The following is a 56,125-nucleotide window of genomic DNA, read 5'->3' as shown; positions in this document are numbered from 1 at the left end:
CCTTGGTCATGATATCGCTGGTGCTATCGCTCATTCGTTATGTCTCCCAGCCATTTAGTTTGCGTTTGGTTAGGGTGCCTGCGCGGTGCGGCGCTCGCGCCATGAATAGCCGCATCAAGCGCCATAAACAACGCAGGCGTTTAGAGCGCAAGCGCAGCTTGCAAAGATGACAGTAGATATTGCGCTTGCCGCGTTTGACGGGGCTGCTGCGCGCATCTATGCACACGTATGCATAAACGGACCAGCGCAGGCCACTGACGCACCGCAAGGCATTCCAAAGCGGTCGCCGGGGAAGCAATGTTTCCGGTTTCATAAATTGCACAACCATAATGGTTCAGGAGAAATGCGTTGACCCCGCTTGCCCACCCTTTGTCATCACAGGGTATTGAAACCTCAGCTGAAATTCACCCCAACCTCGGCACACCAGAGCTTGTCGAAGCATCGATTTCCAGCGGCGAAGGCGCTCTGTCGAAGGACGGCGCATTGGTCGTGAAAACCGGCGCGCACACCGGGCGCAGCGCGAAAGACAAGTTCATCGTGCGCGATTCTTTTACTGAGGACACCGTGTGGTGGGGTACGGTCAATGCCTCTATGACGCCGGAGCATTTTGCTGCGCTCAAACAGGATTTCCTCGCTGCCCTTGGCGAGAAAGAAACTCTCTATGTCGCGGATTTGTTTGGCGGATCGCAGGCAGAGCACCGCGTCAACGTGCGCGTGATCAACGAGCTAGCCTGGCACAATCTGTTTATCCGCACTCTGCTGGTCCGTCCTAACACTGACGAGCTGGCCGATTTCGCGCCTGAATACACCATCATCGATCTGCCCAGTTTCCGGGCCGACCCGGCGCGTCACGGCACGCGCAGTGAGACGGTGATTGCGGTCAATCTGTCTGAAAAGCTTATCCTGATCGGGGGCACGAAATATGCCGGCGAGATGAAGAAGAGTGTCTTTGGCATTCTCAACTATCTGTTGCCGACCAAAGGCGTGATGCCGATGCACTGCTCGGCTAATATCGGGCCGGACAACAAGACGGCGGTGTTTTTCGGCCTATCCGGCACCGGCAAGACCACGCTCAGCGCGGACGCTTCGCGCACGCTTATCGGCGATGATGAGCATGGCTGGTCTGACACGGCGGTCTTCAATTTTGAAGGTGGCTGCTATGCGAAGATGATCCGCCTGTCTGAAGAGGCTGAGCCGGAAATCTATGCGACCACTAAGCGCTTCGGCACAGTGCTTGAAAACGTGGTGATGGACGAACACACCCGCACGCTCGACTTTGACGATAACTCGCTGGCTGAGAACACGCGCGGGGCCTATCCGATTGATTTCATCCCGAACACCAGCGCCGATAACCTTGGCCCAGTGCCCAGCAATGTCGTGATGCTGACAGCCGATGCGTTCGGCGTGCTGCCTCCGATTGCGCGGCTGACACCCGAACAGGCGATGTATCACTTCCTGTCGGGCTACACGGCGAAAGTTGCTGGCACAGAGATCGGCGTGACCGAGCCAGAGGCAACCTTCAGCACTTGTTTTGGCGCACCGTTTATGCCGCGTCACCCGAGCGTTTATGGCAATCTGCTGAAAGAACGCATCGCCAAGGGCGGCGTGCAATGCTGGCTACTCAACACCGGTTGGACCGGCGGCAAATATGGCGTCGGCAACCGGATGCCGATCAAGGCCACACGCGCGCTGCTCAACGCGGCGCTCAACGGTGATCTCGACAATGTCGAATATCGCCGCGACGACAATTTCGGCTTTGATGTGCCGGTCCACGTACCAGTGCTGGCCAAGGCGGGGATCGATCAAGCGATCCTTAACCCGCGTGAGACCTGGGCTGACAAACGCGAATATGATGCGACGGCGCACAAGCTGGTGCGGCTGTTCATCGACAATTTCGCGGAATTCGAAGCGCATGTTGATGAAGGCGTGAGGCAGGCCGCACCGGATGCACCGGTCGCCGCGTAACACAATTTTACAGTTGGAGAAGAAGGCCCCGCCCGGCGAGACAGCCGGAGCGGGGCCTTTTCATTTGCGGCCATTGCGCGCAGACTAAGGCAATCAAGAATCATTAGAAGGGATCAATAATATGAGCATTCTCGACAGCATCATGCAGCAAGTTTCAGGCTCACCAGACACGGTTGCGAGCCTCGCTGAAAAGGTTGGAATTGATCCTGCTATGGCTGAGAAAGCTGTTGCCGCTCTGGGTCAGTCGCACCCAGAAGAGGGCGATACGGTGGAACTCGCCGCAGAGAAGACCGGCATCGACAGCGGCATGCTCGGCTCGATCATGGAGCAAATGGGCGGTGAAGGCGCATTGGGCGATTTGTCCTCCAAATTGCAGGGCGGCGAAGGCGGCCTCGCAGGGCTCGCCTCAATGCTTGACCGTGATGGCGACGGTAACCCGATCAATGACGTGATGGGCATGGCCAAAGGCCTGTTCGGCAAGAAGTAATCACGGCACTTGAGCTAGGGGACGGACATGAGTTTAGGCCAAATTTTGCAGCAAACTGGTGCGATTTCATCGATGGCGCGCGAGCTGGGCATTGATGAGAGCACGGCCAAGACAGCCGCTGGCGCTTTGCTCCCGGCGATTGTCGCCGGGATGGGGCGCAGCGCAACCGGCGGGACGTCCACCCCTGACTCAATGGGCGGACTAGGCGGATTGGCTGGCGCTATTTTGGGCGGCGGCTCTGGCGGCGGCGGTGGTTTGGGAGGCGGCCTGCTTGATGCGGTGCTGGGCACTCAGGCGACGCCGGTCAATCAAGGCAATGATATCCTTGGCGACATCTTTGGCAGCAAGGAAGTGAGCCGTTCGGTTGCAGGTGAAGTCGCCTCGATGACCGGAATTGACGAGGGCATTTTGAAGAAGATGCTGCCTATCCTCGCCATGGCCGCTGCTGGCTATATGGCGAAACAAGCAACCGGCGGCGGCGCTGCCCCGGCTGACGGATCATCAGGTGGCGGAGCGTTGGGAGGCATCCTGGGCTCGATCGTGACTGGCATGATGAACCGCTAACTTAAGGCTTATGATGGAGCAGGGGGGCTTACTCGTCTGCTCCACTATCACTATCATCATCACCCGGTACCGCTGGAACGCTGACCTGAGCAACGGGCGCGGTTACCGCTAAATCGCGGCTGGTGATCACTGTGCCTTCCTCGGTTTTGTCGAGCAGTGCGATGATGTTCTTCACGCGCTCTGCCCGATTGCCGCCGTGCGGATCGCTGGCGATCGGCTGCAGCGAGCTTTTTGCGATCGCGATCTTGCCTTCCTGCATTTGCATCATAGCAGCCTGCATCCACAGCCCCTTGTCGAATGGCGCGAGCTCAGCCGCGCGTTCCAGCGCGTGTTTGGCGTTTTCAGGTGGTTCAACGCCGCGCTGAGCATAGCTGCGATAATAGTAGATTAGTGGCAGCGGGTGATCATTTTCAATTCTATTGAGTTGCGAAAATGGCTTCATCGCCAGATCAATGGCGGCCTTCTCGTCTTCTGCATCACGCGCCATGCGGAACAGAGCATAGCCCTTTTGCACATAGGGATTGGTGCGCGCTGGATCGATCGCAATGGCTGCATCCGCAGCAACGATGGCTTCGGCATCATTGCCCGCGTCGTACTCTGCCTCTGCAAGAGCAGAGAGGACGCCAGCATCAGCAGGGTATTTTGCTGCAATCTTTCGTGCGTCAATCAGCACTTCTGCGGCTGTCTCTTCGTCGACGCCGCGCTGTGATCGGATGCGAATTGGCATCATTTCCGCTTCACCCTTAGGCAGCTTGCGCAGCGTGACTTCGCCGATTGGGAGCCTTTCTGGTGCGAGGCCAAGGCCGGGCATGCGCTTTCGCAGATAAGATCTCAGTTCTTTTTCGAGCTGATCCAAATCACCAAAGGCCTTTTTGCCCGCCTCGAGAGAGGATAGCCCAGAGAGAACTTCTGCTTGGTATTTGCTGAGCTGACCTTGCCGGTCTTCGTTGAACGTAAGGTAATGGTAGAGTAGCCAGCTCGCGTCCGTAGAATGCGTCATAGCCTTTGCCGCGATTGCTCTCGTAAAGTTCATGATCAAGTAGTTCATAAATGCTGACATCAGCGGAGTTGAACAGTTCATTGGCGCGGTGCTGTGCCGGAAGCCCAATTTGAATGCCGCCTTTACTTGGAAACGATGCTGATGCGAAAAATTCGGCCGCACCTTCACTGAGCCAGCGCGGCATTCCGAAGCGTGATTGTGAGATTAGGAAATGGTGCGCGTATTCGTGAAGCAGGATGATCGTCGAGAAGTCCGGATAGCCACTTTTATGGCGGATATCCTGCACAAATGCCCGGCTTGCTCCTGCTCTTGGGCGATAGAATCCCGCGACATAGCGGCTCTTTTTACCTGATAGCTTGCGCACGTCTCTTTGACTTCCAACGACGAAGATCACCACTCTGTTGGAAGGGCTGGGTTTTTCCACCTTACGTCCAGTGAGCAATTCCATCGCCGCATGAAAACGCTCAAGATTTTGCGCATAGCGGCGAATGTCTTTCTCGCTGTCATCGGCGTAAATCACGAAATGGTCGCTTGATGCTTCGTACCAGTCAGCCCTTGCTGGCACAGAGCCCAGAAATGCGAATGTCAGTAAAAGAGATGCGAATAGACGCGCGAATACCATCGTGATTGCCCCGTTAGTGCGACCGAGCACTTTAGAAGTGCTCGTGGTCAAAGCATAACGGGATTCATTTGGGTTTCTAGGGGCTTTGTTTAGCTTTCTAACCCGTCAAGACAGTTCCAGATCTGCGAGACGACGCCCACCGCACCGCCGCTTTGCAGATCACTGCCCATCGGTGATTTCCTCGACCGGGTGCCTCAGGATGATGTCTGATAGGAACAACCGCGCGCTTTCCTTGGCGGCGAGTTGCTGCATCGGGCCAAAATACCACGCCGGATCGAGCAGCCGGTCATAGCGAATGGTCAGAGCCACACGCGTGCCGCCATCCGCTTTTGGCGTGAAGCGAACATCGGTGCCGTCGATATCCATGTAATTGCCAAGATAGCTGTCGTTGCGCGTGATTTTTGTGCGGACGTGATCGGTGCTGACTTTGTCGATACGAACATGCATTTCGCCTTGGTGGGTGTTGGTGAACACCCAGCGTTTGTAGGTGAAATGCAGAGTGTGCATATCGCCGGGCGCTAGGCTACCCGCTTGAATGCTGTCGGGCATGGGGAACAGTTCCAGGAACCAGTGCCGGTCGCTTTCGAAACTGATCGGCTGAGCCATATTGGCTTGCAATTCGGCCACGCTGAGCGGGGTGTCCGCAACCAAAGTGGCGGTCGCGGGACGCGGTACCGTGGTTGCCGAAAACAGTCCCTCCGTCACCAGCATTAGGACCAGCACCGGAATGGCCGCGACCTTGAACGTGTTGGTCAGATCGCTACTGCCTTTGTCATCCAGGCTTTTGTCTCTCGCCAGCCAAGAGAAGAAAAAGCCAATCGTTGCAAAGCCATAGTAGATCGGCATGAACATCAGGACGCAGATGAAGCCTTCAAACAGCAACACCGAGGTTGCTAGAAAAACGATCGTCATAATCCGCATATGGTTGAGATAGCGGTAGCGATATCGGGTGCTCTCGCTCGATTTGGTGAGGAATGCGAGCGCAACTGATATGACGAACGGGATCAGAATGTAGACTAGGGTCGTGGTGCCAAACTGGCTATCCAGCAGAAAGCGCAAGGTCAGAGTCGAGACCCCGATTACCACTAGCAGAACCTTCCAGGAAATCCCCATTCGGTGCCTCTCTAGCCGCGCGCTCCCGCAATATAGCGATCGACGTTTTTGGCGACCACGTCGAGCGGCGCATTGCCGCCCAGGATGACTGCTGTGTTGAACGCTTTGAAGTCATAGGACTCGCCCAGCTCAGCCTCCGCCCGCGCGCGTTGGCGCACGATTTCGCTGTGTCCGATCTTGTAGCTGCAGGCTTGACCCGGCCAGCCGCAATAGCGGTCTACTTCGCCCACGACCTCTTCAAACTTGCTGCCATTGCGTTCCACAAAGAACTGGCGCGCCTGATCGCGGCTCCAGCGTTTGGAGTGCAGGCCGGTGTCGACCACCAGGCGGCAGGCGCGGAAGGCGAGGCTTTGCAGATAGCCAAGCCGCCCGACCTTAAAGTCGTCATAGGCGCCAAGTTCATCGGCGAGCTGCTCACCATAGAGCGCCCAGCCTTCGCTGAATGCGCCGAACGCTAGGATCGAGCGGATCAGCGGCAGGCGGTTGGAATATTCGCCTTCCCATACGTGGCCCGGGATTGCTTCGTGATAGGTCAGGTCGGCAAGGTCAAATTTGCGGTGCAAATCGGTGGTGCGCAGATTGATCCAGAACCGGCCCGGGATGCTGCCATCCTTGCTGCCCGCGCCGCCATAGGCGCCGGGTGCGCCGGGCTCTTCATTGATGGGGATCCGGCGGACCTCCATATTGGGATCGACCAGCTCGTTAAAGGCGCGCGGCATTTGCGCTTTGATCCATTCGATGCGTTCATCGATGAAGGCGAAGATTTCTTCGCGGCCCGGATCGCCCTCGGCAAATTTGTAGCGCGGGTCTTGGCTCAGCGCCTGCATGCGCTCGCCCACGGTGCCTTGAGTGAAGCCGATTTCTTTTAGGATCGGGTCCATCTCGCCTTGCAGTTCGGCGAGTTCTTCCAGCCCCTGCTCGTGGATTTCATCGGGCGAGAGCGAGGTCGTGGTGGAGGCGCTGGTGGCCCAGGCGTAATATTCCTCGCCCTGCGGCTGGCTCCACATGCCGGGGTCGCTATCGGCCTCGGCGCGCTGGATTTTGAGCTCTTCCAGCTGGCGTTCGAGCGCGGCGGCGATGTCGCCGGTGACAATGGCTTTGGCACTGTCCACCGCGTCGGCGGGCAGGCTGGCCTTCTCAAGATTGGCGGCCAGATCGCCGGTGTATGCGGTGCCATCGACCGCTGCGGCGAGGCTCGATTCCATCTGCCCAATGGCTTTCTCGAGCAAGAAGTCTGGTGGCACCACGCCCATGGCACGGGCCTCTTGCATGCGCTCAATCTCACCGTCCAGAACCGCCGGGATTTCACCGAGGCGACTGAGGTAATATTCGACGTCTTGCTCATTGCTCAGCGGCTGGCTGGAGCCCATCGCGCGCGGCATATCGATATAGGCGCCGACGTTCTGGATCACGACGTAAGGCGCGTTGCGCCAACTGCCGACAGCGACATCGCCGTAAGGTAGGGCGAAGCCTTCGAGCGCCTTGGCGAAAGCGCTTTCGACCACCTCGAAACTGGTGAGCTGATCAGGCGTCAGACCGTCCTTGGGATAGTCCCGCGCGCCTTCGCGTAGCCGCGCCAACGTGGCGGCATAGTCAGCGCGGCCTTGCAGGCCTGGCGTGCCAAATGTGCCGCGCCATGCTGCGTAATCACCGGTGTCCACGCCAAGCCCGGTTGCCCGGCCAGGCTCATGGGCGAGCATCTCGTAGCCGATTTTCTCCAGCGCTGCGTCAGGCTCCAGCGCGGCAAACTCGCCGCCGCCTGCCGCGCCAATGCCCAGCTGTTTGCACGCTGGCAGCAGCGCCAATGCAGAAACGCCGCCAAGCCCGCTAAGGGCCTGACGGCGCGTGATGTTCATGTTTGAATGGGTCATGCAGGCGGTGTTACCGCGCGGCAGGCCGCTGTCAATCTGAACAATGGGTCAATCAGTCGAGAAATTCAGCCGGCACAGTGCCGCCGTTTTTCGCGAGCTCCTGCATGGTTTTCTTATGCAGCCAGATGTTTTCCTCAGCCGTGCCGGAATAGTCGGTATCGCCGAGCTCGCCGGCCAATTCCTTGCGGTTGCCAAAGCTGGGGTCGACGCCGATCAGCTTCATCAGGTCGACGATCGAAGTGCGCCAATTGAGCTTGTCCGCGCCGTCCATCGCGTCGAGCTTTGCCGCGACATCAACTTCGCTGATGCCTGCAGGCTTCGCATTGGCCGCGGCGGCGACCGCTGCGGCTGCTCCGGCGGCGGCACCAGCTACGGCGGCTGGTGATTTTTTCTCATCTTCGTCCTTGCCGAAGATTGCGCCTTTGATTGAACTGAAAATACCCATTTTGTCCTCCTATTATGTTTATGCGGGGTTGGACATGGAAGATTCCAACTGTGCGACAATTGCACTATGCCGCGAACTACAACCAGAGGCAATCGAACATGAACCTTGTGCTTTCCATTGTAATGCTGGCCGCGTTCGCCCTGATCATCGGGGCGGTGTTCCTATGGCGGCGGACGGGCGCGATTAAGCAGCCAGCGCTGATGGTGCTGCTGGCGGCGATTGCGATTGGCAATGTGCTGATCTGGACGCTACCCGATGCGAGCGGCAATTCGCCGATCGATCAGGTGGAGGCTGCCGGAGCGGAGGCGTCAGATAGCTAAACGTGCCGAGCCACCCCGCGCCCTCCACCCTTCCACCCGGATGATCTCCCGGTAGGCTCCGGGTGGAAGGGTGGAGCGCGCGGGGTGGTCTAAGTCCTCAGCAGAGATACCTCAATTCGGCAATTGCCAGTTGATTGAGCTGGTGTAGATCCCGGCTGTCGGCGCGCCGCTTGCATCCATCGCAGGGTCAAACCGGGCGCGTTTGGCGATCAGCGAGCAGGTCGCCGTGTCGAGCGCGCTGTACCCAGTGGACCGCGTGATCGAGCAATTGGTGACCCGGCCAGATGCGCTCACCTCAAGGCTGAAACTCGCTTTGCCGGAATAGCCGCGGCGGATCCAGGACGAGCGGTAGTCATTATCTGTAACCCAGCGCGAGGCGTCATTGGCAGGCTTCACCGCAATCGGATCGAAGGTCGGCATACTAGGCGTGACCCCGCCTAAGCCATCGCTAATGTCCGTTCCCGGGATCGGGCCGAGGTTGATGTCACCGCCAACTGGGGGCAGCTCATCCGTAGTGCTCGTGAACGTCGGCTCGGTCGGAAAGGTGGTTGGTGTCGGCGGGATATAGATGTCTGGCAACTTCTCACTTGTTTTGGGCGTGCTGTCCGGTTCTGGGGTTTTCTCGGTCGGTGGCGGCGGATCGCTGTAATCTGTCGTCGGCATGGGGCCGGTCCAGATTTCCTGCGCGTGCTCTTTCACCGCCAGCCCGATGACCAGTAGACCAGCGAAAGCGGCGGGAATGCCGATTGCCCCAAGTATTGCGACCGGTTGGCCCGTTTGTTTTTGTGTGACGTAACTCATTATAAGGCTCCTCTCTTCAAGGAGCGGTCACCTTGAGCGTTTGCTCGCACATAGGCGCCGCTCAAGAGTCATGTTACAACATTACATTTACATGACAAGAACTTTCGAGTTGCGTTTCAGGACTTTATTGTTTGCGCACGCCATCCGGCGCGCGATTTCCTCGCTCACACGACCTAAAGGTTGCGTCGCTGCGGGCGCGCGGTCGCGCTTGCGGTCGGCGGAAGCGCCGACCGTGCTCCGCGTCTCAACAGGCTAGTTTTTGCAAAGGCTCTTGATGCTGGCCGGGAATGGTTCGGCGAGCGATCAGCGAGCCGCAAGCCCGCACGGGCATCGCGCCTTATGGCGCGGAAGCCAAGCGACGCGGATGCGTCGCGCCCGGCGTTTGAGGGCGTAACAAAAAACATCGAGGAAATTGCAGTACGGATGTGCTGTGGAAAAAAATGGTCAAGTGTGCAGAATTCAATCAAGTTGATCCATCTGTCAGAGCAGCGCTGAGTTCGCATCTTCCACTGCGACCGCTCTCGCTCCTTCCGCAGCCGAAAGCAGACTTTCTGTTCCCGACCTATTTGCCGCATTTAGACTTGCGCCAATCGAGCAAATTGCCATTGAGAAGATCGTGTCCATTCAACAGATCATAAAATCCAAGCCTGAGCAGTTAGGCCCACTCCCGATTAGGCGAATATTGCCATCGCAAGAGCGCATGATGGTGGGGCCATTCATTCTGATGGATCAGGCTGGACCGTTGAATGTCCCTAATGTGCCGGGTGGCGGCGTGCCCGAACATCCCCATGCTGGGCTTTCCACCTTCACCTATTTGATACAGGGCTCAGCTCTGCATCGTGACAGCGCTGGAAACACTGCGCGAATAAAGGCAGGCGACATTGCGCTGATGACTGCCGGATGCGGCATCACACACGAAGAGTTGGCTGACCCTGAAAACGCGTCGGCCACACGCAATATCTACTTCGCGCAAATGTGGCTCGCCCTTCCTGACGACAAGGAGGATATGGACCCATCGTTTGAGCATTATTCAGCAAGTGAATTACCAACGATCGAACGCAGCGGAGCAAGGGTCAAACTGCTCATGGGCGAAGGTTGGGGGGCAGCGGCACCGACGACCTGTTTCGTTGAGACGATTTTTGCCGAGCTTAACTTGGGAGCTGGTGCTTCACTGGCCATCGAAAACACATGCGAAGAACGCGCTATCATGCTGCTGGAAGGCGACGCTGCACTTGGCGATGATACAATCAATCTACATGATCTATGCATGATGGAGGCTGGCAATGAGCCGATCTTAACCAGCAAAAGCGAATGCCGTGCGCTTCTTCTCGGCGGCGCAAAATTTCCATCGCACCGGCACATCGCAGGAAGTTTTGTCGCGTCATCACCGCAGAAGATTATGAATTGGATGCAAGCTTATAGGACGGGTGATTTCCCATCGATTGCACATTGAGCCGCGTGCCTAGGCGGCAAGCAAAATTTGTTTCCGGTTGGCGAACTGCTACGGCTGACGATTGGGCATGCTGAGGTCAGCTTCCACCCCACACTTGTGGTCATTTTGTGGCTCCGACGAGCCATCTGAAACCAGACACGTGAGTCAACTTGGCTGGATTCAATAAGTGTTCCGCAGGATTACTTAATCGGACAATCCGGCGACAGGCGGAAATCGAGATAATTGTCGACCGAGGCCATCAGATCATCGGTTTCATTCTCAAAGAAGTGGTTGGCACGCGGGATCTCTTCGTGGTGGATCGTGATGTGCTTTTGCGTGCGCAGCTTATCGACCAGCTTCTGCACCGCGCTTGGCTGAACCACCGTATCGGCGGCGCCTTGCACAAAGATGCCGCTGGCCGGGCATGGGGCCAGGAACGAAAAGTCATACATATTCGCTGGCGGCGCGACAGAGATAAACCCGCGAACCTCTGGACGGCGCATCAGCAATTGCATGCCGATCAGCGCGCCAAAGGAATAGCCCGCAACCCAGGTCGTCTGCGCCTCTGGGTGGATTGATTGCACCCAATCGAGCGCGCTCGCCGCATCGGACAATTCGCCAATGCCGCTGTCAAAGCTGCCCTGGCTGCGGCCGACGCCGCGAAAGTTAAAACGCAGGGTCGCAAAGCCGCGGTCCACGAAGGTCTTGTACATCCGCTGCACAATCCGGTCGTTCATGGTGCCGCCGCCCTCGGGGTGCGGATGAAGGATCATCGCAACAGGAGCGCGCGGACGCGGTGGCGGGGAAAAACGACCTTCGAGACGGCCTTCTGGACCGGGAAAGATGACTGATGGCATCGGAAACCTTGTGAAATAATATGTGCGCGTATCACCGGCTGGTGCATGCGAAGACGCGGCCTATATAGGAAAAGATGCAAGAATCGCAATTTTTTGTGAGGGGTTCTCATTAAGACACGCATTTATCTCGATCATGCGGCCACGACGCCGCTGAGGCCAGAGGCGCGCGCAGCGATGGAAGAGGGGTTTGCGATTTGGGCAAATCCATCCTCTCCGCATGGCGAAGGTCGCAAGGCGAAGGCCGCGCTGGAGGATGCGCGGGCACGGATTAAACGTGCGCTTGGTTGGGACGGAGAGCTAATCTTCACCAGCGGCGCGAGCGAGGCGGCGGAATTGGCTTTCACTCATACAAATGTGATGGAAGAATTTGTGAGCGCCGTTGAGCACGATGCGATCCATTGCTTCACCGAATACGAAGCGGCTGAAGTGCTGCCGATCACTGCCGATGGCTCGGTAGATCTCGCCACGCTTGGTCGCCGACCCGGCCTTTCGGATGCAGAGAAAGAGGCCAGAGAGAAGCGGTTTTTGATCGCTGTGCAGCAGGTAAATTCTGAGACGGGCAGCATTCAAGATATTGCCTCAATCACCTCTCTGATCCGCCAGAACTCCGATTTATTGCTTGTAGATTGCGCACAATCTGCGGGCAAGATCGCCGTGCCAGATTGCGATATGGCGATCATCTCGGCGCATAAGTTTGGGGGGCCGATTGGAATAGGTGCGCTGTTGGTCAGAGACTACGGGATGCTTCGGCCGAGAGGCGGCCATGAAAGAGGGTATCGGCGCGGCACCGAAAACGTGCCCGGTGCGCTGGGCATGGCGGCGGCTTTGGAAGCAGGCGATTGGCAGACGACTACGGCGCAGCGGCGGAGCTTTGCAGAGCGGCTGGGCGAGGGCGTGCTGACGATTGGCGACCAAGCGGATTACATTTTCGCCGTGACCCATCCCAGCATGAGCGCGCAGGCCCTTCTCATTCGGCTCGATGCCATGGGCTTTGCGGTGTCTGCGGGCAGCGCGTGTTCCTCTGGCACGCTCAAGAAAAGCCGCGTGCTCGATGCGTTTGGTGTTTCCGATGAAGTCGCTGCGCGTACTATTCGGGTCAGCCTGGGGTGGAGCACGACACCGGAAGAGCTTGATGCGTTCGCGCAGGCTTGGAGCAGCCTTGCCTAATGAAACCCGCCTGTGCTGAGCTTGTCGAAGCACTGCATTTTTTCTGGTTCGATGGACGAAAAACAAGAACAGCCCTTCGACAAGCTCAGGGCAAACGGATAGAGGGGATCAACCAATGATCTACCTCGATTACCAAGCCACGACTCCGCTCGCGCCCGAAGCGCGCGATGCCATGCTGCGCTGGCTCGATGGGCCGGACGGCACCGGATTTGGAAATCCGCATTCGCCGCATCGGATGGGCCGTCAGGCGGCGGCTGCGATTGAGCTGGCGCGTGACCGGGTTGCGGCCTTGTTTCCCGCAGGCGGCAAAGTGATCTTCACCAGCGGCGCGACCGAGGCGCTGAACCTCGCGATCCGGGGCACAGCGGGTAAGGGCGCGGTGGCGTTCTCCGCGATTGAGCATTCCGCCGTTGGCGACACGGCCAAGGCGGCGGGCGCGCATCATTTGGTGAGCGTGGATGATCAGGGTCTGTGCGACCCCACGCAAGACTTGCCCAAGGATACGCGCATGGTCGCGGTGATGCAGGTCAATAATGAGATCGGCACGGTGCAGCCCACATTGGAATGGCAGGCCCGTGCAAAGCACGCGAACGCTCTGTTTCTGGTCGATGCCGTGCAAGCTTACGGCAAGATAGAGGTGACCGGCGCGGATATGATCGCGATTAGCGCGCATAAGTTTCACGGGCCGAAGGGCGTGGGTGCATTGTGGGTGCGTGATGGCCTGGACTTGGGCGAAGTGCAGACCGGCGGCGGGCAGGAGCACGGCGTTCGCTCTGGCACTTTGGCCCCGGCTCTGATCGCGGGCATGGGCGCCGCCGCGCATTTGGCAGCGGAGCGGGTGGCCGAGGACGCGCAGCATATCGAAACGCTGTGGACCAGAGCGCGGGAGCTGTTTTCCGATTGGACCGTGAACGGCAGCGAAGAGGCGCGCTGGCTCGGCAATCTTAATATCAGGCTAAAAGACGAGAATGCGGGGCTGGATGTCGCCCGGCTGATGTCCGATTGCCGCACGATCATGTTCAGCGCCGGGTCCGCCTGCGCCAGCGGATCGGGACGACCCAGCCATGTGCTCAAAGCCATTGGCCTCAGCGACAAACAGGCGAGATCCTCAATCCGGCTCGGCTTTGGCCGTTACACAACGATCGGCCAGATAGAAGCGGCGGCAGAGTCCATCAATGCGGCCGCCAAGGAGCAGCTTTGATGGGGGTGAAAGTCCACTTTACCGATGGCAAAGGTGTAGCTGTTGAGGCCGAGGGCGAGGCGGGTGACAGCCTGCTGAAGGTCGGGCAGGCGCATGGCCTGCCGCTGGAGGGAACGTGCGAAGGGCAGATGGCGTGTTCAACTTGTCATGTGATCGTCGCCGCCGAATGGTTTGATCGGTTGGAGCGGGCGAGCGAAGAAGAAGAGGATATGCTCGATTTTGCCGCCGGCGTGCGCCGCACCAGCCGCTTGTCGTGCCAGATTGAGCTCACCGAAGCGCTGGACGGGCTGGCGGTGACCATCCCGTCCGAAGCGCATGATATGTCGGCTTAGGCGTCGGCTGCGGCTGACACTTCGCGGCGGCCGATTGCCCAGCCGTTGATCCGCATGGCGAGCCACACCAACGCGCCGATAGGCAGCACCACTGCGCCTAGCATCATCAGCCAGGCAATGACTGTGCCCATGATCCCGCCAACACTGCCGAATGCCTCACCAATGGGACGTGAGAAATTGCCGCCCACAGGGGTGGAGGATTCGTAATCCAGCGTCATCCGACTGAAGGCGACGCGCCCGCGCATTTCGGTGAGCCAGCTGCGCGCCTGATCGATCTCTTCGTTCACTTGGGCAACGCCGCGCTCTGCCTCGACCAATTCCGCCACGGTGCCGCGCCGGGTGCGCAGGGTCTCTAGCAAGCGGTCGCGCAGGACGGTGCGGGCTTTGAGGCGCGCCTCGGTGTCGACCATCTGTTTTGACAGGTCTTCGCCATTGATCGCGACTTTGGTCGGCTCAGCCTCGCTTTCGGTTGCGGCGCCGCTCAGCTCAGAGCCAAAGTCGCGCGCAATGTCAGACCGGATCGCGAGCTCCAGGCGGCCACTGCCAATGCCGTCGGCCACATTTGCGCCTTGCATCGACAAAATGCGGCAGGCACCCGCGCCCTTGGCCTCGCACATATCGGCGTGGCGCTGTTGCAGGGGAACGATCTTTTCGCCCGGCAGGCTGAAGCCATAGCTGTACGTGTAGGCAATTTTGGGGAGCAGGCCGGGGGTCTCGAGCGCAGGGACAGGGGCCGCTCCATCGCCAGCGACTGCGTCGCTCGCCGCCTGGTCCGCGCCTGTTTCTTCGGCGGCGATGATGCTGGTCGGCGCAGCCGCTTCTGCCTCGGCATAGTCCACACTTGCGGTCTCGCCATCATAGGTTTCGCTGCACGCGGCCAACGCCATGCTGGCTGCTCCAAGGCTCAAAATCACTCCGAGTCTTTTATCGAATCGCATTGTCACTTTCATGATCACTCTCCTGAAAAAGAGGCGAATTGTGGCAGGTTGCCTCATTTGCGCCTAAATATCGCCATAATTATGCCACATTTCAGTTTCGTTGCAAGCCCCTTCTTTTTCTGAGCATCACGCGCTGCTCCTTCTGGCGAGGTGGGAAAGGCGGTGTTAAGGGGGCGGCCAAGGTCACTATTTCCTCGCCTTAATCACCGTTGGAGTATCTGAAATGACGCTGCGAGAGCGCGCCCAGAACTTGGTCGAATCTAGCTCTTTCGAGCGCGTCATCATTGCCGTTATCGTGATCAATGCGATCGGTTTGGGGATGGAAACATCGCCTTGGGTTATGTCGAAAGTGGGCGGGGCCGTGCACATGCTCGACACGATCGCGCTGACGATTTTCGTGATTGAACTGCTGATCAAGCTGTTCGCCTACCGCTTTGCCTTTTTCAAAAACGGTTGGAACATCTTTGATCTGGTGATCGTCAGCGTCGCGCTCGTGCCCGCGAGCCAGCAATTCTCCGTCCTGCGCGCGCTGCGCATCCTGCGGGCGTTGCGCCTGATTTCGGTCGTGCCCAGCATGCGCCGCGTCATTGTCGGCCTGTTTAAGGCGATTCCCAGCATCGGGACCGTGATCGTGATGCTGCTGCTATTGTTCTACATCAGCGCGGTGATGGCGACGAAACTGTTCGGCGAGAGCTTCCCCGAATGGTTTGGAACGCTCGGCGCCTCGCTTTATTCGCTGTTCCAGATCATGACGCTGGAAAGCTGGTCGATGGGTATCGTGCGCCCGGTGATGGAGGAATATCCCTACGCCTGGGCGTTCTTCGTGCCGTTTATTTTAATGACGAGCTTTATCGTCCTCAACCTGTTCATCGGTGTGATCGTGAATGCGATGTCAGAGGCAACAGAAGAAGACGCACACGGCGAGCGCGAGGAAATCCTAATCCAATTGCGCGCCTTGCGAGAGGATATGGCGGCCTTGCGAGCGGACAAACGTAGCTAACGTTTCGTTTCACCCCAGCTACGGGATCGCTCCGGGTGGATTGATCAGCGATCGCTTGAACATCCCCGGCTAGAAAAAGCTTCATGTCCACCGGTGAGGCACAAATGTCGGAGCGCACTAAGCGCAAGATTGCACCCAGCGAAATCGAGCTGGGCATGCATGTCGTCTCGTTCGGTGGGTCTTGGTTTGATCATCCGTTCTGGCTCAGCAACTTCATGGTCAGAACGACTAAGGAGCGAGACAAGATCGCGCGATCTCGCGTGCAATTTGTCGAGATTGAAGAAGTTTTGGGTGCAACGGCGGGGCAGCCTGCGCAGGACGATGCTGAGGTTGGCATGCAAGAGGCGTTTTCACCTGAAAAGGCCGCGAAGCGCAAGCTGGCGCTCAGTGCTCTCCAGAAGGCTCACATGCTGGGCGCTCCTCGGCGCAAGGCCAAGGCTGTTCTTACGCGGTCGCAAGGGGCTCTGAGGCAGATATTCTCCGATGTCTGGAATGGCTGGAAGGTTGAACCCAAGGCGGTGGAGACCGTGCTGGATGACATTCTTGCAGAGGTTGAGGATGACCCCATCCTTCTCGTCAGCGTTGCGGAACTCAAGAGCTTTGACGACTACACCTACCTGCACTCCGTGGTGGTATGCGCTCTGATGGCATCGATTGCTAAGTATCGTGGCCACGAAGAAGATGAGGTGCGCGAATTGGCCGTTGCAGGCCTGCTGCACGATATTGGCAAGATTAAGATACCCGATGATGTGCTGAATAAGCCGGGGCATCTCACAGGCGACGAATATGAGCAGGTCAAACATCATGCCCAGCACGGCTTTGATTTGTTGAGCGATTCCGTGGCCATCCCAAAACTGGCGGCTGATGTGTGCCTGCATCACCATGAAAAAGTGGATGGGACAGGCTATCCTTTGGGCCTCGCAGGCGAGGACATACCCTCTGCAGCCCGCATGGGAGCGGTGTGTGATGTCTTCGATGCGCTGATTTCGCCGCGACCTTACAAGCCAGCGATGAGGCAACAGGAAGCGCTCACAAAGATGTGGAGCTGGGAAGGGCATTTTGATCGAGCCACCCTGGTCGATCTGATGATGGTGATGCACACCTTTGCTAAAGGCGCTTTATTGCGCTTGTCCGATGACACTCTTGCCGTCACGCTTGAAAGGGATGTGCGCTCAAAATCGGTTCGCGCTTTGCGGATTTATTCCCTTCCTGAGGCGCGCCTAATCGATGCTCATGAGATTCAGATCGAGCACCTGCATCCCGATTTGCAGATTGTCGCGGTGGAACGTCCGGATGATTGGGGACTGTCCGATTGGGAAGGCGACGTCTCAATAATCGCCGGTCCATAACTGACGGGCTACGCAAATAGCTTTTTTTGTCAATTTGACTGTGGAAACGCCTCTCCTACGGCGCTGAAAGACGGCAGCAAACAATGAGGTGAAGCCTGCTTCCGGCAAGATCGCGATTTCGGTTTGGTTCGTGATTTTCGGTGTGAGCGGATGTTGTCAGGATTGCTATTCCACCGGCACCCAGCCCAACGCCTCCGCTTGTTGGAAGGCTGCGGCGTTCTGGCTGGCGAGCATCTGAAAACGCGGCCGTAGGCTGGGCGGTATAGTCTGCGGGTTCGGGAAAAGCTCGATAAATTCGGTGCGCAGCAACTCACCATGTGCAGAGCCGCGTGTCAGCATCGCGTGAACATCGGTGGGATAATTTTCGAGAAGCACGTCAGCGACCGCGATAGCCTCACCATAGCGGCCTTGGCTCATCAGCCATTCGGTAACAGTGCTGGCTATCACAGCAATGCTCTCCTGCTTGGTCAGCAAGCCTAGATAGATTCCGCTATCAACCTGCGCCTGTGTGACGCCCATCTGCTCGAAATACTCAGCTTCGCGGGCAGGATGGCCTCCGCTCGTCGACTCTATAGCGATGCTGCGGCCGTTGGTCGGATTGGTGTAGGGCATGAAGACGTGCAGCGGTGCGGTTGAGAGCGAGACATTCAGCCCCAGCCTCTCGGCCACGATGAGCTGCAATATCGGCATCGAGACGCAGTTGCCTCGGCGCGTGTCGAAGTATGTTGCCAAGAGCTTATTGCGTAGGTCGTGCCCATAGGGGTCGTCATGGTCGTAAACGAACGGCCTGTTAGCGTTCCATGCGCCCGCTTCGTAAATGACCTGCCGTGCTGCTTTGAGCTTGTCCACGTCGCTGCCGCCCACCGCGATGCGAGCGGCGGCACTGGCGAGTTGGTCAATTTCGGTCGTAACAGCCGCCTCGTCCATCTCTGGTGCGATAATCGCATCGAAGGTCAGTTTTGCCCGCTCATAGCTCAGCTCGCTATCAGGGGCGGCTAAGACAGCGCGGACGGTATCAGCGGGCGATTGGGCAAAGGCTGTGCCTTCAAGTGTAAAGAAGGCAAATATTGCAAGAAACCAAGAGCTTATCAGGTGACGCATAAGACAGTTGAATGACTAAGGCGATGGGCAATTAATCGGCTCGAAGCTCATGGGTCTATGAATTTCTATGTTTTTGTTGACTAAATCACCGCTGTCGCCACCAACTCGTCCGCAGAACTCTACGCGATAGCAAACGACTTCAAACTTAGTATCTCTTTCTCTTAGCAAATCAGCTATCCGCTCTCGAAATTCCACATCATTATGAGCGTGTGCGATTGTGTAGAATTCTCCATTGTCCCCTCTGAAATACCCCCGTTTCCAATAGCGAACATAACCGGAATAATAGCCGTTAGAGCTGCAGCATTCCTTCACACCTGTATCGGCCTCGGCCTGAAGCGTGTCTTGAGAGGAGGCGACAGTAAGCAACAGAATCGTAACGAATAATGACTTCACCATATCATCACCTTAGTTACAAGAAGGGTGGCCGGGGTTCGGTGCACATCCCTCCTTTAGCGAACCCACAGCTTGCTCGTTCACATCCACGGTTGGTCGCCCAACGGCTTCGTTGAACTGATTCTGGCCAGTGTATGCGTTCACTTCGTCATTTAGTCTTTGGGCGCCAGTTTGGAGCATCCCTCGCTCATTATATCTGTTACTATGGCCGCCTTCATGAACGACGACTTCTGCCCTAGCATCTGGGGCACCCATTGGGTCGGGGTTGATATGAATCTCACCCGTCTCCTCGTTGTGAAACGCGCTATAGTCGCCCGGGTCAAGCGTATCGGTGTCAATCACAAACGCGACACCCGCTCCTTCGGGACCTAGCGCATTCGCCGAGTTTTGAAGCTGCTTTGTTGAGTCTGGGTCTTGGGTTTGCGCGACATCTCGTGCCCGTTGAACGGCCTGCCTAACTAGGGCGCATGCAGCCTGCGCCCCTCTGCAAGTTTCCTCGCCTGTTGGGTCAGTATTATTTATCGGGTCATTGAAAACATAAGCGTAGAGATTCTGCTGATCCTCATAGCCAATCGGGTCAGTCTGCAAAAACCTCGCTTGAGCTGGCGATGCGGTGGTGACCGCAATCGCGATTAACGCAACAGCGGTGGCGAAAATCGGCTTCTGCAAGACTCGTCTCCCCCAATATTGGGGGAGAAACTTAGCACGTCGACAAGTAAAAGCTAGCCTCAGTTCGATTTTTTCCGATTCTATTCTATCGAGCTCGGCAAGCACCTATGGTTGGTGAGCGAGACATAGCAAGTCCGTCACCTCCGAAATTGTACCGCATGCCGAAAGTCCGCTTTTCGCATCCATTCCTGTGGAAACCCCTCTCCCCCGGCGCGCGCTTGCTTGCTAAGTCGTTGAGCGATGGCTGACACCAAAGACACGACCACCGGCGATCTGCCCGAAGATCCGTTTGATGCAATCGTCGATGCGCCGTTTGATAGCGCGCTCGAAGAACGCTATCTCGTATATGCTTTGTCGACGATCACGGCGCGGTCTTTGCCGGATCTGCGCGATGGCTTGAAGCCGGTTCATCGCCGCCTGCTGTGGACCATGCGCCAGCTAAAGCTCGACCCAAGCAATACGTTCAAGAAATCCGCCCGCGTTGTGGGCGAGGTAATCGGTAAATATCACCCGCATGGCGATACCGCCGCTTACGATGCGATGGTGCGGCTCGCGCAGGATTTCTCGCTGCGCTATCCGCTGGTCGAGGGACAGGGCAATTTCGGCAATGTCGATGGCGATAATGCCGCCGCCTATCGTTACACCGAGGCGCGCCTGACCAAGACCGCGATGCAATTGATGCAGGGTCTGGATGAGGGCACGGTTGATTTCATCCCGACCTACAATGGTGAGGAAGAAGAGCCGGAATTGATGCCCGGCCTGTTCCCCAATCTGCTGGCCAATGGGGCGAGCGGGATTGCGGTGGGCATGGCGACCAATATTCCATCGCACAATGTCGCCGAAGTGATTGATGCCACGCTGGAGTTGATCGACAATCCGCATGTCGAGCACGAGCGGTTGATGGAGCTGTTTCAGGGTCCCGACTTTGCCACCGGCGGTCAGGTGGTCGACAGCCGCGAGGCGATCAGCGAGGCCTATGCCACCGGGCGCGGCAGCTTCCGTTTGCGCGGCCGGTTCTATGCAGAAGAGGCCGAGAACGCCGAAGACCGCGATGCCGGGATTGAGCGGCTGGGCGGCGGGCAATGGCAGCTGGTCATTTCAGAAATTCCTTATCAGGTCGCCAAGGGCAAGCTGATCGAGCAGATTGCTCAGGCGATTGCTGATAAGAAGCTGCCGATCCTTGAGGATGTGCGCGATGAAAGTGACGAGCAAATCCGCATCGTCCTCGTCCCGCGCAGCCGCAATGTGGACCCGGAACTGCTCAAGGAATCCCTGTTTAAGCTGACCGATCTTGAGACCCGCTTTGGCCTCAATCTGAACGTGCTCGATGCCACCCGCACCCCGATGGTGATGGGCCTAAAAGAGCTGCTGGAAAATTGGACGCGGGCGCAGATCGATATCTTGCAGCGCCGCGCTCAGCACCGGCTGGACAAGATCGCCGCCCGGCTGGAGCTGGTCGAGGGCTATATCACCGCCTTCCTCAATCTCGACCGCGTGATCGAGATTATCCGCACCGAAGACGAGCCCAAGCCGGTGATGATCGCCGAGTTCAAGCTCAACGATCGCCAGGCCGAGGCGATCCTCAACATGCGCCTGCGGTCTTTGCGTAAGCTGGAAGAAATGCGGCTGCGCGATGAAAAGACTGCGCTGCTTGAGGAGCAAGACGGACTTGAGAAGCTGCTTGCCTCACCAGCGCGCCAGCGGACCCTGCTGAAGAAAGATCTGCGCGCGCTGCGCAAGGAATATGGCGAAGACACGCCGCTCGGCAAGCGCCGCACCCGGATCGAAGAAGCCGCCCCGGCGGTCGAGTTTTCGATGGATGCGATGATCGAGAAAGAGCCGGTGACGATCATCCTGTCGCAGAAGGGCTGGATCCGCGCGGCGAAGGGCCATGTCGATCTGGCGCAAGAGTTCAAATACAAAGAGGGTGATGCGCTCGCCTATATCCTGCACGCGCAGACGACCGATAAACTGCTGATCGCGGCGGAAAACGGGCGGTTCTACACGCTGGGCTGTGACAAATTGCCAGGCGCGCGCGGCTTTGGCGAGCCGGTGCGCACGATGATCGATCTGGAATCGGACACCAATATTGCGAAGATGTTGGTGCATAAGGAAGGCGGCCGTCTTCTGCTCGCCTCCAGCATCGGCAAGGGCTTTGTTGCGGAAACCTCTGAGCTGCTGGCCGAGACAAAGAAAGGCAAGCAGGTCGTGAACCTGAAGGGCAATGCGCAGCCGCAAGTGATGCGGGAAATCGCGCCGGAGCATGATCACGTTGCCTGCGTCGGCGACAATCGCAAGCTGGTGGTCTTCAACCTTGAGGAAATGCCGGTGATGGCGCGCGGGCAGGGTGTAATGCTTCAGCGGTACCGCGATGGCGGGCTGTCTGACGCGATCACCTTCGTGCTGGGCGAAGGCCTAAGCTGGCAGATGGGCGGATCGGGTGAGCGGACCCGGACGGAGACGGATATCCATCTGTGGAAGGTCGCGCGCGGCGGGGCCGGGCGGATGCCACCGCAGGGCTTCCCGAAGAGCAACAATTTCGGGGGTTAGGGGGAATTATTCTCTAAACTCCGTTCGTGCTGAGCTTGTCGAAGCACTGCTCTTTTGATTGCTACGTTTAAGGCCGAAGTGCAGCCCTTAGACAAGCTCAGGGCAGGCGGGTTTGGGTTCAATCGCCCAGTATTTCGCTGAGCAGTTCCAGCACACGTTCGCGGCTTGGGAAACCTTCCTCAACCCAGCGCGCCTCAACGGTCTGCAACAACCGCGCAACCTCTGGTCCAGCCTGCACACCGCGCGCGACAATCTCGCCGCCTTTGAGCGGGAATTGCGGGCGTTCCCAATCTTTCACCGCGCTTGCATCCTGACCCAGCAACAGCAGTCTGTCGGCTGCGCCTTGCGCTCCTTCATAATAGGCAAGCGCCAGCGGGTTCGCGCCATCATCTTCAGTCCGCTCAGCTGCGCAGATCAGGCGCGCGCGCTGAGCTCGGGACAAGCGCAGCCGCGCTGCCACGGCTTCTGAAACCTCACGAATGGGCGGCAGCAGAGCGGCCAAACGCCTGAGCGGGTCGGGCGCAAAGCCTTGTGCGGTCTCCGCCGCGATCAGGTTCTGGAGCGCTGCAAGATGGACTTTGCACGCCTCAGGCAGGATCACGCCAAGCACGCCTTTCGCATGTATGCGCGCGGCGGTGGGGTGCGGATCGGGCAGGGCAAGAATACCGAGCAATTCGCCTGACACCCGCTCCCGGCTGAGGCCCTTGAGCGTCCCGGCCAGCTCTTCGCAGGCTTCCTCGGCTTCGGCATCCAAGTCCGCGCCGAAGCGTGCCTGAAACCGGTAATAGCGCAGGATACGCAAGTGATCCTCGCGAATACGGGTGCGGGCATCGCCGATAAAGCGCACACGCCGCGCGGCGAGATCATCCAGCCCGCCAAAGTAGTCTGAAATCTCGAGCGTTTCAGGGTGAGCGAACAGCGCGTTGATGGTGAAATCGCGCCGGGCGGCGTCCTCCTGCCATTCTTGCGCAAAGGCGATTGTTGCACGCCTGCCGTCGGTAGCGACATCGCGGCGCAGGGTGGTCACCTCAACTGGCCCGCCTTCAAGCAAGGCGGTGATGGTGCCATGGTCCAGCCCTGTGGGAACCGTGCGAATGCCCGCTTCGCGGCAGCGGTCTATCACCACGTCAGGCGTCAGCTTGGTCGCGCAATCGACATCGTGCACCGCCATGCCGATCAAAGTGTCACGCACCGCTCCGCCGACCCAGCGAATATTATCTGCGCCCAGGGCCTCTGTCAGCGCGCGCAAATCAGCGCGTTTGGGCCAGTCTGCTGCGGCGAGATCAGGCACCGCTCGCCAGCCTTTCAGGTGCAATCCGCCGCGACAGATTGGCGATGATTGCCGCTGTCACACCCCAGATGCGAAAGCCCTCGTAATACATTTCAAAATAATGCCGCATTTGCCCGCGCCAGAAAACCTCATGGCTTTCCCAATTGTCCTGCTCCAGCAAAATCGCCAGCGGCACCTCGAACCATGCCTCAACCTCTTCCGGGCTGGGGGTCAGCTCTAGGTCGGGCGGCACCACGGCGAGCACCGGAGTCACATTGAAGCCCGTGCCGGTTTGATAGCAATCGGTTTCCCCGATAACCTGCACATCGGCGGGATCAATCGCGAGCTCTTCCTGCGCCTCTCGCAGGGCGGCGGTGATCGCGTCTTCGCCCGGATCGAGCTTGCCGCCAGGGAAGGCGACTTGGCCAGGATGATCGCGCATGTCTTGCGGGCGCTGGGTTAAGATGACGCCGGGTTCGGCCTGGTCCGTCACCGCAATCAGGACGGCTGCCTCTGCCGTGCGCCCACCTTCCAAGAAGCTCTTATCGCTCAGCAAGTCGGTAATTTCGTGCCGGTGTCCGTCTTCGTAAAGGCGGCTGAGATGAGCGAAGAGAGAGCTCATATTTGCGGGCGCCTCAGGGTAAGAGCGAGAAGGTCTCGCCCCCGCTTGAAACGGTCCAGTCATCGCCGTTTGCAATCGCAATTTCAGCGAGCTGCGCATAGGTGGAGCGGTTGAGGCGCGCCTCGCAGCCGCGCCGCACGTGCAGATAAATGGCCGGGGTCTCTGCGTCGCCCGCTGCGCGCAAGGCGTGCTCCGGCCCGGCTATCACCAGCTCGTCAGTGTTCAGGAAAAAGGCGAGACCGCCTTCACGCTGAGTGCAGTCGGTTGCGACAAAAGCCGCGTCCTCCACCTCAATGCTGAGCTTTTCAAACGGGCTGACTAGGAAATGCTCGCCCGATGCATCGCGGGTCAGCAGGCCGGAGAAGGCTCTCACCATCGCCTCGCGCCGGATCGGATCACCATCGTGAAACCATGTGCCATCCGCGGCGATGCGCATGCGGCTGTCGCCCATTTTGGTCGGCGCCCAGCCTTCAACTGGGGGCAATTTGCGCGCCGCAACTTGCTCAGCAATCTGGGCCAGTGTCAGGTCGGCGAGATAGGGGGTGGTTCGTAAGGCATCTACATGCGCAGCGATGCCAGATGTCGATCACTTCGCCAAGTCTGAGCTTTTACTTGCCGTCTCAAAAGAACCCCATGGGCCAAGATTGCCCTTGGCAGGAAGCACCGCTGGATTGTCACAGTGCACCAGCAGCCGGGCCGGATCATTCGGGCCGGGCGCGCGCCACAGAGCCGTCGGTTCGGCGCTGAAGCCAAAGAAACGGCCATAATATTCCGGATCGCCAATCATCACTTGAGGCAGCGCGGGGGCATTGCCACCCATATTGGCAATCGCCTCCAGGCTGGCGAGCATCAGAGCCTTGCCATACCCTTCGCGCTGATGCTCTGGCAGCACGGCAACCGGGCCGATCATTAGCAGCGGATAATTGCGCCCATCGGGATCGGTTAGCGCGACCGGCCACACTTGGATCGTGCCGACCAGCAGCTCATCCTCGTCGAGCGCGGCGAAGCTGAGCCCTTCCAGCCATTCGACCCCTTCGCGAATCCGGTACGCGGTGCGCGCATGGCGATCTGGGCCAAAGGCACGGTCGAGCAATTGCTCGATCATCGCGGCTTCAACCGCGGCTAGAGGGATCAGTGTTGCCATCGAGCGCGCGGTTAAGGTGTACGCGCCTCTCCAGCAACACAAATTATCCTATCAATTCGGCGAAACCTTAAGCAGCTTGCCGCCTTCGCCGTCTTCGATCAGCCAGATGTTGCCATCCGGGCCTTGCTCGATCCCGCGAATGCGCGCGTCGAACGTGTGGCGCGCAACCTCGGTTGCGGTGTCGCCGTCAATCTCGACATGCACGATACCGAGCGCGGCGAGGCCGACCATCAGTGGATCGCCCTTCCACGTTGGGAATGCATCGCCGGTGTAGAACAGGAAATCACCTGGCGCGATCACTGGGGTCCAACCAATCGCTGCGGTTTGGAATTCTGGACGGGTCGAGTGGTTCGGGATCGGGTCGCCATTGTAATGCTCGCCATCGGAAACCGTCGGCCAGCCATAATTTGTGCCGCGCGTGACCTTGTTAAACTCGTCGCCGCCTGCTGGCCCATGTTCCAGATCCCACAATTGGCCGTCGGGATCGAACGCCAGGCCCAGGACATTGCGGTGACCGTAGGACCAGATTTCCGAGGTGATGCCGCCCTCTTCAGCAAAAGGATTGCCCTCTGCTGGCGTGCCATCGAGGTTGAGGCGCACGACCGTACCAAGATTGTTGGTGTTGTCCTGTGCAGGCTCCAGCTCTTGGCGGTCGCCGCTTGATATGAACAGATATTGCTCATCAGGAGAAACGGCGATGCGGTGTGAATAATGTCCGCGCTTCCCGGTCTTGGGCGCTTGGCGCCAGATCACGTCTAGGCCCGAAACGGCGCAGGCTTCCGCTTCGCAAGACAATGTGCCGCGGCCCACCACTGCACCGCGGGTGTCGCCGTCGCCAGCCTCCGCCCAGCCGAGATAGATCGTGCGCTCAGACAAGTCTTCGCCCGCTTCTGATGGCAGGAAGGCAATATCGCCGAGGCCCCCTTGGCCGCCATAATCGATATTTGGCATGCCGGAGACTTCCATAACGGTGCCGCTGGTCGTGTCGACCGCGCGCATGGTGCCGGGTTTCTCAGTCAGGAAGATCATGTCCGTGCCGGGGGCAAAGGCCACCGCCCAGGGTTCATTGAACTCACCCATCGGCTCCACATTGTAGTTGACGTTGGTGGGGTCGGCCGCGCTTTCAGCAGCGGTCTCGTCCACGGAATTTGCATTGCCGCAGCTTGCGAGCGCGAATGCGGGGAGGGATAGAGCGAATGCGAGCTTGGAAAATTTCATCATGGTCTCTGGAACTCCCAAAACAGAATTTGGTGCCCCGGATTTTTTAAAATCGGGGGTCATAATTGGTGTTGATGAGGCGGGACGGGGCCCGCTGGCTGGCCCGGTAGTGGCGGGAGCGGTCGTCTTGTGCAAGTCGCCACCAGAAGGTTTGGCGGATTCCAAGGCACTTTCGCCGAAAAAACGCGCACGGTTGGATGTGGAAATCCGCGAGAGCTGCGCCTGGGCTGTGGGCGTGATTGAGCCGCCTCAGATTGATGAAATCAATATCTTGCAAGCGACCTTTCAAGCGATGACGGATGCGACCGCGCGGCTGTGCGCGGCATTGGCTGAGTGCGGGATCAAGACCATCAATGAGGTGATCATCGATGGCAACATGACCCCTGCGGGCCGGCGCAATGGCTGGCACTGGCCCGCGCGCTCTATCGTCGGCGGTGACGGGATTGAGCCTGCGATATCGGCTGCGTCCATCGTTGCGAAGGAATGGCGCGACCGGATTATGATTGAGGCCGCGCAGAAATACCCGGAATATGACTGGGAGCGGAATAAGGGTTACGGCTCGGCTGCGCATATGGAGGCGCTGCGCAAACACGGGCCGACGCCGCTGCACCGCTACAGTTTTGCACCTGTTGCTCAGGCGTCTTTACTTTGAGCGCTCTATCGTGCGCGGCCCGAAAACTACCTAGGCCACCCGCGCCCTCCACCCTTCCGCCCGGAACAGTTTCGGATACGATCCGGGTGGAAGGGTGGAGGGAGCGGGTGGCTAGGTAGATGCTGAGGTCTATCCACCAGCACACCCAACATTCTCTATTCGCTTTTAAGTTTCCTGCGGTTCGCTTAAGCGCCGCGCATGTTGAACGCGATTCTCTTGAGCCTTGCGGGCCTGATTGGCCTGGCGATTGGCGGCGAACTGTTGGTGCGCGGTGCCGTGGGCATTGCGCAAAAGCTTGGTATCTCAACTCTGGTCACAGGTTTGGTGATCGTTGGCTTTGCCACCAGCATGCCGGAAATGGTCGCCAGCGTTCAGGCCGCGCTTGAAGGGTCTCCGGGCATTGCCTGGGGCAATATCGTTGGCTCCAACCTCGCAAACACGCTGCTGATCTTGGGCGCGACGGCACTGGTTATGCCGATTGCGCTAACCGGAGGCGGGCGGCGCGATGCCGTGGTCGCTCTGATCGCGACAATTGGCCTCGCGGCCTTGGCTTATTCTCAGCTGGGTGCGCGCTGGATCGGCGGCGCGCTGCTGGTTGGCATCGTCAGCTACATCGTCTGGCGCTATTTCTTTCCGGGCGCCGCGCAGGAAGACGATGATGACGATGACGCGCCAGAGAACGGCTATGTCGCCTCGGCTCTCTTCGCTGTGGGTCTCGCAGTCTTGGTGTTCAGCGGCCAGATATTGGTGACCGGGGCGATTGATCTGGCAACCCTGTTTGGGGTCAGTGAGACGGCGATTGGCCTCACCGTGGTTGCCTTTGGTACTTCGCTGCCCGAACTCGCGGCATCTGTTGCGGCTGCTCTGCGCGGCAAGCCGGGCCTGGCGATTGGCAATGTCGTCGGCTCAAACATTTACAACATTCTGCTGATCGGCGGCGTCACTATGAGTATCGCCCCGTTTGCGCTGCCAGAGAACTTGCTGGGCGTTCAAATGGGCCTGCTGATCGCCAGCGCGGTCGCCTTGCTTGGATTGCTGTGGTTCGCAAAGTCGATCGGGCGGGCCATGGGCCTCGTTCTGCTCGCTGCGTTCCTCGGCAATGTCGTGTTTGTGTTTATGTGAGTTAGTTTGGCCGCAAAGACAGGTTTTGAGTCTTTCGCGCCACACCCCCTCTATTTCGGCCCCCGCCACCGCGCGAGACTCCATATCTTGTGGGGCCTTGTTTCGTTCCGCGTGTGAACTTGCGCCGCTAACTGCTTGTTAACCATAAAAGCCGATCAAGTTTGTCTTGACGTGGAGTCCGCTTGGACTCACCCTGTGGATAACTTTGCGCGGCTAGACGCGGTTCGGGGAAATATGATGGGTGTGATGGAAACCGCAAAACTGCGGGCAGGGACAGTAATTGCAAAAACGCCGAAGCAGGCGGGCAAAGCGAAAGCCGCGCCTGCTGCTGACGTGCCGGTTGGTCAGATCCTGTCTGGCGATTGTGTCGAGGCCATGCGCTCGCTGCCCGACAACAGCGTCGATTGTGTGTTCGCAGACCCGCCCTACAATCTACAATTGGGCGGTGATCTCAACCGGCCCGATGGCAGCCAGGTCGATGCCGTCACCGATCACTGGGACCAATTCGACAGCTTCCAACTGTATGACAAATTTACCCGCGACTGGCTGACCGAGGCGCGCCGCGTGCTGAAACCGGACGGCGCCCTATGGGTCATCGGCAGCTATCACAACATCTTCCGCGTCGGCTCAATCCTGCAGGATCTTGGCTTTTGGATCCTCAATGATATCGTCTGGCGCAAGACCAATCCGATGCCGAATTTCAAAGGCACACGGTTCACCAATGCGCATGAGACCCTGATCTGGGCGAGCATGGGCGAAAAGGCCCGCTATCAGTTCAACTACCGCGCGATGAAGACGCTCAATGACGAGCTGCAAATGCGCAGCGATTGGGTGATGCCGATCTGCGCCGGGCAGGAACGCCTGAAGGAAAACGGCAAGAAAGCCCATCCAACGCAAAAGCCCGAGGCGCTGCTTTACCGCGTGCTGCTCGCCACCACGGAAAAGGGCGACGTCGTGCTTGACCCGTTCTTTGGCACGGGCACCACCGGGGCGGTGGCAAAGCGCCTTGGCCGCCAATGGATCGGGTGCGAGCGTGAAGATTTCTACCGCGGCGTCGCGATGAAGCGTATCGAGAAAGAACTGCCGCTGGATGAAAGCGTGATTGAGACCATGCAAAGCAAAAAGGCCGCGCCGCGCGTTGCCTTTGGGACTTTGGTGGAAAACGGCTACATCAAGCCGGGCGCTAAGGTGTTCGACAAGAAACGCCGCTGGATCGCAACCGTGCGCGCCGATGGCTCGCTGGAACTCGACGGTGCGAAAGGCAAACAGATCGGCTCGATCCACGGGCTTGGCAAAGACCTGCAAGAGGCCCCTAGCTGCAATGGCTGGACCTTCTGGTACTTTGATGACGGCGCCGATGTGAATCCAATCGACGCAGCCAGACAACGCTTCTTGCTGGCCAACGAAGACTAGGTCTTTGCAGCTAAGCGGGCTACATTCTTGGGCGAGCTAATGTGTAGCTCGAATTTGCGAAGAGCTCCGTGTGTCTGACCGCTTTCGCCAGAAACTGCTCAATTGGTTCTGCACCATGCTGCTGTTGCTGCTGGTGTGCTCATTGTCGTTCGGGATTAGCTGGCGCATGATAATGGTTTCCGCTGGCATCATTGGTGGCGACTTGCCTTTGGAAAAATATGCTGGGCCTCTGGGTGAAGCCTTTCGCCCCTATTTTCTTTTCTTCCCACTACTCGCTTTCTGGCATTTCTTTGATTTGATCGAGAGCGATCACAACCCGAGCCGTTGGAGCGGTTGGTTAGCCCGTTATCGCAGCTTTTTCATACTACTGTTTCTCGCCAGTCCGTTTGCGGTGCTGAGCGTGCTTGATGGGTATGTCTTGACAGTTTGCAGTAGTCATCCAGTTTCCGATGAGTTCGTCTTTTGGCACCATTGCCAGCCATCGTCTTTTGCGACCTTCCTTCTCTATTTGGTGTTCACACCCTTGGTGCTGATGGCCTGCGCCAGCAAAGCGATCACAGCTATCCTCTCACATCGTCGCCCAAAGCCGCCTGCGTGAATCCAATCGACGCAGCCAGACAACGCTTCTTGCTGGCCAACGAAGACTAGAGGCAGCTCGCCGCAAGGCACCAGATTTCCGCAGCTTAGGTTCATGTTTCCAGCGCGATTTTGCGTGTTCGGGGGCGCAACCTAGTTCGAGGAAATCATGACAAAGCCCTTTAAATATATCGTTTTTACCGGTGCGGCGTTTGGCGCACTTGCGGTTCCCTCTGCGGCTTTGGCCGAGGGGCCTTATGTTGGCGTCAGCGGCGGGATCAGCCTGCCCAGTGACAGCCAAAACTCAGGAGAATTTGATGCCGATGTCGCGGCGACCGCTGATTTTGACGCGATTGCTGCGGAAACCCCGCTGGAATGGAATTCCCAATTCGACAATGGCCTCGCACTCAGCGGCCAGGTCGGATACGCCTTTGCCAATGGCTTCCGTGTGGAGCTGGAGGGGGCCTATTCCGAATATGACGTATCGGGCCATTCCGGTCTGACGGTCGGCGGCGCGGATATTGACGGCGTTGATGTCGCCGTCCTGACCCGCGGCGCGGCCGATGCGGCAAACCCTACCGTTGGCGCAGTGATCGCTGATGGCCAGGGTGATGTCAGCAATTTCGGCGTCTTCGGTAACGTCTTTTACGACATCAATACCGGCGGCTCGTTCAAGCCGTATGTTGGCGCTGGCCTCGGCTACCAATGGGTCAATGCGGAGTTCTCGCCATCGGGCGTGGACGTTGCCAATGATGACGATGGCGGCTTTGCCTATCGGCTGATGGCGGGCGCGAGCTTTGCGCTTTCACCGCGCGCCGAGGTGTTCGGCCAATACACCTACCGCGCCACCACCGAAGACAGCGATGTTGAGCTGAACCTGCTTCCCGCAACACTCGGGATCGAGTCAGAACAATCGATCGTCTCTGCCGGCGTAAGGTTCAAGTTCGGCGGCGAATAATCGCTAATTACCCTCTGGAGAGGGGCCGTACCAGCAGGCATGGCCCCTTTTTTGTGCGTGGAAACATTTGAGGCCTTTGCGCTGACGGATTTGCGTCCTAACCCTGATGCCTATGAGTGAGAGCGTCTATATTTGCCCGATCGGCTTTGCGCCGGGTCCTCAGCACAATGATGGGGCCGCGATCCAGCTTGCTGGCTCCATGGTCTACGCGAGCCGCTTTACCTGCGTGGTGCGCCAGGACGGCGCAGTCACAGCGCGGCATCTGTTCGGCGTGCGCGAGGCGGAGGAAGCCTTTGCGAAGCTCGGCGGCGAGCTGGAGGCGGAAGCGCGCGGGCAATGGGCCAACCTGCAAAAGGCGCACGCGCCGCTCGAACTGGGCGAGCGCACCATTCGCTTTGATCAGCCGCAGGTGATGGGCATTCTCAATGTGACGCCGGACAGTTTTTCCGATGGCGGCGAGTTTCTGGAAAAGCCCGATGCGGGCCGCGCCCATGCCTCCGCCATGCTGGAGGCGGGAGCGAGCATCATCGATATTGGCGGGGAAAGCACCCGCCCAGGTGCCGCCGCGACGTGGGAGGGGGACGAGAAAGACCGCGTCCTGCCGGCGGTGGAATATTGCGCCAGCATGGGCGCAGCGATCACCGTCGACACCCGGCGCGCGGGCGTGCTGGAGGCGGCATTGGCCGCTGGCGCGCATGCAGCCAACGACGTTTCGGCCATGCGCTATGACCCGCGCACCGCCGAATTGGTCGCGAATGCGCTATGCCCTGTAATCCTGATGCATGCTCCGGGCAGCGGCGAGGATCTGCACGAGGGCGGCGATTACAATGATGTCGTCTTTGACGTGTTTGATTTCCTCAAAGAGGTCCGCTCCAACGCCATTGCAGCGGGTATTGCAGAGGATAAGATCATCCTCGATCCCGGCATTGGTTTTGGCAAAAGCCTGTCGGAAAACCTGGCTTTGCTGAATGCACTGCCATTGTTCCATGCGCTGGGTTCGCCAATTCTGCTGGGTGTAAGCCGCAAGCGGATGATCGGTGCTTTGTCGAACGAGGCAGGGGCTCAGGAGCGGCTCGGCGGATCATTGGCGCTGGCGACCCTCGGCATGAATGCAGGCGTGCATATCCTGCGTGTGCATGACGTTGCTGAGACGGTTCAGGCGCGCAACGTCTGGCGCGGAATGCGCGATGCGGCGCTGACGGATTTTGCGCATTTGCCGCCGCTTTAGGTTGTCTGCGACAGCTTCGAAAATTTGCCAGTCGTGAAATAAAACAAGCGGGTCTGTGTAACCACTCGGGCGAGGGGCGCGAAAGGGGAGGCACCCCCTATCGAAAATTGGACCCCCGCAAATGATCTTTTCTAGCACCCCTCGCACTCTTGCAATTTTGCTCGCTCTTCCGGCGATGTCTTTCGCCGCGCCAGCCGCCGCTCAGTCGGATGATTTCACGCCGGAAGGCGGCGTTTACGTATCGCTGCAAGCGGGCGTGACCTCGCCCAGCGATGAAACCTTCGATGGTGTTCAAGACCCACAAGGCGCATCACCCGGTGTGGCCGGCGCGCCTGCCAGCGTGGACGTGCAGTCGGACGAAGGCTTCGTCGGTACGGTTGCTGTGGGCTACCGCATTCCAAAGCGCGTTTTCGGCCTGTTCCAGCCGAGCGTTGAAGTGGAATATTCCTATGCCGAAGCCGACGTGAGCGGCGGCAGCTTTAACAGCGGTGATCAGATTTTTGGCGGCGAGACCGAGGTCAACACCTTCTCGATCAATTATCAATCTGACATTCGCTGGTCAGATGATCAGAAGGTTATCCCGTTTTGGGGCGGCGGCATCGGCGTTGCAGAGGTTGATGCCAATGCGACCTACTTCCCCAACAATGGCGTCGCGACCGCGCCAACCTTTGCCGTGACCGGTTCAGACACGGGCCTCTCGCTCCAAAGCAATCTCGGCGTTCAGTTTGTCCTTACCGACAATGTCGAGCTCCAGACCCGCTTGCGTTACCAGCGCGTATCGGGCCTGGATTTTGAGCGCACATTTGTTGGTGGCGGCGCGAACGATTTTAACTCTGATGTCAGTGGCCGCTTTGAAACCGTCAGCCTGTTAGCCGGTATCCGCTATCGTTTCTAAACGATCACGCTGGACCGATTGCCAGCGATCTGGACTCATCAAATCCCCCTTTGGCCCCGAGCCAGAGGGGGATTTTGTTTGCGTGTCATAGAAAGGTCATGGCAAGCGCTCATCTGACGATTCAGATTGCCTTTTGGAGCTTACCTATGCGCGTTTTCTCGCCTCTCATCGCCGGATTGATTGTTTCTGTGGCTTCGCCCGCTCTGGCTGATGACCATGGCCATGCAGAGGGCGCAAACGAAGTCGCGCTGAGTGCGGACGAGCTGCTCGCGCCATACTATGTGAAGCTTCAGACGCAGATCGATCTGCCGGTTGCGCCCGACAATGTGCAGCTCTTGCCTGAAGGCTTGGTGACACGCCTGGCCTTTGGCAGTTGCAACCATCAGTCGCGCAGCCAGCATATGTGGGCACAGATTGCGGCGACCAATCCTGACCTGTTCCTGTTTATTGGCGACAACAATTACGGTGATCAGGGTTGGAAGGGTGACGCTTCACTCAGTACTTTGCGCGCCGCCTATCAATTGCAGGCGGAGACCCCCGAGCTGACGGAGTTTCGCACAAAGGTACCGATGATGATCACCTGGGATGATCACGATTTTGGTTTCAACGATGGCGGCGCGAATTTTGCATTCCGCGGTTGGTCAGAAACTATCTTTGAGACATTCTGGGGATCATCCGATGAAGTAAAATCGCGCCCTGGCATTTATGAAAGCCGTATTTTCGGGCCAAAGGGCAAGCGCGTGCAAATTCTCATGCTCGACACCCGCTTCTTCCGCTCTGATTTGGACGCGATGCCTTACTCGCCAGAGCGCCCGCCGCTTGGCCCCTACGTGCCAAGCACAGATGCCAGCAAGACGATGCTCGGCGATGCGCAATGGCAATGGCTAGAGCAGGAATTGGCCAAGCCGGCTGACCTGCGGGTTGTGGTCTCTTCAATCCAAGTGCTCACCGATGCGCACAATTACGAAAGCTGGGAGGCTCTGCCGCTGGAGCGGGCAAAGCTCTATGGCATGCTGGCAAACCGCGAAGAGAGCGGCATGGTGATGCTGTCGGGTGACCGGCATGCGGGCGGTATCTACCGCGACACACCAGCCGAAGCGGGCGAGCAGGTTTGGGAGCTCACCAGCTCTTCGATGAACTATTCGTTCTCCTCGACCGAGCGCAACACGGCACGCGAACCCGATCTAAAGCGGGTAACGGACTTCATTTCTGAAGAGAATTTTGGCTTGGTCGAGATCGACTGGGACGCGAAGAGCTTTACCATGAGCCTGCGCGGCAGCGAGGGTGAGACCCGCGTGACGCAGACTGTCAGCTTCTAAGCCCAGCCTAGCTTTGGCGGCGACTTACAGTGTGAAGCCGCCGTCAGAAACCATCACGTGGCCGGTCAGGTTCGCACCTGCATCCGATAGCATGTAGAGAATATCCCCCGCGATCTCTTCGCTGGTCGCGAAACGGCCCAGCGGCGTTGTGCTGGCCATCGCCTTGATGGTTGCCTCGCGTCCCTGCGTTTCGACCGAGCGCTTAAAGTCATCTGAGCTTTCCCAGATGTTGGTGTCGACCCCGCCCGGTGCGATGGCATTCACGCGGATGTTATTGAGTGCGCCTTCCAGCGCGGCAATACGGGTCATGTGAGAGACCGCCGCTTTCGCAACGCCGTAAGGGCCGATGCCCGCGATCGGCTTCATGCCGGTTGAAGAAGAGGTAATGACCGCGCTGCCGCCGCCGTCTTTCATTGCTCGCATGGCTGTGCGCAGGGTCAGGAAAGCGCCGTCGAGATTGACGTCCATCACCCGGCGCCACTCGGCAAAGTCAAGCTTGGCGATCTGTCCGTGTCCGCCAATGCCTGCGTTAACGGCCGCATGGTCCAGCCCGGTGAGGCGCGGCTGCAGCTCTTGCCATAGGACCTCGTCCGCGACGCTGCCGGTGATGTGTTCAACGTCGCAGCCGAGGTTCAGCGCTTCCATTCCGGCGGTATCGAGATCCACCAGAAACAGCTTGCTTGCGCCGCGCGCGGCCAAAGCCTTTGCGCATGCCGCGCCAATGCCGGAGGAGGCGCCAGTGACGAGCGCCGTGCGCCCGGAAAAATCTTGGTTTTGTGTCATGACGCTGCGCTAGTCGGATCGACGCGGTGCATCAAGCGGCGTTGTCGATTCCAAGATCGGAAAGCTTGCGATACAATGTCGAGCGCCCAATCCCCAGACGGCGTGCGACCTCGGTCATGCGGCCGCGATAATGGCCGATGGCGAGGCGAATGACGTCGGCTTCGATCTCTTCGAGTGGCCGCAGATTGCCATCCTCGGTGTAGAGCATCACGCCCACACCCTCGTGCTGAGGTGAGGTGAGCTGTTCGAGCTCGCCGAGCAGTTCTGAAAGCTGCGGGAAGCTGTCTGCGGTCAGCGTTTGATCTTCGCAATAGACCGCCGCGCGGAACAGGACGGATTGCAATTGCCGGACATTGCCCGGCCAATCGAACGCGGCGAGTAGTGTCAGCGCGCTGTCGCTGATGGACAGGTGGTTGAGGCCTGGCTGCTCACCAATTCGGGTTAGAAAATGGCGGGTCAGGGCCGAAATGTCGCCCGTGCGCTCGCGCAGCGGCGGAAGTTCGATTTTGGTTCCGCCCAGCTTGTCGGCCAGCTTCTGGTCAAAATGCTTGGTCTTGGTCAGCCGCTCCAGCGAGTAATTGCTCGCCGAAAGCAAGCGGACATCGACGCGGAAGCCGTGGGATGCACCAACCGGGCGGACGATCCCGCTCTCCAGCGTTTCAGCCAAGCGGGCCTGCATTTCATTGGGCAGGCGGTCGACTTCATCGAGCAGCAGCGTGCCGCCGTCGCAATGCTGCATAGCGCCGATCTGACGATCGAACGCGCCGGGAAAGGCGTCTGGCTCATGCCCGAACAGGACAGATTCGACCGAATTCGGCGGCACGCTGCCGATATTGATCACGCGCAGCGGCGCTTTACTGCGCGGGCTGGCGGCGTGCATCGCGCGCATCAGCATTTCTTTGCCGGTGCCGCTTTCGCCTTCGATCAGGACATGCCCATGGCCGCGCGCAGCCTTGGCCGCCTGCGCCAAAGCGGTGCGGAATTTTGGCGCGGTGCCGATCATCGCATCGAAATCGAGCGTCGCCGACATTTTTTCGGTCAGCGGCGCAAGTTCGTTTTTCGGCGTTTCGCGAGTGGTGACGCTGCGCAGCGCCTCCATCAGGCGGTCGGGCGAAATCGGTTTGACGAGATAATCGCTCGCGCCTGCTCGCATGGCTTCCACCGCGAGCAAAGGCGACGCGCTGGTCGTCAGCATCAGGATTGGCAGGGCGGGGCGACGAATTTTCAGTTCTTGGATAAGGCCGCAGGCATCATCGCCCGGCACCCACTGATCGAGCAGGATTGCGGACAATTGCATGCCCTCGCGCGTGCCCAGCATTGCGATCGCTTCTTCCGCGTCGCTCGCCACGATAATCCGCCAACCTTCACGCGCGGCAATTGCTGAGATCAAGCGGCTTTGCGCCGGCTCGTCATCAATCAGCATTACCAGGCGCGTTTCCAGTTCGGACATCGACGTTTACATCCCAAAACGCCTTGAGAGCCTTCTCCCAAGGTCACTTAATGGGTGGGCTTACCGAACAGGAGTAAAGACCCGATTAAGGCTATTCGCTGTTCCTTTCGCAAATACCCTAAAAGAGCGGTCAATCATGCTTTTCCTGCCCCAAGCAATCGCGCGGGCTTGAGCTTGCCCGCGGGCTTCGATAGGGCATATTCAGTACGTCTCACGCAAAGGGTTTTTGTGAGGCCAGACAACGATTTGAAGGAATATGCGCGATGGCAGCCAACGATATGGACCATGCTAAATCAACCTATGACAGCTTCATTGCTTCGCTGAAGTGGGCCATTCCCCTGATTTGCGTGATTACTCTGTTCGTCATCATGATGATCGCTGACTAGGACGCCTGCATGAAGATCGCCGTTCTTAAAGAGCAAGCCGCCGGTGAAACGCGCGTTGCCGCGACACCGGAAACAGTGAAGAAGTTCATTGGCTTAGGCAACGAAGTGGCGATCGAAAGCGGGGCGGGGCTGCATGCCTCCATTACAGATGAGGCGTTTGCAGAGGCCGGCGCCAGCGTCGGCAAAGCGGCCACGACGATCAAAGATGCGGACATCGTTCTGGGCATTCAAGCGCCTGACGTAAAAGCGCTGAAAGGCGCGAAGTCTGGCGCATGGGTTGCGGCCCTATTTGATCCGTTCAGCGACACGGCGCGGGTAGAGGCCTATGCCACTGCCGAGCTCGAGGCGTTAGCCATGGAGTTCATGCCGCGCATCACCCGCGCGCAGAGCATGGATGTGCTCTCCAGCCAATCGAACTTGTCAGGCTATAAAGCGGTGCTGGCGGCGGCGGATACCTATGGCCGTGCCTTTCCCATGATGATGACGGCCGCTGGCACGGTTCAGGCGGCGAAAGCTTTTGTAATGGGCGTCGGCGTTGCTGGCCTGCAAGCGATTGCAACCGCGCGGCGGCTGGGCGCTCAAGTGTCGGCAACCGACGTCAGATCCGCTACCAAGGAACAGATCGAAAGCCTTGGCGCAAAAGCGATTTTTGTTGAGGACGTGGCCGGAATTGAGGGCGAAGGCTCTGGCGGATACGCCACGGAAATGAGCGATGAGTATAAGGCTGCTCAAGCCAAGCTTGTCTCAGAGCACATCGCGAAACAGGACATTGTCATCACCACCGCGCTGATCCCCGGACGCGCTGCTCCCGTGCTCATCACGGACGCGCAAATCGCGACGATGAAGCCGGGCAGCGTGATCTTCGACCTCGCAGTGGCGCAAGGCGGAAATGTTGAGGGTTCCAAGCCAGACGAGACGGTCGAAAAGCACGGCGTCAAAATCATCGGCTATGCCAACACGCCCGCGCAATTGCCCGCCGACGCCTCGGCCCTGTTTGCGCGCAACCACTTCAACTTCCTCAGCGCGTTCTGGGACAAGGAAGCGGGCAAGCCCAAGCTCGACGAAGAGATCGGCGACGCGATCCGTCTGACGCAGGGCGGCAAGGTGGTGAACGAGAGGCTTCAGGGGTGAGGTTGAACATCCCAAATCCTCCCCGCTACGGGGAGGGGGACCGCGCGCAGCGCGGTGGAGGGGACGCACGGTTCGTTGCCAGACCGGAAGTCATGCGCGCCCGTGAACTCCGAAAAAACATGACGATGCCCGAACGTATGCTTTGGCAGCGCCTTCGCGCCCGTCCACAGGGCTTCAAATTTCGCAGGCAGCATCCGATAGGCCCATATATCGCTGATTTTTGCTGTATGTCCGAAAAGCTGGTCGTCGAAGTCGATGGCAGCGCACACGATTCACTTGATCGCGCCAAGTTTGACGAGAGGCGTATCGCATTCATGAAAGAAAACGGGTTCAGGGTTTTGCGGGTGGCCCCGCGCCGCGTGTTGGCGGATGCCGATGCGACCGCAGAGGCAATCGTCGCGCGTGTGGCGGATCCCCTCCACCAGCCTGCGGCTGGTCCCCCTCCCCGTGCCGGGGAGGTTACGTAACCAATGGACTTTATCTCAATCCTATCCATCTTCGTGCTGGCGTGTTTCGTCGGCTATTATGTGGTCTGGTCGGTCACCCCGGCGTTGCACACGCCGCTGATGGCGGTGACCAATGCGATTTCTTCGGTGATCATCGTCGGCGCGCTGATTGCGGCGGCTGAGGCGGGCAGTCCAACGGCCAAATATCTCGGCCTGTTCGGTGTTGTGCTGGCCAGCATCAACATCTTCGGCGGCTTTGCCGTGACGGAACGAATGCTCGCCATGTACAAGAAGAAGGAGAAGTAAGAGATGACTTTGCTTCTCAATCTAGTGCGATCTTCAGCGCAAGCATGTAGTGACGTGTATAGCGACGGTGGGTATTGCGATCCTAGTAATCCCGACTCCCACTTTGCTATTGCAACAAGAGCACGCGAAGCGGCGGAAGCTTTAGATGCATCCCAGTTGACAAACTCTTGGGTAGCGCTCGCCTATCTTATCTCTGGCGTGTTCTTCATCCTCGCACTGCGCGGGCTATCCAGCCCAGCAACCAGCCGCGCGGGCAACCGTTATGGCATGCTCGGCATGCTGATCGCCGTGGTCACCACTCTGGTGACGCACAGCATCGCGACCCTTCCAGAGATCGGCATTGCGATGTTCCTCGGCGGGATTATCGGCGTCACCGTCGCTCGCAAAATCGCCATGACGGCGATGCCAGAATTGGTCGCGGGCTTTCACTCGCTGGTCGGTTTGGCCGCCGTTGTCGTGGGCCTCGCCGCATGGCTAGACCCGGCAAGTTTCGGGATCACGGACGCTGCGGGGCAAATCCTGGTCGTCAGCCGGATTGAGCTGGGCCTCGGCATTGCCATTGGTGCGATCACCTTCTCCGGCTCAGTCATTGCCTTCCTCAAACTGTCTGGCCGGATGAGCGGATCGCCGATCATGCTGCCCGGGCGGCACGTGATCAATCTCGGCACATTAGCCGCGATCCTTGGCCTGATCGCCTATTACGCGATGTCGACCGAGGCAGGCGCGGGCGAGGGGCAGCTGATCATCGCGGTTACCGTGCTCGCCTTTATCATCGGCTTCCTGCTGATCATCCCAATCGGCGGCGCGGATATGCCGGTCGTCGTCTCCATGCTGAACAGTTATTCCGGCTGGGCGGCGGCGGCGATGGGTTTCACGCTGGGCAATAGCGCGATGATCATCACCGGCGCTTTGGTGGGCTCCTCCGGCGCGATCCTCAGCTACATCATGTGCAAGGCCATGAACCGTAGCTTCATCAGCGTGATCGCGGGCGGTTTTGGCGCGGACAGCTCTGGCGGCGGCGATGGCGAGGCGCGCGAACAGCGCCCGTACAAGCAAGGCAGCGCAGACGATGCGGCCTTCATGCTGGAGCAGGCGGAAAAGGTCATCATCATTCCCGGCTACGGCATGGCGGTGGCTCAGGCTCAGCACGTGCTGCGCGAAATGGCCGACACGCTCAAGGAAAAGGGCGTCGAAGTGAAATACGCGATCCACCCGGTTGCCGGGCGGATGCCGGGGCACATGAACGTGCTGCTGGCCGAGGCGAATGTGCCCTATGACGAAGTGTTCGAGCTGGAGGACATCAACAGCGAATTTGCGCAGGCCGATGTTGCCTTCATTATCGGCGCGAACGACGTGGTGAACCCGGCGGCGAAAACCGACAAATCATCACCGATCTACGGTATGCCTGTGTTCGACGTCGATAAGGCGAAGCAAGTGTTCTTCATCAAGCGCAGCATGGGCGGGGTCGGCTATGCCGGGGTCGACAATGATGTGTTCTACATGAACCAGACGATGATGCTGCTGTCCGATGCCAAGAAGATGGTCGAAGAGATCGTGAAGGCGCTCGACTAGGTCCGTCCCATGAAGAAGCTTCTCGTGCTTTTCATTCTTATCGCTGCGCTGGCAGGCGGGGCATGGTTTCTGCTGCGCGATGACGGCTTGGTTGAACAAGTGACCGAAGAACGCATTGAAGCGGCCCTGATCGAGAAAGGCACACCGCCTCAGCTCGCCGGCTGTATGGCGGGCCGCATGGTCGACCGTTTGTCGCTGCTGCAACTGAAGAAGCTGGAGCGGCTGCGCGCGCAAGAGGGCGAGAGCGGCATTCCGATCTCTCCTGGCGATCTACTCGCGCGGATCCGCCGCGTTGACGATCCAGAGGCGGTTGAACAATTGGCCAGCGCAGCGGCGCTGTGTTCGCTCGGCCTCGGCGGGGACTGACGCCGCTCTTGCAATCCCGGCTCAAGGCGGCACAATGCTTGCCACTTGGGAGGGATCATCATGCTGAAATTTGCACTTGCCGCGCTCGCTGCGCCCGTCGCGCTCACCTGCGCGAGCGCCGCCACGGCAGAGGCGCACACGATTGAGCCGGGCGAGGGCGCTCAGGAGCGCTTGCAAGAGGCGCTGATCCTTGCCGAACCGGGTGATGAGATCGTGCTCGCCGCCGGACGCTATGCGCTGACAGATGGTCTTAGCCTGGACGTTGACGGCGTGACCCTGCGCGGCGCGGGAATGGGCGCAAGCGTGCTCGATTTCACCGCGCAGGAGGGGGCGGGCGAAGGCCTGTTGGTGACGTCAGACGATGTCACTTTGCGCGATTTTGGGATTGAGAATGCCAAGGGCGACGGGATCAAATCAAAGGGCGCGGATCAGATCATCTATCACGCGATCCGGGTGGAATGGACCGGTGGTCCGGACGCCAGCAATGGCGCTTATGGCATCTATCCGGTCGAGGCGAGCAATGTGCTGGTGCAAGACAGCTATGTTCGCGGCGCATCGGATGCGGGCATCTATGTTGGCCAGTCGGAAAACATCATCGTGCGCCGCAACCGCGTGGTGGAAAATGTCGCCGGGATCGAGATCGAGAACAGCAATCGCGCAGAGGTGACAGAAAACCTTGCGACCAAGAACACAGGCGGCATTCTGATCTTCGATTTGCCCGGCCTGCCCAAAGTCGGCGGCGGCAGTGTGCTGGTCGCGCGCAATGCGGTGATCGACAACAACACCGATAATTTCGCACCAGAGGGCAATATCGTCGCCAGCGTGCCTGCGGGGACCGGGGTGATGGTGATGGCAAACAAAGACGTGCACATTCGGGAGAATGCGCTGGTCAACAATTCGACATCACATGTGATGATGATCGCCTACACACAGCCCTTCGATGATGAGCGGTATCAGCCGCGTCCGGTGGATGTGGTGGTAAAGGGCAACATCTATGGCACGGGTGGCAACGCGCCTGATTTGCCCGGTGGCACACAATTGGCCGTGATGACCGGAGGTTCGCTGCCGCATATTTTCTCAGATGGATTGGGCAGAGGTTTGATTGTCGGAGATCCAACGCCAATTCTCTCGCTGGGCCTTACCCGCGTTGGGCAACCGATAACTGAGGCGAAACCGGAGATCATCAATCCAGTGATCGCAGGTGAGACGGCTGAGCTGCCCAAGGTTGCTCTACCTGAGGGCATGGAGGCCCGGCTTAAGTGATCCGCGGCGGCATCCTGTTAGGGCTGGCCACGCTCGCGCTGGCAGGCACCGTCTCTCAGTCAGAGGCGCGCTCGCCGGTCGCTGTAAATAACAGCGCCGTTATGCAGGGCATGCCGAAAACACTGTCCGAGTTTAGCTTTTTTGCTCGCCCGCGGGCACAGGAATCGTTCAGCGCCGCCGACTACACGCTCAAAACACAGCTCTATTCCGACGGCGCGGATAAGCTGCGCTTTGCCTATGTCCCCTATGGCAAGGCGATGAAGGCAAATGGGGATGGACTGCTCGAATTTCCTGTGGGCAGCGCGCTGATCAAAACCTTCGCCTTTGGTGAAGGCGCGGACCGGCGCCTCATTGAAACGCGCCTGTTGCTGCACCGGGCCGAGGGCTGGGTCGCGCTGCCCTATGTTTGGAACGAGGAGCAGACGGATGCGCGGCTGGCGGTGGCAGGGGCGCGTATCCCTGTTGCGCGGCCTGATGGGACCGAGATCAGCTACCGCGTGCCCAACAAGAATCAGTGCAAGCAGTGCCATGTGACAGATGGTGAGGTCACGCCGATTGGCCCCAAGGCTCGGAACCTGCCCACCGAATGGCTCAGTGAAGCGGTTGCAGGCGGGCGGCTCGATAAAATGCCAATGGTGACAGCGGGCCTGCCTCATTGGGGCGAGCGTGACAGCGAAAGTGCCGATGTAGCCGCTCTTGCCCGCGCCTATCTCGATGTGAACTGCGCGCATTGCCACCAACCTGACGGCATGGCGTCAAATTCCGGGCTTGATCTGCGCTGGGAACAAGACGATCCACACGCTCTGGGTGTCCGCAAACCGCCCGTCGCGGCCGGGCGCGGGGCAGGGGGGCTGCTGGTTTCGATTGATCCGGGCGCGCCGGACAAATCCATCCTCGTCCACCGTATGAATTCGGTCGATCCTGGGGTTGCGATGCCAGAGCTGGGCAAGTCGACCATTGATGCAGACGGGCTGGCCGTGATCCGCCGATGGATCGACCAAATGCCCGCGCAGTAAGCCGTCAAGAATATAGGAATTCCGACAATGAAGCGTCTGTTCAAAGTTCTGGCCGTACTCATCGCGCTGCTGATGCTCGCATTTGTGTTGTTTCGCACGCCCGACACCGATCCAGCAGAAATGCGCGCCAAATACGCCGGCGAACCCTCGCAATTTGTCGAGATTGGCGACGGCGTGACCGTTCATCTGCGCGATGAGGGGCCGCGCGATGCGCCTACGATCATGCTGTTGCATGGTTCCACGGCCGATCTGCACACATGGGAGCCTTGGGCGGACGGCCTCAAAGAGACTTACCGCGTCATCCGTTTTGACCAGGTCGGCCATGGGTTGACCGGGCCTGACACTAACGCAGACTATTCGCGCGAGAGCTTTGTTGCCGACATTGGCGAGGTCGCCGATGCATTGGGCCTGGACCGGTTCGTCATCGCGGGCAGCTCAATGGGAGGAAGCCACGCGATGGCATATGCGCTCGCGCATCCTGAACGGCTCGAGGGAATAGTCTTGGTCGGCGCTAGCGGAGCGCCGGTAAGGCGTGACGGGGGAGGGGGTAGTTTTGCGATGACTTTGGCTCAGACCCCTGTGGCAAACCGGTTGATGGCGCACATCACGCCGCGTTCGATGGTCGAGCAATCTTTTACTAAAATGGTCAGCAACAAAGCAATGGTGACGCCTGCGATGGTTGATCGATATTGGGAAATGCTGCGCTACCCTGGCAACCGCTCGGCTACGATCACGCGTTTTGCAGCTGATCGGGTCGTATTCGATGCGGAAGAGGTTAGCGCAGTTGAGGTGCCCGCGCTGGTGATCTGGGGCACCGAGGACCCTTTGATACCGGTGGAATCAGGACGCTGGTATGATGAGAAGCTGCCCAATTCCACGCTGGTTGAATATGAAGAGATTGGCCATTTGCCGCATGAAGAGGCCGCTCAGCCGACCCTGGCTGACCTCAAGAGCTGGCTGCTGAGCCTGCCGTCGATCCGGCCCGAGCTGTGACTCATCAAATCTTGTAAAGCCTGTAGCGCACTGGCTTCTCGCTCGCTAAGGCGGGGCGCAACAGGGCTTTTTAGATTTAGGGATGACCTTTGAGAAAATTGGGCCTGATTGGCGGTATGAGCTGGGTTTCGACCGCCATGTATTACGATCGCATCAATCGAATCATCCAAAAAGACGGACAAAAGCACGGCCGCCCGATGGCGAGCGCGCCGCTGCTGATTGAAAGCCTCGACTTTTGCGAGCTCTATGGTCTGCGTGAAGATACCGATTGGAAACGCGCCGCGGGCGTGTTGTCTGAAAGCGCAAAACGGTTGGAGGATGCAGGCGCGGGCGCGCTGATCATCTGCGCCAACTCAATGCACAAGCTTTATGAGGATGTCGCGGGCGCGGTGGGCATCCCGATACTGCACATTGCAGAAACCGTCGGCGCGGCGATGCAAGCGGCTGGCTGCACGAATGCGGCGCTGATCGGCACACGCAATGTGATGACCGAGAGCTTTTATCGTAAACGGCTGGTCGCGCACGGTGTCGACCTGCTCCCGCCGAATATGGACAATGTCGAGCTGCTCGACCGGATCATTTACGAGCAATTGATGGTCGGCAAGGCGACCCGCGATGCCGAACGATCCATCCGCACGATCATCACCAATAAAGAACAAGAAGGCGCCAAGGCGATTGTTTTGGCCTGTACTGAGATGAATCTGGTCGTGGATGCCACCGCCAACATCTTGCCAGTGTTCGATTCTGACCCGGATTCACTGCGAGGCTGCGGCGAATTGGCTGCTTGGCGAAGAATTGCCGGGATAAGCGGCAGCCGACCCCGTCTCACCCACGATTTGTCGCGTTCTTACAAGTCGCGCCCTATTCACATCGATGTAAGTTCCTACCAATGGCGATGACGCGCTGCCGTCCGAGCCATCGGGTCGCTAACCGACTGGCTGAGGGGCTGCTCAGTTGAAACAACGAGCGGCCCCGCGAGCTTTGTAGGTCCTGACCCTCATATGTCTGGCGAATTTCTGATCTTTATGAATGCGTTCGCTCTCTGTTCAGGTTGTGGTGAGCGATGCGCTGACTTAAGCGCGCAGAGGTGGATATGACCCGCGCCCCTTACGCCGCTAACCCCGTCGCACCGCGCGGCCGCGAATTTGACAATCGCTCAGTTTCGGCGCGCGCTGAGGTGAGGGGGCCGCGCAGCGAGTTTCAACGCGACCGCGACCGGATCATTCACTCGATGAGCTTTCGCAGGCTCAAATCCAAAACTCAGGTCTTTATCGCGCCGGAAGGCGATCACTACCGCACCCGCCTCACCCACAGCCTGGAAGTGGCGCAGATTGGCCGCGTGCTGGCCCGCGCTCTGGGTGTGGACGAAGATCTGACGGAGGCGCTGTGTCTGGCGCATGACATGGGGCACCCGCCCTTTGGCCATGCGGGCGAGGCGGCGCTGTCTGAGGCGATGCAGCGGCACGGCGGGTTCTGCCATAATGCGCAGTCGATGCGCACGCTGATGCGCTTGGAATCGCCCTATCCTGACTATGACGGGCTCAACCTCACATGGGACCTGCTGGAGGGGCTGGCCAAGCACAATGGCCCGGTTGAAGCGCCCAATTGGGCGCTGGCGGAGTTGGATGCGGCATTCCCATTTGATTTGGGCGCGTGGCCATCATTGGAGGCCCAGATTGCGGCGGTGGCCGATGACATCGCCTATGATAATCACGACATTGATGACGGCCTGCGGGCCGGTTTCTTGGGGCTAGATGATCTGCTCGAATTGGATTTCCTCGAACACCAATGGCGGGCGGTCGAAAAACGCTTTCCCAATGCCCCGCGAGAGCGGCAATTGCGCGAGCTGGTGCGCGATCAAATCGGCCTGATGGTCAATGATGTGTTAGAGCACACGCGCGCCAATATCAGCGGCATGACCTCAGTGGATGAGGTGCGTGCTGCTGGCAAACAGACTGGCCGGGTTCTCGCCCGGCTTTGCCGCTCAGGAACGATCGCTAAAAACCTTCATGTACGACAAGCTCTATTACCACCCGGAACAAGTCGCCGCCGCTGGCCGCGCCCGCGATGTGGTTGCGCGCTTGTTCGCGGCCTATTCTCAGGATCACCACCTGATGCCGCCCGAATGGCAGGCGCGCCTGCCCAAGGACGATCCGCAGCGGGCCCGCACCATCGCTGACTTCATCGCCGGTATGAGTGACCGTTTTGCGATGGAGGCCTGCACCAAAATCTATGGCGAAGCGCCGCAGGGGCTTTCTAATGTTTGAGGTGGCGAATGTCTGAGGTGTGCCGCATTGCCCTTGTCGGTGCGACCGGCCTGATCGGTCGGCGCGTGATCGAAACCAGCAATGATGTCGACGACGTGCGCATCATTGGCGTCTCGCGGCGAGAGGCTCCGCTGCCCGACGGCGCGCGGATGGAAATGTATGTCGCCACACCGGAAAAGTGGGGCGAGGTGTTTGAAACGATCAAGCCGCGTACGCTGATCTGTGCGCTGGGCACCACCTGGAAGAAGTCAGGCCGCGATGAAGAAGCGTTTCGCAAGGTCGACCATGATCTTGTCCTCGCCACCGCAGAGGCGGCGGTGGAGGCTGGCATTACCAATCTGGTGATGGTCAGCTCGGCCGGGGCCGATTGGCGCTCCAAAACCTTCTATCTGAAGGTCAAAGGCGAAACCGAGACAGCGCTGTCCAAGGTTGGGTTTAAGCGGCTCGATATTCTGCGTCCCGGCCTGCTGCGCGGGCCGCGCACCAATGATTTGAGGGTTGGGGAGAAGCTGGCGATGATCGCCAGCCCTGTGCTTGATCCCATGCTCGGCGGGAAATGGGCGTCCTATCGCTCCATCGATGCACGTGTGGTGTCAGAGGCGGCGCTCGGTCTGGCGATGCGTAAAGCGGCGGGGCGGTTTGTGCATGACAATGACGCGATGAAGCGGGCTGCACGCGAATGGCGCCAGCGTCTCGAACGGCTGGAGCAGCAAGCCGAGCAAGGTTAAGCAAGCCCCGCGCGGGCCCAAAGGGAGCATTGGCGATGGATTGGAATGCAATTTTTGGCGCGGTGAACCTGCTCGCTATTATCGCTTGGATCGCGCTCGCTTTCCTGCCGCGCAGCCCGGCCATACTTGCAGCCGTCCTGTACGTCGGGGTTGGCATCTTGTGTCTGGTCTACAGCGTTTCGCTGGTCGGCGTGCTGACGGGATTGCTACCGAATGAGAGCGGGGCGGGCGCGAATTTCAACACTATTGAGGGCGTGCGCGCGATCTTTGCCAGCGATGCGGGCGTGACCATCGGCTGGACGCATTATCTCGCCTTTGACCTGTTTGTCGGCATCTGGATCGCCCGCGATGCTGATGCAAAGGGCATCTCCCGGATTGTCCAAGTGCCAATCCTGCTGGCGACTTTAATGGCGGGGCCGCTGGGGCTGCTGATCTGGCTGATCGTGCGAGAACCAGCGGCGCGCGCCAATGGCCGCTGGAGCTGATCCCAGCCAATCCCGCAATCTGCTTGGCAAATCTGTGCAGCCGTGCATAAACTACATAATAAACAAAACAGATAAATCGGAGAGAGATTGGTGACCGCACAGTCGCATTGCACCTTTGATGCATTCGTTTCCCATTGGGCCAGCGAACGCCCGGACCAGACGGCCTTTGAACAGGATGGCGATACGGTAACATTCGCGCAGCCGGATGATCTGACCCGTCGGATGATCAGCGTGTTTGAAGCGAATGGTATCGCCAAGGGAGACCGGATCGCGTGGCTGGGTAAAAACCGCACGATCTATTACGCTATGTTCCTGGCCGCGGCGCGCATGGGCGCGGTGATGGCGCCTATTGGCTGGCGGCTTGCCCCGCCAGAGGTCGCCTATATTCTGAAAGACACCGGCGCGAAACTGATGATCACAGGCATCGGCTTTGCCGAAGTTGTCGCCAAGCTAGCGCCAGAGATCGCAGCGACGGTGAAAATCATCGAAGAGCCAGAGATGTACGCCGCGATTGAGGCAGCCGCTCCGGCCAGCTTCACCCCGTCCGGCCCCGATGATGCCGTGCTTCAACTCTACACCAGCGGCACCACCGGCAATCCCAAGGGAGCCGAGTTGAGCAATGCGGCGCTGGTCGCTTTGCGCAACACCTCAAAAGAGGCCGGCGATCCGTGGAACAGCCCCGGGCCCGATGATTGCATGCTGGTTGCCATGCCCTGTGCGCATATTGGCGGCACGGGGATTGTGATCGCGTCGATCGCTAACGGCATCCGCGCGCTCATTCAGGAAGAGTTTGACCCCGGCGAGTTCCTCAAAGGCATTGAGGCTGGGGCCACCCAGTCCTTCGTCGTGCCAGCGGCGTTGCAAATGGTAATCCAGCACCCGCACGCGAAAAATGTCGATTTCAGCGGCGTCAAATACATCATGTATGGCGCAGCGCCGATGCCGCTGGAGCTGCTGAAAGAGGCGGTGCGCACCATGCCTCAGGCGGGTTTCCTGCAAGTGTTCGGCATGACGGAAACCTGCGGTACGGTGACCTTGCTTAGACCAGAGGATCACTCGCTTGAAGGCAATGAGCGGATGCGCTCGGTCGGATGCGCGATGCCGGGCACCGACATTCGTATTTTTGATGAGAACAGCAATGAAGTGCCGCGCGGCACCATTGGCGAAATTGTCGTCAAATCGCCCTCCAACATGCTCGGTTATTGGAACCTGCCCGAGGCCACCGAAAAGACGATCCGCGACGGCTGGCTGTATACTGGTGATGCCGCGATCATGGATGATGATGGCTACATCTACATTCAGGACCGCATCAAAGACATGATCATCTCTGGCGGGGAGAATGTCTATCCCGCCCAGGTTGAAAGCGCGATTTACGGCCATCCAGCGGTTGGCGAAGTGGCGGTGATCGGCGTGCCTGATGACAAGTGGGGCGAGGCGGTGAAGGCCTGCATTGTTCCCAAACCCGGGCAGACGGTCGATACCGATGAAGTGATCGCCTATGCGCGCGAACAGTTGGCCGGTTTCAAAGTGCCCAAGAGCATTGATGTGATTGAGGTCATGCCGCGCAATCCATCAGGCAAAATCCTGCGCCGCCAATTGCGCGCGCCCTATTGGGAGGGGCAGGAGCGGCAGGTCAACTGACCCGTGAAGAAGCATGCACCCGCGACCTTGCGCAATCGCGAGGCGATTGCTGAGGTTCTCGCTATAGAGTTGCCTTCAGACGGAACGTTGCTGGAGGTGGCCAGCGGCAGCGGAGAGCATGCGGTCTATTTCGCTGAAGCGTTTCCGCAGCCGACCTTTCAGCCAAGCGATCCTTCGCCGGAGGCTCTGGATTCTATCGCCGCCTATCGCTCAGAATATGAGGGCAAGAACCTGCTCGCGCCGGTCCATCTCGATGCCAGCGCGCCTGCCGATTGGCTGACCCAGCATGCGGATGCGATCCTGTGCATCAACATGGTCCACATCAGCCCATGGGAGGCCACGCTGGGATTATTTGCAGGTGCCGCGCGCGTCCTAGACGAAGGCGCACCACTGATCCTCTACGGACCGTATTATGAGGAAGGCGTGGAGCCTGCGCCATCAAACCTGGCGTTTGATGCAAGCCTGCGCGAGCGCAACGCCGACTGGGGCATTCGCGATGTGGACGATGCCGACAAAGCCGCTGATGATCAACAATTTACGCGGGTAAATCGCTATGAAATGCCCGCGAACAATTTGATGCTGACTTACCGTAAAGGCTGAGGTTTAGCCCCCGAGCCTTCAATCGCCCAATCAATCGATGGCGTCTTCGCCAGCCTGACCGACGGATTGGATATCTTCGCCCAATCCCTTCACGGTGTTGCATGCGGCGGAGGTGAGGGTAAGCGCGGCCATTGCAGCGGCAATCAGAGTTTTGCGGACCATTATGTCTGCCTTTCGTTTGGTTTCGCTGTCTCACTAGCTCGTAGCAGATGAACCTGTCTTGCCACTTGCTAGCATTCGTTCGCGATATGCGATGAGCAGCCCTGCCGCAATGATCAGCGGAACGCCGAGCCACAAATTGGCCGAAGGCGGGCTCGCAAAAATGAGCACCCCATACAAGGTTGCCCATAACAGCGAGGTGTAATCCATCACGATGATCACCGCCGCCGAGCCGAAGCGCAGCGAAGTGGTGAGCAAGATCTGCCCAAGCGCGCCCGCCGCTGCCATGGCAAAAATGATCGCCCAGGTTTCGCCGTCATGTGGTTCGATCACGAATGGAACGAACAGCGCCATAAACGGGGCGGTGATGGCGGTGAACCAGAACACGATCGTCCACGGGTTCTCGCTCTTGTTGAGGTCTTGAATCTGGAACGAGATCAAGGCGACGAGCAAGGCCGCAACCAGACCCACTGCCGCGCCTATGGGGTCGATCATGCCCGATGCTCCCGGCTGAACGATCACCAGCACCCCGGCAAAACCTAGGATAACCGCGCCCCAGCGATATTTGCCGACCGTCTCGCCAAACAGGATCACCGAGATCATCACCGCGAAAAACGGGGTGGTGAAGCTGATCGCAGTCGCTTCGGCGAGTGGCAGCAAGGTGACCGCGCCGTAAACGCAGAACATGCCGGTCAGCCCCGCAACAGCGCGGCGGACATGCGCGCCCATGCGCTTGGTCTTGGTCTGCGCGAGCCGCCCCGTCGCCCAAAGAATGGCGGCTATCGCGATGAAAGTCAGCGCCTGACGCCAAAATATCAGCTCGGCCAGATGCACGCCTTTTTCACTGGCCAGCTTCACCAGCATCGCCATGGTCGCCAGCGTGCCCGCTGTGATCAGTCGAATGCCCAGGGCAAGCATTGGGCGAGGGCGGGCAATCGAACCATCCATAGGGCCTGCGTGTAAGCGGATTGCCGCGTTTCACAAGCGTAGCATTGCCATGAAGCCCGGCATGGCTATAGCCGCGCCCGCGATGATGGAGTTTTTACACGATCTGCTGTTTGCCAGCGACGCGCTGATCCTCGCGCTGATCGGCGGGGCATTGATGGTGTTTGCCGGCTTCGCATCGTGGATGGACCGGCGGCGCAGCAAGGAACGCCCAATCGATCAGCTAGAAAGAGTGGGCTGGGTGCCGTGGACGAGCGTATTCGTGCTGTCCGCGATTATGGGCATGGGGCTGCTGACGCTGTCGCTGCCGGTTGTGTTGGGGAATTAGTGAGGTAGGATGCTGGGATGCGAACGCTTTTGTTTGTAACAGCCTTTTTAGCAATGGCGTTTGGCCTTTCTGCTAATGTTGGCGCCTGTGTCGTGCTGGTCGAGCGCAACTACAACCAAATGCTCGCTGCTGACGGGATTTTCGTCGGCGAGATGCTCGCCTATGAACCGACTGGTTTCAACGACAGTGGTATAGCGTCGCAGGCTTTGGTCACCTATCGGGTGGATGAGGTCCTCAAGGGCGAAGTTGCGAACAAAATCGAGATCAATTTTCCGCCAACCAACTACAGAGTTCCCGACAGTCGAAGAACTGACGGTCCAGAAATTGTAAGCTTCCGGCGACATCAATACGAAGACGAAGAAAAGAACGCTTCAGAAGCCAATTTTGTCATCAGTGGGCCATGTGAAGGAATTTATGTTCTGGATGGGAAGGCGCAGAACGTTGCAGCCGTGAAGGATTGGATTTCAGATGGAATTGCTCGTCCCTCAGAGCTCTATTCCCAAGAAGCCGAATACGTGGCGCAAAAAAGGGCAGAAGTGGAAAGACGGATAGCCGAGAGACGCGCCGCGAGAGGATGGCCTCCTAGAGAAACGCAATCAGACGACCCAACGTCTGAGAGCATTTCGCCCACACAAAAAGAGCACTCGACGTTGTCCGCTCACTTTTGGCTTATCTTCCTTGCGCTAGGAGCCTTTGGTGCAGCTTGCCTCTTTTGGAAGAGGTTAGCGCAAAAAGACTAGAGACAAGCCTCAAGATAAGCCTGATCAAAGCCGTACTGACGCGCTTTTTCAAGCGTGTAAGGACGCAGGCCAGAGGCGCGGAATTCGCCCAAGATTTTACCGTCTTCGCTCTCGTCGAGATATTCGAACTTGAACAGGTTTTGGGTCACGATCACATCGCCTTCCATCCCGATAACCTCGGTGATGTCGGTGGTGCGGCGTGAACCATCGCGCAGACGTTTTACCTGAACGATCAAGTCGACCGATTCGGCGATCTGAGTGGAGATCGCTTGTTTCGGGATCTTGATGTCGCCCATCAAAATCATGTTTTCCATACGGCCCAGGCACTCACGCGGTGAGTTGGCGTGAAGCGTACACATAGAGCCATCGTGGCCGGTGTTCATGGCGGCGAGAAGATCGAAACATTCCGCGCCACGAATCTCACCCAGGATGATACGGTCTGGGCGCATACGCAGGGCGTTCTTAACAAGGTCACCGATCGTAATCGCGCCTTGGCCTTCAAGGTTAGGCGGACGTGTTTCCAGCGGCAGCCAGTGCGGCTGCTGCAAGCGAAGCTCGGCGGCATCCTCAATGGTCAGCACGCGCTCGCCCGGGTCGATCATTTTCGACAGAGCGTTGAGCATGGTGGTCTTACCCGAACCTGTACCGCCAGAGATCACGATGTTCATTCGGCATGCGCCAGCGATTTTCAGCGCCGTACACATCTTCTCGTCCATCGAACCAAAGTCCTTGAGCATGTCCAAGGTGATTGGCTTCTCAGAGAACTTACGAATGGAGATCGCGGTGCCTTTGAGGCTGAGTGGCGGCACGATCACGTTAACACGTGAGCCGTCCTTCAAGCGGGCATCGGCCAGCGGCGTGGTTTGGTCGACGCGGCGGCCAACCTGGTTCACGATGCGCTGAGCAATCTGGAAAAGGTGCTGTTCATCGCGGAACCGGATCGGTGCGATGGTCAGCTTACCGCCTTTTTCAATGTAGGTCTGATCAGGGCCGTTGACCATGATATCAGACACGTCTGGATCGGTAAGCAGCTCTTCGAGCGGGCCGAAGCCGAGCAGCTCGTCTATCAGAACTTTTTCCAGCGCGAATTGTTCACGGCGGTTCAGTGTGACCTTAAGTTCGGCCAGCACTTCCATGATAATAGGGCGAAATTCTTCAGACAGCTCTTCTTTAGAAAGCGTCGCAGCGGCTTCTGGGTCGACGCGTTCCAGCAAGCGCGGGAGCACTTGTTCTTTGATCTTGTGAACGCTGGCTTCAAAGCCGCCTTCTTCAGATTCGGCAGAATGGGTCGCATTCATGCGCTCCGTAAGGCGATCCATCGCATCATCGGTCGCGTTACCAGCGCTAACCGGAGCCGGCTTTGGCTCTGCTTTTTTCTCAGGCTCTTCGTCCGGCAGAGGCGGGAATTGCTCACCACCTTTGTCCGCGCTTCCGCCCGTTTTCATCGGCCGGGCAACTCCAAACGCGGGACGCCCACCGGCACCACCTCCGCCTGCGCCACCTTTTTTACCGAATGCGCTCATCGCAAGCCCCCTAGGCCGTAAATCATACACTGCATATCAACGTCCGATGACGAAGACTGCCTCTCTGAAAATGGTGAATAGTCTGGAAACCTTATTTTTTCCCTAAGGTTGGCGAAGCAAACACGAGTCATGCTGCAGCGCTGACTTCAGGCGACTTCCCGACATTCAAAATGAAGTTTGCCGCTGGCTTTGTAGCGGCCCAAATTATGGCGACCATGCCCAAGGCAACATAGCCATCGACCGCATAATGATAGGCGAGATGGACCGAGCCGAGCATAATCAACAGCCAGAAAACGGCGAAGGCGGCCCACAGGCGCTTGTCGATTTTCCAGGTGGCAAAGACATATAGAGACGTGAGCGCGACATGCATCGATGGCATGGCAGTGATCCCGCGGCCAAGCCCATAGTCTCCCTCCGCATACCAATCGAGCAGCATCTGCTGAACTTCGATAACGGGTATGGTCTGCACCGCGTTGGCGGCATGCAGATAGGCCATTTGTTCCGCAAAGTGATCATCACCCAGCAGGGGCTCCAGAAAAACCGGACCGACCGAGGCGAGCGAAATTGCGCCGATCATGCCGACGATTGTCCAGGTTAGGAAATAGCCGAGGAAGAAACGCAGACGCAGATGCTTGTCAGTGACGTAAAGCGCAAAACACAAAGGTCCGATATAGATCAGCGCAAACCAGAAGTGGTATAGGTAACCGAGCGCTGCAGAGACCTCAGGATAGCCAAGCAAAGGTTGCAGCAGACGCCAAGGGTCGGTCCCATGAATCGCTGCGTCCCAATCGATGAAGGTTTGGTCCCAGGTATACTCGCTGAGCAAAGGGATTGCGCCCTTAATATAGCTGAACGCTGGCATCAGCGTGCCAACCGCGACAACCATGCAAAACGCAGGCAAAATCCGCGCATAAGCCGGGTGAGCGCGGGGGTCATTTAGGAAAAATTCGACCGGGCTGCTTGGGCGGTGACGCACCAATAGAAGGGAGAATTCCACGGCGACAAAGACAATCAATATGAACGTCACAAAGCGGCTATTGAGGAAAATTGCCCGGCCCCAATTGATCGTAACATCGACGCTGTTCAAGGCGACATTCGCGCACAAGCAAATGATCAGAGCCAGCGCAAGGATCGCGATCTCGCTGCGGCCAACGCTGGATGTAAAAATTGACCTTACCTTGCTAAGGTTGAAAGCTCTTCGCTCGAGTGTCTTAGACATTTTTGACCTGCCGAGGATTAAGTGAGAGCAGAACCGCGCAAGCGCAAAGAACAACCATGATCGGAAATGGGTAGTAAAGTGCCCCATCCAGCATGGACATTGTTAGGAGCCCTGCCATGACTCCTATACAAGGTAAGGCCAAGTTACGGTTCGACTGTGTGTGCCACCAGATCTGTTTCCAAATGGCCCAAGCCAAAGCGATTAAGCATACGAACCCTACCGCCCCCCAATCGAACAAGACTTGCAATACGGAGTTGTGCGGATGATTGAAGAAGCCTCGCGCGGCCTCCACGGTAAAACGGAATTGACCTTGTCCATAGCCGATAACTGGACTTTCGAAAATCCAGGTCGCCGTTTCTAACCAAATATTAAGCCGGCCAGAACTGTATTCGCTGCCAGATTCCGGAGCAACCATGCGGCCGATAATTGATTGCAATCCCCACATAGTAGCTGGTGTAAAGGTCAAAGAAGACAAAGCTGCCACGACAAAGCCGAGCGCCAATTTTCGAAAATAGCTCATGAGGCCGTGACGACGCTGGTAAAGAGCAATCACAAACGCGGAAGCAAGCAGGCCCAAGAATGCAGCTCGACCGCCACTCCAAAAGATGCACCATGCGCCCAAAACCAAAAGTATTTGAGCAAAGATGATCTCTGCACGTTCCCTTGAGTTAGCGAGGAGGCCGATCGCGATGCCGGCCGCTGCTAATCCATAATACCCGATTTGACGAACGTTGGAGACACCTGCGCTAAATTGTTTCCAGTTGAACTCTGGTTCGTTGACGACGCTGATGGCCAAGCCGAAGGCAAGCACAAAATAGATAGCTCCACCTGCGGCAATACAGATAAGGAAATTCTGCTGCATGTTTCGCCATACGCCTGTGAACCGTTCACAAAGCATGCCAAGAAATAGCATGTGAATTAGGGTGGTCAGCCCAAACAGATAGGCTACGCCTGGATCAGCATCAGCCAAGGCGGCCGAGGCGAGGACAGTCATTGTAAAGACAGCAAGGGCGAGTTTCGCTCGCAGTTCAAGTCTATCTATGAAGCTACGTAGGTCGGCGCCGGAGAGAGCGGCCAAACCGATGACAATCAATTCAGCAATCAAAATCGGGAATGAAAAATGTCTTCTGATCAGAAAACTATATTCCACCTGCCACGTCGAAAGCGCGAAGACGGGTGCGGCG

General features: G+C 58.5%; 56 protein-coding genes and 3 pseudogenes (2 of these 59 running past the window's edge). 36 read left to right on the top strand and 23 right to left on the bottom strand.

Annotated elements, in window-relative coordinates:
* On the bottom strand, nt 1–34 hold the beginning of the coding sequence (locus AC0V6M_RS01415) for a response regulator (protein WP_486137082.1). The gene continues 731 nt to the left of window position 1, outside the view; the window shows 34 of its 765 coding nt (coding positions 1–34); the start codon lies at nt 32–34; the stop codon falls past the left edge of the window.
* Nucleotides 35–348: 314 nt separating this feature from the next.
* Here AC0V6M_RS01415 and AC0V6M_RS01410 point away from each other — a divergent pair, with 314 nt between their 5' ends.
* The 3 genes from AC0V6M_RS01410 to AC0V6M_RS01400 all read left to right on the top strand — a co-directional run bounded on the left by AC0V6M_RS01410 (nt 349) and on the right by AC0V6M_RS01400 (nt 3,016).
* Complete coding sequence (locus tag AC0V6M_RS01410) at nt 349–1,965, top strand: phosphoenolpyruvate carboxykinase (RefSeq protein ID WP_486137081.1); 1,617 nt, start codon at nt 349–351, stop codon at nt 1,963–1,965.
* 121 nt (nt 1,966–2,086) lie between these two features.
* Nucleotides 2,087–2,452, top strand: a complete 366-nt coding sequence (locus tag AC0V6M_RS01405; protein WP_472644561.1) for a hypothetical protein — start codon at nt 2,087–2,089, stop codon at nt 2,450–2,452.
* A gap of 27 nt (nt 2,453–2,479) precedes the next feature.
* The gene (locus tag AC0V6M_RS01400) at nt 2,480–3,016 is read left to right on the top strand and encodes a DUF937 domain-containing protein (RefSeq protein ID WP_486137080.1); all 537 of its coding nucleotides are present in this window, start codon (nt 2,480–2,482) and stop codon (nt 3,014–3,016) included.
* 28 nt (nt 3,017–3,044) lie between these two features.
* Here the strand turns inward: AC0V6M_RS01400 and AC0V6M_RS01395 are convergent, their stop codons facing one another.
* The 4 genes from AC0V6M_RS01395 to AC0V6M_RS01380 all read right to left on the bottom strand — a co-directional run bounded on the left by AC0V6M_RS01395 (nt 3,045) and on the right by AC0V6M_RS01380 (nt 8,067).
* Nucleotides 3,045–4,016 (bottom strand): hypothetical protein, encoded by a 972-nt coding sequence (locus AC0V6M_RS01395; protein ID WP_486137079.1) that lies wholly within the window; start codon nt 4,014–4,016, stop codon nt 3,045–3,047.
* A gap of 781 nt (nt 4,017–4,797) precedes the next feature.
* Nucleotides 4,798–5,751 carry a hypothetical protein gene (locus AC0V6M_RS01390; RefSeq protein WP_486137078.1) on the bottom strand — a complete coding sequence of 318 codons (954 nt, stop codon included), beginning with the start codon at nt 5,749–5,751 and terminating at the stop codon, nt 4,798–4,800.
* Nucleotides 5,752–5,762: 11 nt separating this feature from the next.
* Entirely contained in the window at nt 5,763–7,622 is a 1,860-nt protein-coding gene (locus AC0V6M_RS01385) for a DUF885 domain-containing protein (RefSeq protein WP_486137077.1), read from the bottom strand.
* Nucleotides 7,623–7,674: 52 nt separating this feature from the next.
* On the bottom strand, nt 7,675–8,067 hold the full coding sequence (locus AC0V6M_RS01380) for a DUF3597 domain-containing protein (RefSeq protein ID WP_486137076.1): 393 nt from the start codon (nt 8,065–8,067) through the stop codon (nt 7,675–7,677).
* Nucleotides 8,068–8,165: 98 nt separating this feature from the next.
* Between AC0V6M_RS01380 and AC0V6M_RS01375 the strand changes: the two genes are divergently transcribed.
* Nucleotides 8,166–8,387, top strand: a complete 222-nt coding sequence (locus AC0V6M_RS01375; RefSeq protein ID WP_486137075.1) for a hypothetical protein — start codon at nt 8,166–8,168, stop codon at nt 8,385–8,387.
* A 111-nt stretch (nt 8,388–8,498) separates the two neighbouring features.
* On the opposite strand, the gene AC0V6M_RS01370 is transcribed toward AC0V6M_RS01375, so the two are convergent.
* Nucleotides 8,499–9,188, bottom strand: a complete 690-nt coding sequence (locus AC0V6M_RS01370) for an energy transducer TonB (RefSeq protein ID WP_486137074.1) — start codon at nt 9,186–9,188, stop codon at nt 8,499–8,501.
* A gap of 616 nt (nt 9,189–9,804) precedes the next feature.
* On the opposite strand from AC0V6M_RS01370, the gene AC0V6M_RS01365 reads away from it, so the two are divergent.
* Nucleotides 9,805–10,641, top strand: coding sequence for a pirin family protein (locus AC0V6M_RS01365; protein ID WP_486137073.1), 837 nt, complete (start codon nt 9,805–9,807; stop codon nt 10,639–10,641).
* Nucleotides 10,642–10,820: 179 nt separating this feature from the next.
* Here the strand turns inward: AC0V6M_RS01365 and AC0V6M_RS01360 are convergent, their stop codons facing one another.
* A complete protein-coding gene (locus AC0V6M_RS01360) occupies nt 10,821–11,477 on the bottom strand; it encodes an alpha/beta hydrolase (protein WP_472644576.1) in 657 nt (218 codons plus the stop codon).
* Nucleotides 11,478–11,597: 120 nt separating this feature from the next.
* Between AC0V6M_RS01360 and AC0V6M_RS01355 the strand changes: the two genes are divergently transcribed.
* The 3 genes from AC0V6M_RS01355 to AC0V6M_RS01345 all read left to right on the top strand — a co-directional run bounded on the left by AC0V6M_RS01355 (nt 11,598) and on the right by AC0V6M_RS01345 (nt 14,177).
* Nucleotides 11,598–12,644, top strand: coding sequence for a cysteine desulfurase family protein (locus AC0V6M_RS01355; protein WP_486139550.1), 1,047 nt, complete (start codon nt 11,598–11,600; stop codon nt 12,642–12,644).
* 115 nt (nt 12,645–12,759) lie between these two features.
* Complete coding sequence (locus tag AC0V6M_RS01350; RefSeq protein WP_486137072.1) at nt 12,760–13,845, top strand: cysteine desulfurase family protein; 1,086 nt, start codon at nt 12,760–12,762, stop codon at nt 13,843–13,845.
* Nucleotides 13,845–14,177 (top strand): 2Fe-2S iron-sulfur cluster-binding protein, encoded by a 333-nt coding sequence (locus AC0V6M_RS01345; RefSeq protein ID WP_486137071.1) that lies wholly within the window; start codon nt 13,845–13,847, stop codon nt 14,175–14,177. Before AC0V6M_RS01350 ends, AC0V6M_RS01345 begins: the two co-directional genes overlap by 1 nt.
* Here the strand turns inward: AC0V6M_RS01345 and AC0V6M_RS01340 are convergent.
* Entirely contained in the window at nt 14,174–15,064 is an 891-nt protein-coding gene (locus tag AC0V6M_RS01340) for a DUF4349 domain-containing protein (RefSeq protein WP_486137070.1), read from the bottom strand. The genes AC0V6M_RS01345 and AC0V6M_RS01340 overlap by 4 nt on opposite strands.
* A gap of 274 nt (nt 15,065–15,338) precedes the next feature.
* On the opposite strand from AC0V6M_RS01340, the gene AC0V6M_RS01335 reads away from it, so the two are divergent.
* Entirely contained in the window at nt 15,339–16,115 is a 777-nt protein-coding gene (locus AC0V6M_RS01335; protein WP_486137069.1) for an ion transporter, read from the top strand.
* Between the two features lie 104 nt (nt 16,116–16,219).
* Nucleotides 16,220–17,464 carry an HD-GYP domain-containing protein gene (locus tag AC0V6M_RS01330; RefSeq protein ID WP_486137068.1) on the top strand — a complete coding sequence of 415 codons (1,245 nt, stop codon included), beginning with the start codon at nt 16,220–16,222 and terminating at the stop codon, nt 17,462–17,464.
* 165 nt (nt 17,465–17,629) lie between these two features.
* Here the strand turns inward: AC0V6M_RS01330 and AC0V6M_RS01325 are convergent, their stop codons facing one another.
* The 3 genes from AC0V6M_RS01325 to AC0V6M_RS01315 are packed head-to-tail and all read right to left on the bottom strand — an operon-like array spanning nt 17,630 to nt 19,627.
* Nucleotides 17,630–18,565, bottom strand: coding sequence for a transglutaminase family protein (locus tag AC0V6M_RS01325; protein ID WP_486137067.1), 936 nt, complete (start codon nt 18,563–18,565; stop codon nt 17,630–17,632).
* Nucleotides 18,566–18,580: 15 nt separating this feature from the next.
* Nucleotides 18,581–18,961, bottom strand: coding sequence for a hypothetical protein (locus tag AC0V6M_RS01320; protein ID WP_486137066.1), 381 nt, complete (start codon nt 18,959–18,961; stop codon nt 18,581–18,583).
* Between the two features lie 9 nt (nt 18,962–18,970).
* On the bottom strand, nt 18,971–19,627 hold the full coding sequence (locus tag AC0V6M_RS01315) for an RHS repeat-associated core domain-containing protein (protein WP_486137064.1): 657 nt from the start codon (nt 19,625–19,627) through the stop codon (nt 18,971–18,973).
* Between the two features lie 240 nt (nt 19,628–19,867).
* Here AC0V6M_RS01315 and parC point away from each other — a divergent pair, with 240 nt between their 5' ends.
* A complete protein-coding gene (gene parC, locus AC0V6M_RS01310; RefSeq protein WP_486137063.1) occupies nt 19,868–22,177 on the top strand; it encodes a DNA topoisomerase IV subunit A in 2,310 nt (769 codons plus the stop codon).
* Between the two features lie 118 nt (nt 22,178–22,295).
* Here the strand turns inward: parC and AC0V6M_RS01305 are convergent, their stop codons facing one another.
* From AC0V6M_RS01305 to AC0V6M_RS01285, 5 genes and pseudogenes are all read right to left on the bottom strand, one after another.
* The gene (locus tag AC0V6M_RS01305; RefSeq protein ID WP_486137062.1) at nt 22,296–23,468 is read right to left on the bottom strand and encodes a CCA tRNA nucleotidyltransferase; all 1,173 of its coding nucleotides are present in this window, start codon (nt 23,466–23,468) and stop codon (nt 22,296–22,298) included.
* Nucleotides 23,461–24,069, bottom strand: a complete 609-nt coding sequence (locus tag AC0V6M_RS01300) for a CoA pyrophosphatase (protein WP_486137061.1) — start codon at nt 24,067–24,069, stop codon at nt 23,461–23,463. Before AC0V6M_RS01300 ends, AC0V6M_RS01305 begins: the two co-directional genes overlap by 8 nt.
* A 13-nt stretch (nt 24,070–24,082) precedes the next feature.
* Nucleotides 24,083–24,627 (bottom strand): annotated as a pseudogene (locus AC0V6M_RS01295) (DUF1285 domain-containing protein).
* Between the two features lie 28 nt (nt 24,628–24,655).
* A complete protein-coding gene (locus AC0V6M_RS01290) occupies nt 24,656–25,213 on the bottom strand; it encodes a GNAT family N-acetyltransferase (protein ID WP_486137060.1) in 558 nt (185 codons plus the stop codon).
* Nucleotides 25,214–25,264: 51 nt separating this feature from the next.
* Nucleotides 25,265–26,434, bottom strand: a complete 1,170-nt coding sequence (locus tag AC0V6M_RS01285) for a PQQ-dependent sugar dehydrogenase (RefSeq protein WP_486137059.1) — start codon at nt 26,432–26,434, stop codon at nt 25,265–25,267.
* Here AC0V6M_RS01285 and AC0V6M_RS01280 point away from each other — a divergent pair.
* The 8 genes from AC0V6M_RS01280 (at nt 26,433) to AC0V6M_RS01245 (ending at nt 34,594) form a co-directional block, all read left to right on the top strand.
* Nucleotides 26,433–27,083, top strand: coding sequence for a ribonuclease HII (locus tag AC0V6M_RS01280; protein ID WP_486137058.1), 651 nt, complete (start codon nt 26,433–26,435; stop codon nt 27,081–27,083). The two genes, AC0V6M_RS01285 and AC0V6M_RS01280, sit on opposite strands and share 2 nt — an antisense overlap.
* Before the next feature lie 198 nt (nt 27,084–27,281).
* Nucleotides 27,282–28,205 carry a calcium/sodium antiporter gene (locus tag AC0V6M_RS01275; protein WP_486137057.1) on the top strand — a complete coding sequence of 308 codons (924 nt, stop codon included), beginning with the start codon at nt 27,282–27,284 and terminating at the stop codon, nt 28,203–28,205.
* Between the two features lie 237 nt (nt 28,206–28,442).
* Nucleotides 28,443–29,618, top strand: coding sequence for a DNA methyltransferase (locus AC0V6M_RS01270; protein ID WP_486139549.1), 1,176 nt, complete (start codon nt 28,443–28,445; stop codon nt 29,616–29,618).
* A gap of 70 nt (nt 29,619–29,688) precedes the next feature.
* Nucleotides 29,689–30,216: a hypothetical protein gene (locus AC0V6M_RS01265; protein ID WP_486137056.1), complete on the top strand. Its 528-nt coding sequence runs from the start codon at nt 29,689–29,691 to the stop codon at nt 30,214–30,216.
* Nucleotides 30,217–30,363: 147 nt separating this feature from the next.
* Nucleotides 30,364–31,152: an outer membrane protein gene (locus AC0V6M_RS01260; RefSeq protein WP_486137055.1), complete on the top strand. Its 789-nt coding sequence runs from the start codon at nt 30,364–30,366 to the stop codon at nt 31,150–31,152.
* Between the two features lie 112 nt (nt 31,153–31,264).
* Nucleotides 31,265–32,380: a dihydropteroate synthase gene (gene folP, locus AC0V6M_RS01255; RefSeq protein ID WP_486137054.1), complete on the top strand. Its 1,116-nt coding sequence runs from the start codon at nt 31,265–31,267 to the stop codon at nt 32,378–32,380.
* Between the two features lie 121 nt (nt 32,381–32,501).
* Nucleotides 32,502–33,275, top strand: a complete 774-nt coding sequence (locus AC0V6M_RS01250; RefSeq protein ID WP_486137053.1) for an outer membrane protein — start codon at nt 32,502–32,504, stop codon at nt 33,273–33,275.
* 146 nt (nt 33,276–33,421) lie between these two features.
* Complete coding sequence (locus AC0V6M_RS01245; protein WP_486137051.1) at nt 33,422–34,594, top strand: alkaline phosphatase D family protein; 1,173 nt, start codon at nt 33,422–33,424, stop codon at nt 34,592–34,594.
* Nucleotides 34,595–34,618: 24 nt separating this feature from the next.
* On the opposite strand, the gene AC0V6M_RS01240 is transcribed toward AC0V6M_RS01245, so the two are convergent.
* Together AC0V6M_RS01240 and AC0V6M_RS01235 are read right to left on the bottom strand one after the other, a co-directional pair.
* The gene (locus AC0V6M_RS01240; RefSeq protein ID WP_486137050.1) at nt 34,619–35,377 is read right to left on the bottom strand and encodes an SDR family NAD(P)-dependent oxidoreductase; all 759 of its coding nucleotides are present in this window, start codon (nt 35,375–35,377) and stop codon (nt 34,619–34,621) included.
* Between the two features lie 31 nt (nt 35,378–35,408).
* Nucleotides 35,409–36,827, bottom strand: coding sequence for a sigma-54-dependent transcriptional regulator (locus AC0V6M_RS01235; RefSeq protein WP_486137049.1), 1,419 nt, complete (start codon nt 36,825–36,827; stop codon nt 35,409–35,411).
* A 263-nt stretch (nt 36,828–37,090) separates the two neighbouring features.
* On the opposite strand from AC0V6M_RS01235, the gene AC0V6M_RS01230 reads away from it, so the two are divergent.
* The 15 genes and pseudogenes from AC0V6M_RS01230 to AC0V6M_RS01160 all read left to right on the top strand — a co-directional run bounded on the left by AC0V6M_RS01230 (nt 37,091) and on the right by AC0V6M_RS01160 (nt 50,027).
* Nucleotides 37,091–37,213 (top strand): hypothetical protein, encoded by a 123-nt coding sequence (locus tag AC0V6M_RS01230; protein WP_486137047.1) that lies wholly within the window; start codon nt 37,091–37,093, stop codon nt 37,211–37,213.
* Between the two features lie 9 nt (nt 37,214–37,222).
* Nucleotides 37,223–38,344 (top strand): NAD(P) transhydrogenase subunit alpha, encoded by a 1,122-nt coding sequence (locus AC0V6M_RS01225; RefSeq protein ID WP_486137046.1) that lies wholly within the window; start codon nt 37,223–37,225, stop codon nt 38,342–38,344.
* Between the two features lie 92 nt (nt 38,345–38,436).
* Nucleotides 38,437–38,811: an endonuclease domain-containing protein gene (locus AC0V6M_RS01220; RefSeq protein ID WP_486137045.1), complete on the top strand. Its 375-nt coding sequence runs from the start codon at nt 38,437–38,439 to the stop codon at nt 38,809–38,811.
* Nucleotides 38,812–38,814: 3 nt separating this feature from the next.
* A complete protein-coding gene (locus AC0V6M_RS01215; protein WP_472640940.1) occupies nt 38,815–39,096 on the top strand; it encodes an NAD(P) transhydrogenase subunit alpha part 2 in 282 nt (93 codons plus the stop codon).
* A gap of 108 nt (nt 39,097–39,204) precedes the next feature.
* A complete protein-coding gene (locus AC0V6M_RS01210; protein ID WP_486139548.1) occupies nt 39,205–40,668 on the top strand; it encodes an NAD(P)(+) transhydrogenase (Re/Si-specific) subunit beta in 1,464 nt (487 codons plus the stop codon).
* Nucleotides 40,669–40,677: 9 nt separating this feature from the next.
* Nucleotides 40,678–41,034, top strand: a complete 357-nt coding sequence (locus tag AC0V6M_RS01205; RefSeq protein ID WP_486137043.1) for a hypothetical protein — start codon at nt 40,678–40,680, stop codon at nt 41,032–41,034.
* 60 nt (nt 41,035–41,094) lie between these two features.
* Nucleotides 41,095–42,297 carry a parallel beta-helix domain-containing protein gene (locus AC0V6M_RS01200; protein WP_486137042.1) on the top strand — a complete coding sequence of 401 codons (1,203 nt, stop codon included), beginning with the start codon at nt 41,095–41,097 and terminating at the stop codon, nt 42,295–42,297.
* A complete protein-coding gene (locus tag AC0V6M_RS01195; RefSeq protein ID WP_486137041.1) occupies nt 42,294–43,313 on the top strand; it encodes an SO2930 family diheme c-type cytochrome in 1,020 nt (339 codons plus the stop codon). Before AC0V6M_RS01200 ends, AC0V6M_RS01195 begins: the two co-directional genes overlap by 4 nt.
* Before the next feature lie 27 nt (nt 43,314–43,340).
* Nucleotides 43,341–44,306 carry an alpha/beta fold hydrolase gene (locus AC0V6M_RS01190; protein WP_486137040.1) on the top strand — a complete coding sequence of 322 codons (966 nt, stop codon included), beginning with the start codon at nt 43,341–43,343 and terminating at the stop codon, nt 44,304–44,306.
* Between the two features lie 89 nt (nt 44,307–44,395).
* Nucleotides 44,396–45,113, top strand: a pseudogene (locus tag AC0V6M_RS01185) (aspartate/glutamate racemase family protein).
* Between the two features lie 286 nt (nt 45,114–45,399).
* Nucleotides 45,400–46,573, top strand: a pseudogene (locus AC0V6M_RS01180) (deoxyguanosinetriphosphate triphosphohydrolase).
* Nucleotides 46,574–46,581: 8 nt separating this feature from the next.
* Nucleotides 46,582–47,301, top strand: a complete 720-nt coding sequence (locus tag AC0V6M_RS01175; RefSeq protein WP_486137039.1) for an NAD(P)H-binding protein — start codon at nt 46,582–46,584, stop codon at nt 47,299–47,301.
* Between the two features lie 35 nt (nt 47,302–47,336).
* Entirely contained in the window at nt 47,337–47,786 is a 450-nt protein-coding gene (locus tag AC0V6M_RS01170; protein WP_486137038.1) for an ABA4-like family protein, read from the top strand.
* A 90-nt stretch (nt 47,787–47,876) separates the two neighbouring features.
* Nucleotides 47,877–49,427, top strand: a complete 1,551-nt coding sequence (locus AC0V6M_RS01165; RefSeq protein WP_486137037.1) for a long-chain-fatty-acid--CoA ligase — start codon at nt 47,877–47,879, stop codon at nt 49,425–49,427.
* A 3-nt stretch (nt 49,428–49,430) separates the two neighbouring features.
* Nucleotides 49,431–50,027 (top strand): DUF938 domain-containing protein, encoded by a 597-nt coding sequence (locus AC0V6M_RS01160; RefSeq protein ID WP_486137036.1) that lies wholly within the window; start codon nt 49,431–49,433, stop codon nt 50,025–50,027.
* A gap of 30 nt (nt 50,028–50,057) precedes the next feature.
* Here the strand turns inward: AC0V6M_RS01160 and AC0V6M_RS01155 are convergent, their stop codons facing one another.
* Nucleotides 50,058–50,189 carry an entericidin A/B family lipoprotein gene (locus AC0V6M_RS01155; protein WP_472639339.1) on the bottom strand — a complete coding sequence of 44 codons (132 nt, stop codon included), beginning with the start codon at nt 50,187–50,189 and terminating at the stop codon, nt 50,058–50,060.
* 33 nt (nt 50,190–50,222) lie between these two features.
* Nucleotides 50,223–51,134, bottom strand: coding sequence for a DMT family transporter (locus tag AC0V6M_RS01150; RefSeq protein ID WP_486137035.1), 912 nt, complete (start codon nt 51,132–51,134; stop codon nt 50,223–50,225).
* 49 nt (nt 51,135–51,183) lie between these two features.
* Between AC0V6M_RS01150 and AC0V6M_RS01145 the strand changes: the two genes are divergently transcribed.
* Complete coding sequence (locus tag AC0V6M_RS01145) at nt 51,184–51,459, top strand: hypothetical protein (RefSeq protein WP_486137034.1); 276 nt, start codon at nt 51,184–51,186, stop codon at nt 51,457–51,459.
* 17 nt (nt 51,460–51,476) lie between these two features.
* Nucleotides 51,477–52,199, top strand: coding sequence for a hypothetical protein (locus tag AC0V6M_RS01140; protein ID WP_486137033.1), 723 nt, complete (start codon nt 51,477–51,479; stop codon nt 52,197–52,199).
* On the opposite strand, the gene AC0V6M_RS01135 is transcribed toward AC0V6M_RS01140, so the two are convergent.
* The 3 genes from AC0V6M_RS01135 to AC0V6M_RS01125 all read right to left on the bottom strand — a co-directional run.
* Entirely contained in the window at nt 52,196–53,722 is a 1,527-nt protein-coding gene (locus AC0V6M_RS01135) for a TadA family conjugal transfer-associated ATPase (protein ID WP_486137032.1), read from the bottom strand. The two genes, AC0V6M_RS01140 and AC0V6M_RS01135, sit on opposite strands and share 4 nt — an antisense overlap.
* Before the next feature lie 127 nt (nt 53,723–53,849).
* The gene (locus tag AC0V6M_RS01130; RefSeq protein WP_486137030.1) at nt 53,850–54,941 is read right to left on the bottom strand and encodes a phosphatase PAP2 family protein; all 1,092 of its coding nucleotides are present in this window, start codon (nt 54,939–54,941) and stop codon (nt 53,850–53,852) included.
* Nucleotides 54,934–56,125: the 3' portion of an O-antigen ligase family protein gene (locus AC0V6M_RS01125; RefSeq protein ID WP_486137029.1), read on the bottom strand. The gene runs 98 nt beyond the window's last position; the window shows 1,192 of its 1,290 coding nt (coding positions 99–1,290); the start codon falls outside the window, past its right edge — the gene reads right to left on this strand; it ends in the stop codon at nt 54,934–54,936. The genes AC0V6M_RS01130 and AC0V6M_RS01125 overlap by 8 nt, the downstream gene beginning before the upstream one ends.

This window comes from Erythrobacter sp. JB3-1 (genome assembly GCF_057364995.1).
Note: the sequence above shows the minus strand (reverse complement) of the source record. Positions and strands in the feature narration are given on the sequence as shown.

Bases quoted from the DNA above. Each gene is read 5' to 3' on its own strand.
- AC0V6M_RS01140 (WP_486137033.1), top strand. From the start codon at position 51,477: ATGCGAACGCTTTTGTTTGTAACAGCCTTTTTAGCAATGGCGTTTGGC.
- AC0V6M_RS01175 (WP_486137039.1), top strand. From the start codon at position 46,582: ATGTCTGAGGTGTGCCGCATTGCCCTTGTCGGTGCGACCGGCCTGATC.
- AC0V6M_RS01320 (WP_486137066.1), bottom strand. From the start codon at position 18,961: ATGGTGAAGTCATTATTCGTTACGATTCTGTTGCTTACTGTCGCCTCC.
- AC0V6M_RS01375 (WP_486137075.1), top strand. From the start codon at position 8,166: ATGAACCTTGTGCTTTCCATTGTAATGCTGGCCGCGTTCGCCCTGATC.
- AC0V6M_RS01285 (WP_486137059.1), bottom strand. From the start codon at position 26,434: ATGATGAAATTTTCCAAGCTCGCATTCGCTCTATCCCTCCCCGCATTC.
- AC0V6M_RS01135 (WP_486137032.1), bottom strand. From the start codon at position 53,722: ATGAGCGCATTCGGTAAAAAAGGTGGCGCAGGCGGAGGTGGTGCCGGT.
- AC0V6M_RS01345 (WP_486137071.1), top strand. From the start codon at position 13,845: ATGGGGGTGAAAGTCCACTTTACCGATGGCAAAGGTGTAGCTGTTGAG.
- parC (WP_486137063.1), top strand. From the start codon at position 19,868: ATGGCTGACACCAAAGACACGACCACCGGCGATCTGCCCGAAGATCCG.
- AC0V6M_RS01260 (WP_486137055.1), top strand. From the start codon at position 30,364: ATGACAAAGCCCTTTAAATATATCGTTTTTACCGGTGCGGCGTTTGGC.
- AC0V6M_RS01405 (WP_472644561.1), top strand. From the start codon at position 2,087: ATGAGCATTCTCGACAGCATCATGCAGCAAGTTTCAGGCTCACCAGAC.
- folP (WP_486137054.1), top strand. From the start codon at position 31,265: ATGAGTGAGAGCGTCTATATTTGCCCGATCGGCTTTGCGCCGGGTCCT.
- AC0V6M_RS01330 (WP_486137068.1), top strand. From the start codon at position 16,220: ATGTCGGAGCGCACTAAGCGCAAGATTGCACCCAGCGAAATCGAGCTG.
- AC0V6M_RS01155 (WP_472639339.1), bottom strand. From the start codon at position 50,189: ATGGTCCGCAAAACTCTGATTGCCGCTGCAATGGCCGCGCTTACCCTC.
- AC0V6M_RS01190 (WP_486137040.1), top strand. From the start codon at position 43,341: ATGAAGCGTCTGTTCAAAGTTCTGGCCGTACTCATCGCGCTGCTGATG.
- AC0V6M_RS01230 (WP_486137047.1), top strand. From the start codon at position 37,091: ATGGCAGCCAACGATATGGACCATGCTAAATCAACCTATGACAGCTTC.
- AC0V6M_RS01250 (WP_486137053.1), top strand. From the start codon at position 32,502: ATGATCTTTTCTAGCACCCCTCGCACTCTTGCAATTTTGCTCGCTCTT.
- AC0V6M_RS01395 (WP_486137079.1), bottom strand. From the start codon at position 4,016: ATGACGCATTCTACGGACGCGAGCTGGCTACTCTACCATTACCTTACG.
- AC0V6M_RS01325 (WP_486137067.1), bottom strand. From the start codon at position 18,565: ATGCGTCACCTGATAAGCTCTTGGTTTCTTGCAATATTTGCCTTCTTT.
- AC0V6M_RS01370 (WP_486137074.1), bottom strand. From the start codon at position 9,188: ATGAGTTACGTCACACAAAAACAAACGGGCCAACCGGTCGCAATACTT.
- AC0V6M_RS01390 (WP_486137078.1), bottom strand. From the start codon at position 5,751: ATGGGGATTTCCTGGAAGGTTCTGCTAGTGGTAATCGGGGTCTCGACT.
- AC0V6M_RS01205 (WP_486137043.1), top strand. From the start codon at position 40,678: ATGAAGAAGCTTCTCGTGCTTTTCATTCTTATCGCTGCGCTGGCAGGC.
- AC0V6M_RS01360 (WP_472644576.1), bottom strand. From the start codon at position 11,477: ATGCCATCAGTCATCTTTCCCGGTCCAGAAGGCCGTCTCGAAGGTCGT.
- AC0V6M_RS01240 (WP_486137050.1), bottom strand. From the start codon at position 35,377: ATGACACAAAACCAAGATTTTTCCGGGCGCACGGCGCTCGTCACTGGC.
- AC0V6M_RS01280 (WP_486137058.1), top strand. From the start codon at position 26,433: ATGGTCTCTGGAACTCCCAAAACAGAATTTGGTGCCCCGGATTTTTTA.
- AC0V6M_RS01150 (WP_486137035.1), bottom strand. From the start codon at position 51,134: ATGGATGGTTCGATTGCCCGCCCTCGCCCAATGCTTGCCCTGGGCATT.
- AC0V6M_RS01300 (WP_486137061.1), bottom strand. From the start codon at position 24,069: ATGAGCTCTCTCTTCGCTCATCTCAGCCGCCTTTACGAAGACGGACAC.
- AC0V6M_RS01145 (WP_486137034.1), top strand. From the start codon at position 51,184: ATGAAGCCCGGCATGGCTATAGCCGCGCCCGCGATGATGGAGTTTTTA.
- AC0V6M_RS01380 (WP_486137076.1), bottom strand. From the start codon at position 8,067: ATGGGTATTTTCAGTTCAATCAAAGGCGCAATCTTCGGCAAGGACGAA.
- AC0V6M_RS01220 (WP_486137045.1), top strand. From the start codon at position 38,437: ATGCGCGCCCGTGAACTCCGAAAAAACATGACGATGCCCGAACGTATG.
- AC0V6M_RS01130 (WP_486137030.1), bottom strand. From the start codon at position 54,941: ATGTCTAAGACACTCGAGCGAAGAGCTTTCAACCTTAGCAAGGTAAGG.
- AC0V6M_RS01340 (WP_486137070.1), bottom strand. From the start codon at position 15,064: ATGGCGTTGGCCGCGTGCAGCGAAACCTATGATGGCGAGACCGCAAGT.
- AC0V6M_RS01215 (WP_472640940.1), top strand. From the start codon at position 38,815: ATGGACTTTATCTCAATCCTATCCATCTTCGTGCTGGCGTGTTTCGTC.
- AC0V6M_RS01170 (WP_486137038.1), top strand. From the start codon at position 47,337: ATGGATTGGAATGCAATTTTTGGCGCGGTGAACCTGCTCGCTATTATC.
- AC0V6M_RS01385 (WP_486137077.1), bottom strand. From the start codon at position 7,622: ATGACCCATTCAAACATGAACATCACGCGCCGTCAGGCCCTTAGCGGG.
- AC0V6M_RS01270 (WP_486139549.1), top strand. From the start codon at position 28,443: ATGGGTGTGATGGAAACCGCAAAACTGCGGGCAGGGACAGTAATTGCA.
- AC0V6M_RS01275 (WP_486137057.1), top strand. From the start codon at position 27,282: ATGTTGAACGCGATTCTCTTGAGCCTTGCGGGCCTGATTGGCCTGGCG.
- AC0V6M_RS01225 (WP_486137046.1), top strand. From the start codon at position 37,223: ATGAAGATCGCCGTTCTTAAAGAGCAAGCCGCCGGTGAAACGCGCGTT.
- AC0V6M_RS01335 (WP_486137069.1), top strand. From the start codon at position 15,339: ATGACGCTGCGAGAGCGCGCCCAGAACTTGGTCGAATCTAGCTCTTTC.
- AC0V6M_RS01350 (WP_486137072.1), top strand. From the start codon at position 12,760: ATGATCTACCTCGATTACCAAGCCACGACTCCGCTCGCGCCCGAAGCG.
- AC0V6M_RS01290 (WP_486137060.1), bottom strand. From the start codon at position 25,213: ATGGCAACACTGATCCCTCTAGCCGCGGTTGAAGCCGCGATGATCGAG.
- AC0V6M_RS01235 (WP_486137049.1), bottom strand. From the start codon at position 36,827: ATGTCCGAACTGGAAACGCGCCTGGTAATGCTGATTGATGACGAGCCG.
- AC0V6M_RS01245 (WP_486137051.1), top strand. From the start codon at position 33,422: ATGCGCGTTTTCTCGCCTCTCATCGCCGGATTGATTGTTTCTGTGGCT.
- AC0V6M_RS01400 (WP_486137080.1), top strand. From the start codon at position 2,480: ATGAGTTTAGGCCAAATTTTGCAGCAAACTGGTGCGATTTCATCGATG.
- AC0V6M_RS01200 (WP_486137042.1), top strand. From the start codon at position 41,095: ATGCTGAAATTTGCACTTGCCGCGCTCGCTGCGCCCGTCGCGCTCACC.